Origin of the sequence: Pseudomonas sp. TH37 (genome assembly GCF_016650735.1) — a bacterium.
Lineage (GTDB): Bacteria > Pseudomonadota > Gammaproteobacteria > Pseudomonadales > Pseudomonadaceae > Aquipseudomonas > Aquipseudomonas farris.
On sequence record NZ_JAEKFD010000003.1, the window covers coordinates 512,420 to 570,090 of the forward strand.

Here is a 57,671-nt window from a genome sequence, read left to right on the forward strand (position 1 = left end):
AACAGTAGGGATTTTTAGTGAGTATTCGACCTCTTTTCGCTGCCCTGGCCGTTCTGGCTCTGGCGGGTTGTGCAGCCGACCCGGCGCCGAATGAACAAATACGCCTGACCGAACAGGCACTCGAACAAGCCAAGGCCGTGGGTGCTACCGCCGACGAAGTGCCGGAACTGAAACTGGCTGAAGACAAGTTCAAGCGTGCCAAGGGCAACATGGCCGACCAGTCCTTCAAGAATGCGCGCATGCGGGCCGAACAGGCCGAGCTGGACGCGCGTCTGGCCGAAGCCCGGGTTCTGACCCTCAAGAGCGAGGAGCAGTTGAACGTGCTCAATACCCGCATCACTCGCCTGCGCAAGCAACTGGGAGATGCCCAATGAGCCTGAAGACCAAAGCACTCGGCGGCTTGATCCTGGCTGGCTGCGCAAGCCTTTATGGCTGCGCCGGTCAACACAGCGAAACCGCATTGCAGCAGGCCGGCACCGACTTCCAGAAGGTCAAGGAAGACTCCAACGTGCTGCGCATTGCGCCCAAAGACGTGATCCGTGCCGGCGAATCCCTGGCCCGCGCCGATCGTCTGTCCAGCTACTGGGGCAGCGGTTCGGACGTTGTGCATTACGCCTACCTGAGCCAGCGCTACAGCGAAATCGCCCGGGAACACACTAATCAAGTGCTCAACGAAGAACGCGCGGCGAAGCTCGAACTCGAGCGTCAGCGCCTGCAATTGGCCCTGCGTGAGTCCAAGCTGCTCAGCGTGCAGCAACAGGGCAAGTGGCTCGAAGAGCAGATCGTGGCGCTGGCGACCACCCAAACCGACCGTGGTCTGGTGATGACCTTGGGCGATGTGCTGTTCGATACCGGTGAAGCAGAGCTGAAAAGCTCGGCAAACCGCGTGGTGCTGAAGATCGTCCAGTTCTTGCAGCTCAATCCCAAGCGCGTGGTGCGGATCGAGGGCTATACCGACAGCACTGGCGGTAAACAGGAAAATCTCAAGCTGTCCCGCGACCGTGCGCAATCGGTGGCGGATGTGCTGATGGACCTGGGCATCGACGACAAACGTATCAAAGTCGAAGGCTACGGCGATGAATACCCGGTGGACGTGAACGCTTCCGAGCGCGGGCGTGCGCAGAACCGTCGAGTGGAAATTGTGTTCTCCGACGAAAAAGGCCAGCTCGGCGCCGCCAGGTAGGAGCTGGCGGAGCCTGCGATCTTTTGATCTTGCTCTTGATACTCAAGTGGGCCTGGAAAGATCGCAGCCTCGTTTCACTCGACAGCTCCTACAACCCGGCCTGTCAGCAGTGCCGGGTTTTTTTGTGCCTGCCAATCAGCGCAATACTCTCCATAAAAACAGTACAGTTTTTGCTGACAATGCACTGTACGGTCGACTATTGTGACAACTGTCCCAGTACACTTCCAAACTGTTCCGGTATTGTTTCACACAAGAATAAAATGCCCGTGAAATCGAGTGCTGCGTCATGACCAATCTCTTGCTCTATCAACGAATTGCTCAGCAACTGGCCGAAGACATCCGCCGCGGTGTCTATCAACCCGGGGAGCGCGTGCCTTCGGTGCGCAAGATGAGCTCGCAGCTCAACGTCAGCCATGCAACGGTGTTGCAGGCCTACGCCAACCTTGAGGATCAGGGGCTGATCCGTGCCCGGCCGCAATCCGGTTACTACGTGCACCAGACGCCAGCGCTCACGGCGCCAACCCCGGACATTGCCCGGGTTGAGCGACCTGGCCTCGTCACCCGCAGCAGCATCATTCAGCAAGTCCTGGTTGAATCCCGCCGCGAAGGCGTCTTCCCGTTGGGCGCCGCCGTACCAAGCGTCGACTACTTACCGGTGCGGGCGCTGCATCAGCAACTGGCCAAAGTCACCCGTTTCCATAGCCCGCGGGCGTTCAGCTACATGTTCAGCCCCGGTTTCGAGCCGTTGCGTCGGCAAGTGGCGATCCGCATGCGCGATGCCGGCGTGGTGGTCGATCCATCGGAAGTGGTGATCACCCACGGCTGCGTCGATGCGTTGCAGATGTCTCTGCGCGTGTTGACCCGGCCGGGTGATCTGATCGCGGCCGAGTCGCCGACCTATTACGGTTTGCTGCAACTGGCCGACCTGCTGGGGCTGAAAGTCATCGAGATCCCTAGCGATCCAGCCACCGGCATGAGCCTCGAGGCCTTGCAGCTGGCGGCCAACCAGTGGTCGATCAAGGCGCTGGTGCTGACCACGCGCCTGAGCAATCCTCTGGGCGGCACCATGCCCGAAGAGCGGCAGAAACAATTGCTGCGCCTGGCCTCGGATTTCGATATCCAGGTCGTCGAAGACGATATTTACGGCGAGCTGATGTTCGAGCAGGGCCGCACCAAATCGCTCAAGGCCTATGACCGTCTGGATCGGGTGATCTATTGCTCCAGCTTCTCCAAGACCCTGTCGCCCGGTGTGCGCATCGGCTGGATGATTGCCGGCAAGTACCAGCAGGAAATCCAGCGCTTGCAGACCTTCAGTACCCATTCAGCCTGCAGCGTCACGCAAATGGGCATCGCGGCCTATCTGGAGAACGGCGGTTACGACCGGCATTTGCGCTACATCCGTCAGGAGTACCGCAAGAACCTCAGTGCTTTTCAGCTGGCGGTGCAGCAGTACTTCCCGGAAGGCACACAGATGACCCGGCCCACCGGTGGCTTCATTCTGTGGGTCAGCTTGCCGGGGCGGGTCAACACGCAGGAACTGCATGTGCGTGCGTTGCAGCAGGGCATCAGCATTGCGCCGGGGCTGATTTTCAGTAATACCGAGCAGTTCAATCACTGCATTCGCCTGAACTGTGGCATCCCCTGGAACCGCGAGGCCGAGCGTGCATTGATGACGTTGGGGTTGCTGGCGACGCAACTTTGTCAGGAGACGGCGAGCGGTTTTTGAGCAGCTGGGCAGTTCTGAACTGGCCGCTTGTCTTGTCGTCTCCAACAGGCGAGCATATAGCCTTCTGTCGTTCACGCGTTGGGTCCATGAAGCCGATTTTTTCTGCCGCCTGGTTGTTGATCTGCCTGTTAATGACCTGTCACCCGGAAGGCGTCATGGCGGCTTCCGTTCAGGAAAAACCGTCAGCCAGCACAACCGCGAAAAAAGCAGCACCGGTCAAAAAGGCCACACCGGTCAAAAAGAAAGCTGCAGCGGTCAAAAAACGTTCCCCCATTGCTTCCAAGTCGAAACCGGCCAGTGAAGTCGTGAAAACCAAACTCCCTTCGGCAAATCTCGATTTGAGCTTGCCCAAGGACATGGTCGAAGAACTGAAGCCGGTCGGCACGGTACAGTTGCCCCGACACGATGCGCTGTTGCCGCAAATGTTCGGTGACAAGAGCAGCCCGTTCCAGCTCAACGGTCGTTTGCTCAGCAACGAAATGCAGCTGCAACTGCGCAATGAAGAGCGTCGGGAAGTTGAAGGCGCGGCGCTGGAATTCGAGTTCAAGCAGTAAATCCCTCCCATTCGTGACCCGCGGACCAGACACTTTGTCGGAGACTGGTCAGTCACGTTCGTTTGAGCGAAAAAACCTGGGCTCAGGTAATTTAAAACAGTCGTTTTAGCCGTTACTCTGTGCCACGTCCCTTTACCCGTCGCGAGGAGCTTGTCGTCATGAGATGCCGTGAAGGCTGTGGCGCCTGTTGCATTGCCCCTTCCATCAGTTCGCCGATTCCCGGAATGCCCAATGGCAAAGCCGCCGGAGAACGTTGCGTACAGCTGTCTGCCGATAACCTGTGCAGCATTTTCGGCAAGCCGGAACGTCCTGCGGTGTGTTCGGCATTTGAAGCCGATGTCGAGGTCTGTGGAAGCAGCAGCGACGAAGCGATCAAGTTGCTGGGCTGGTGGGAGCAAATGACGGCCGCGTGATGTGTTCAACGAACGGAACTTCAACAATAAGGAATAAGACTATGGGTTCGCTGCATCGTATCGCTGTGCTGTGTGGTTTGACGGTTTTGCTGGCCTCCACGGCCCAGGCCGAAGAATGGAAAACCGCCAAGGAAGAAGAGGGCATCAAGGTGTCCTTGAGTGAAGTGGCCGGTTCCCAATACAAGGCTTACCGTGGCGTGACCGTCATGAAGACCACCATGGCCAAACTGCGTGCATTGCAGGAAGACGTGCCGGGTGCCTGTGCATGGATTCACGAGTGCAAGACTCAGAAGTTGCTCAAGCATGAAGGTAACCAGAGCTGGACCTACACCCAGTTCAATACCCCTTGGCCGGTCACTCCTCGCGACTCCGTGTTGCATGTCACCACCGTTGAAGGCGCCGATGGCAGCCTGACCCGCGAGCTGGAAGGACAGCCGAAGTACCTTCCGGAAGAAAAAGGTTTTGTACGGGTCGCCCAGGTCAAAGGTTTCTGGAAGCTCGTTCCTAAGGGCGATCAAGTCGAAGTGACTTATCAAGCCCATACCGAACCCGGCGGCAGCGTGCCGTCGTGGCTGGCCAACAAGTTTGTGGTCGATGCGCCGTTCAATACCCTCAAAGCCCTGAAAGAACGCGCCGAGAAATAACCACCCAACTCTTTTGATATGGCCTGTTCGACAAACACCCCGATGAATAACCTGTGGCGAGAGAGCTTGGTCCCGCTGGGCCGCGCAGTGGCCCCAAAAATGGGACTGCTTGGCAGTCCAGCGGGAGCAAGCTCCCTCGCCACAGGTTCAGTATCACGGCTTTATTTTGTTTCTGGATATGCGTTGAACGAAATTTTCACAAAGTCTCCAAGACAATTCACCCGCGCCCAACCAGTCCGTCTCCGCAACTTTGCGTCACGTCTCTTGTCCCAGAGCGCTACAAGCGACAGTCGGCCTGCGGGTTAGTAATCAATGGTAATGCCGCGGTTGATCGTGCAACATTTGCGCACCGCGCACGCCCCGGGCCGAGGATGGCCAACAGAGGGCGAGACAGCTGATGCCGGTTGGTCAAGCGCAATTCATGTGAGAGCGGGCTTGTGGCGAGGGGGCTTGCCCCCGTTGGGCCGCGCAGCGGACCCAAAAATTTGCGAGCGCTGCGCACTCGAACGGGGGCAAGCCCCCTCGCCACATAAGCCCGCTCCCACAGGGTCTGCTCGCTTAACCGACCGGCATCAGGCAAGGCACCGCTGTATTTTTGAAACTTCAACTTCCAATGGGTCCTAAAACGACATGGCAAACCCGGACGCCCTGAGTCAGCAGCGAGCTTCTAGTCGCCTGCTGCAACCGACCGTCAAATCGCATCTGGCCTACACACTGTTGTGTGCCCTGGTCATGATGGTCATGTTCAGCCTGCTGCGCGTGGCGCTGCTGGTCTACAACCGCTCGATGATCCTCGATACACCGGCTTCGACCTTTCTGGAAGCGTTCGCCAACGGCCTGCGTTTCGACTTGCGTCTGGTGGTTTACCTCAGCATTCCGCTGCTGCTGGCATTGTTCAGCGCCCGGGCGATGGCTGCCCGCGGATTCTTCCGGCTATGGCTGACCGTTGCCTCGAGCATCGCGCTGTTCCTCGGCCTGATGGAGATGGACTTTTACCGCGAGTTCCACCAGCGCCTCAACGGCCTGGTCTTCCAGTACGTGAAAGAAGACCCGAAAACCGTGATGAGCATGCTTTGGTACGGTTTTCCGGTGGTTCGCTACCTGTTGGCCTGGGCCGTGGGCACGTTGATTCTGACCCTCGCGTTCAAGGGCGCCGACCGCGCCACGCGTCCTCGCGGGCCGTTCAGCGGTGGCAGCATTAGTACGCGGCAGGTCGCTCCGTGGTATGCGCGCGGTGTGGTGTTCGTGGTCTGCCTGCTGGTCTGCGTGGTCGCCGCTCGTGGCACCCTGCGTCAGGGCCCACCCCTGCGTTGGGGTGACGTTTACACCACCGATTCGAATTTCGCCAACCAGCTGGGCCTCAACGGCACACTATCGCTGATCGCGGCGGCCAAGAGCCGGATGTCCGAACATCGCGACAATGTCTGGAAGGCAACGCTGCCGCAGCCTTTGGCCCAGCAGACCCTGCGCGATTTGTTGCTGACCCCGAGCGACAAGCTGGTCGATCCCGAGACTGCCGCGGTGCGTCGCAACTACAGCCCCGACACCAACAAGACACTGCCGATCAAGAACGTCGTGGTGATCCTGATGGAAAGCTTCGCCGGTCACTCGGTGGGTGCTCTGGGGCGTCCGGGTGAAATCACACCGTACTTCGACAAACTGTCGAAAGAAGGTCTGTTGTTCGACCGTTTCTTCTCCAACGGCACCCATACCCACCAGGGTATGTTCGCCACCATGGCCTGCTTCCCGAACTTGCCGGGTTTCGAATACCTGATGCAGACGCCTGAAGGCAGCCATAAACTGTCCGGTCTGCCGCAGTTGCTCAGCGCCCGTGACTACGATGATGTGTACGTTTACAACGGCGACTTCGCCTGGGACAACCAGTCGGGTTTCTTCAGCAACCAGGGCATGACCAATTTCATCGGGCGTAATGACTTCGTCAACCCGGTGTTCTCCGATCCGACCTGGGGCGTGTCCGACCAGGACATGTTCAACCGTGGTCTGGAGGAGTTGAAGGCCCGCGATGGCAAGGACAAAAAGCCGTTCTATGCCTTGCTGCAAACGCTGTCCAACCACACGCCGTACGCCTTGCCGACGCCATTGCCGGTGAAGCCTGTGACCGATCGTGGCAACCTCAACGAACACTTGACCGCCATGCGCTACTCCGACTGGGCGTTGGGTCAGTTCTTTGAACAGGCCCGCAAAGAGCCGTACTTCAAGGAAACCCTGTTCGTGGTCGTCGGCGATCATGGTTTTGGCAACGAGCAGCAGATCACCGAAATGGACCTGGGCCGCTTCAACGTGCCGATGCTGATGATCGGGCCGGGCGTCCAGGAAAAATTTGGTCAGCTCGACCACACAGTGGGCACCCAGATCGACATCGTGCCGACTATCATGGGCCGTATCGGTGGTGACGTGGTTCATCAATGCTGGGGTCGTGACTTGCTGAACCTGCCGGAAGGCGACAAGGGCTTTGGCATGATCAAACCGTCGGGCAGCGATCAGACGGTGGCGTTGCTGACTGCGGATCGCGTACTGGTATTGCCCAAAGAGATGCCGCCGAAGTTGTATCAATACGAACTGGGCGCCAACCCGAAAGGTGAAGTGATCCCGGCATCGGCTGACGAAGCGGCGCTCAAGCAGAAGCTCGAGTCGTTCATCCAGACGGCCACCAAAAGCCTGATCGATAACACCGCCGGTGTGGTTGACGGCAAGCCGGACTAAGTTTTTGCGCAATACAAAAGAGGCCCCTTCAAGGGCCTCTTTTTTTTTGCCGGAAAAATCTTTATATCTTGCCAAGCAGCAGCAGGATCAACAGCACCACCAACACCACGCCGATGATACCGGACGGGCCGTAACCCCAACTTCTGGAGTGCGGGAAGACCGGCAAGCCACCTATCAACAACAGGATAAGAATAACGATAAGAATTGTGCCCATGTCTGTTTCCTTGTTGGAAGCGTTGTGGATTGACCTAGGGTTTAGCCATCAGCTGGACTTGTATTAATCCTAGCTGCTTACAAAATCCGACTCATGGATATGAAGAAAAATTCCAGTTTTTTTTAATGTATTTGGAAAGTATGTTTATTTCTTTTACTGCGTCTCAAAGTTGAAACAACCAGACCGCGCCGTGGTTCATTGCTGGCCATTCAGCAATCTGATGGAGCGTGGGTCGCGCATTATCCTTCGCTACACTCGGTGCATCTTCCCCGGAACAACAAGGCTGTTTGCTATGCAGAATCGCATGATGATCACTGGCGCGGGCTCAGGCCTGGGTCGCGAAATCGCGCTGCGCTGGGCGCGTGAAGGCTGGCAGCTGGCCTTGTCGGATGTCAGTGAACCCGGTTTGCAAGAAACCCTGAAACTGGTTCGCGAAGCCGGCGGTGACGGTTTCATCCAGCGTTGCGATGTGCGCGACTACAGCCAGCTGACGGCTTTTGCCCAAGCCTGTGAAGAGAAGTTCGGCGGCATCGATGTCATCGTCAACAACGCCGGCGTGGCCTCGGGCGGGTTCTTCAGTGAACTGTCGCTGGAAGACTGGGACTGGCAGATCGCGATCAACCTGATGGGCGTGGTCAAGGGCTGCAAGGCCTTCCTGCCGCTGCTGGAGAAAAGCAAAGGCAAGATCATCAACATCGCCTCGATGGCCGCACTGATGCAAGGTCCGGCCATGAGCAACTACAACGTGGCCAAGGCGGGAGTGGTGGCTTTGTCCGAGAGTCTGTTGATCGAACTGGCCCACGAGGAAGTCAGCGTGCATGTCGTTTGCCCGTCGTTCTTCCAGACCAACTTGCTGGACTCCTTCCGCGGCCCGACCCCGGCCATGAAAGCCCAGGTCGGCAAATTGCTGGAAAGTTCGCCGATCAGCGCTGCCGACATTGCCGACTACATCTATCAGCAGGTCGCCGCCGGCGAATTCTTGATCCTGCCTCACGAACAGGGCCGCATGGCCTGGGCGATCAAGCAAAAAGACCCGCAAGTGCTCTACAACGAAATGACCGTAATGGCCGACAAAATGCGCGCCAAGGCCAAACAATCCGCAGGCTGAACTTGCCCGTGCGCAATACCGTCGTTAGGGTGGCCGCAACCGGCCATCCTCACGAGACATCTGCATGATCAATTACCTGTGGTTTTTCCTCGCCGCACTGTTCGAAATCGCTGGCTGCTTCGCGTTCTGGATGTGGTTGCGCCAAGGTAAAAGCGCTTGGTGGATCATCCCGGCGTTGCTCAGCCTGATCTTGTTCGCGGTGCTGCTGACCCGGGTCGAAGCAAGCTACGCCGGCCGCGCCTATGCCGCCTACGGCGGCATCTACATCATTGCGTCGATCGGTTGGCTGGCGGTGGTCGAGCGGATTCGTCCCCTGGGCTCGGACTGGATCGGCGTGGCGCTGTGTGTGATCGGCGCGACGGTCATCTTGTTCGGCCCGCGTCTCTCCGCTTCCTGAAGGATCGGTCCTTCATTCAACCGGTTTGTCGGACGCGTCCGTCAGGGTGATAAATCATGGGCTGTAGGGCGGGACTGTTTTGCTGCCACTGCATTGAACAGCCGCCATGCACCGGGCATCTTCAAGGGCCGGTAACCCTGAAGGATGAATGCCATGCTTGTACTCAGTCGCGTTGTGGGCGAGTTGATTTCCATTGGTGACAACATCACCGTGCGGGTTCTCGCCGTTAACGGAAGCAGCGTGCGCTTCGGTGTTGAAGCGCCACAGCAGGTCAACGTACATCGCGCTGAAGTCTATGAGCGCATCCAGATCAAACAGGCCAAAGCCAAAGCCCGTTAAGAACCTCAGTCGAACAGGTGCTTGGGCACGTCGTGCTTGAGCATCAACTGGCATTGCTCGCTTTCCGGATCGAAGACGATCAGCGCCTGGCCCTTGGTCAATGCCTGACGAACACGCAATACGCGGGTTTCCAGCGGTGTGTCATCGCCGTTGTCCGTGCCGTCGCGGGTCACGAAATCCTCGATCAGGCGGGTCAGCGTGTCGACTTCAAGTTGGTCGTGGGGGATCAGCATAAGGCACCTCGGCTAAACAATGGTGCGATGCTACGGCGAATGGGCGGTTGCGGCTAGCCTGGGGCTCATGTGGCGTCTGATCCAGCGCTATCGCGAGCAGGCTCGCTCCCACAGTAAACGGTGTACTCCTGTGGGAGCGAGCCTGCTCGCGATAGCGATATTTCATGCGCTACACATCTCGAATTTGACTCAGCCCTCCGAACGCTGCCCAATCAAACTATCCACCGACGGCACCCGCGTATCGCTTTCCATCTGCGTCTCGTGTTCGATCTGGTGACTGAACCGGTCCAGCGATCCCTTGGCCGGTTGTGCATCGCTGGCGAACACCGGCGGGCTGAGGATGTAGGCGCCGAGCAGGCGGCTGAGGGCGGCGAGGCTGTCGATGTGCGTGCGCTCATAACCGTGGGTGGCGTCGCAACCGAAGGCCAGCAGAGCGGTGCGAATGTCGTGACCGGCAGTGACGGCCGAGTGAGCATCGCTGAAGTAATAGCGGAACAGGTCACGGCGCGCCGGCAGTTCGTTGTCGCTGGCCAGGCGCAGCAGGTGGCGCGACAGGTGATAGTCATAAGGCCCGCCGGAATCCTGCATTGCCACACTCACCGCGTGTTCGCTGGAGTGCTGGCCGGGCGCGACCGGCGCGATGTCGATGCCGACGAATTCGCTGACATCCCAAGGCAAGGCCGCCGCCGCACCGCTGCCGGTTTCTTCGGTGATGGTGAACAGCGGATGGCAGTCGATCATCAACTCTTCGCCGCTGTCGACAATCGCTTTCAGCGCTGCCAGCAGGGCGGCAACGCCGGCCTTGTCATCGAGGTGGCGGGCGCTGATGTGGCCGCTTTCGGTGAACTCCGGCAACGGATCGAAGGCGACGAAATCACCGACGCTGATCCCCAGCGAATCGCAATCGGCGCGGGTGGCGCAGTAGGCGTCCAGGCGCAATTCGACGTGATCCCAGCTGATCGGCATTTCATCCACGGCAGTATTGAACGCGTGCCCGGAAGCCATCAGCGGTAACACGCTGCCGCGAATCACACCGTTGTCGGTGAACAGACTGACGCGGCTGCCTTCGGCAAAACGGCTGGACCAGCAACCGACCGGCGCCAGGGTCAGGCGACCGTTGTCCTTGATTGCGCGAACTGCTGCGCCAATGGTGTCCAGGTGAGCGGAGACCGCGCGGTCCGGGCTGTTTTTCTTGCCTTTGAGGGTGGCGCGGATGGTGCCGCGACGAGTCATCTCAAAGGGAATGCCCAGCTCTTCGAGACGCTCGGCGACGTAACGCACGATGGTGTCGGTGAACCCGGTGGGGCTGGGAATGGCGAGCATTTCCAGCAGGACTTTTTGCAGGTAATTGAGGTCCGGTTCGGGAATTTTGCTGGTCATGGAAACTCCTGATGAAGTGAGAGCATCGATGGTTTCGATGAGGGAAAGAGTGTGTGACCTGTGAGGGCCCCATCGCGAGCAGGCTCGCTCCCACAGGGGAATGCGGTCAAATGTGGGAGCGAGCCTGCTCGCGATGGCGATGGAACAGGCGACACATCAATGTCAAACCGCCGGCTGACTATGCGGAAACAACAAATCCACAAACCGCTCGGCCGTCGGCTGCGGTTCGTGGTTGGCCAGCCCGGCGCGCTCGTTGGCTTCGATAAACACATACTCCGGCTGATCGGCGGCCGGCACCATCAGGTCGAGCCCGACCATCGGAATATCCAGCGCCCGCGCCGCGCGCACCGCCGCATCCACCAAGGTCGGATGCAGAATCGCCGTAACGTCTTCAAGAATGCCGCCGGTATGAAGATTCGCCGTGCGCCGCACGAACAGATGCTCACCGGCCGGCAAAATGCTGCTGTAGTCGTAACCCGCAGCCTGCAACGTGCGCTGGGTCTCATGGTCCTGCGGGATTTTGCTTTCACCGCTGGTCGCCGCCTGACGGCGACGGCTCTGGGCTTCGATCAGCGCACCGATGGAATGCTGACCATCGCCCACCACTTCCGCCGGCCGGCGAATGGCGGCCGCGACCACTTCGAAACCGATCACCAGAATCCGCAAGTCGAGGCCTTCGTGAAAACTTTCCAGCAGCACTCGACTATCGAATTTACGAGCGTTTTCGATGGCTTGCTGGACCTCTTCGATGGTCCGTAAATCAACCGCCACCCCTTGGCCCTGTTCACCGTCCAGCGGTTTGACCACCACCCGTTCGTGCTCGTCGAGAAACGCCAGATTGTCGTCCGCGCTCCCCGCCAGTTGTTGGGCGGGCAGCTTAAGACCGGCGTTTTTCAGCACCTTGTGGGTCAGGCTTTTGTCCTGACACAAAGTCATGCTGATGGCGCTGGTCAGATCGCTCAAGGATTCGCGGCAACGTACCCGACGACAGCCATGGATCAAGGTGAACAGACCGGCTTGCGCGTCATCCACTTGCACATCAATGCCGCGCCGATGAGCCTCCTCGACGATGATTCGCGCATACGGATTGAACTCGGCTTCCGGGCCGGGGCCGAGAAACAACGGCTGGTTGATGCCGTTTTTGCGCTTGATGGCGAAGGTCGACAAGTTGCGAAAACCGAGCTTGGCGTAAAGACTTTTCGCCTGACGGTTGTTGTGCAGCACAGACAGGTCCAGATAACTCAGGCCACGGCTCATGAAGTGTTCGATCAAGTGCCGCACCAGCACTTCACCGACGCCTGGGCGGGAACATTGTGGATCGACCGCCAGGCACCACAGGCTGCTGCCGTTTTCCGGGTCGTTGAAGGCCTTGTGATGATTCAGGCCCATGACGCTGCCGATGATCGCGCCGCTGTCCTCATCTTCGGCCAGCCAATAAACCGGGCCGCCCTGGTGATGAGGCGTCAGCAAACTCGCATCAATCGGTAGCATGCCGCGCGCCTGATACAGCTGATTGACGGCCTGCCAATCAGCTTCGCTTTGCGCCCGACGGATGCGGAAGCCGCGAAACACCCGGGTGGCCTGGCGGTAATCGCTGAACCACAGGCGCAAGGTGTCGGACGGGTCGAGGAACAGTTGGGCCGGCTCCAGCCCCAGCACTTGCTGGGGCGCGGCAACGTACAAGGCGATGTCCCGTTCACCGGGCTGCTCATTGAGCAGCTCTAGGGCAAGGCTCGCGGCATCGGGAAAGGTATGGCCGATCAGCAACCGGCCCCAGCCGCAATGCACCGCGATTGGCGCGGCGCCCAATTCACTGCCGTCTTCGGCCAGGCGCGCCTGCAAGCGTTCGTAGGAGGGCGCCTGACCGCGCAACAAGCGTTGGCTATAAGCCGTAGCGTGAGGTTTCATCGATCAGATTCCTTGTTCACTGAGCCACAGGTTCAGGGCTGCCAATTGCCACAGCTTGGAGCCGCGCAACGGGGTCAGTTGACCTTGCGGATCGGTCAGCAGGCGGTCGAGCATGGCGGGGTTGAACAGGCCACGATCCTGACTCGGATCGAGCAGCAGTTCACGCACCCAGTTCAGCGTGTCGCCCTGCAAATGCTTGAGGCCAGGGACCGGGAAGTAACCCTTTTTGCGGTCGATCACTTCACTCGGAATGACCAGCCGTGCCGCTTCTTTCAAGACTTGCTTGCCGCCATCCGGCAGTTTGAATTTGCCCGGAACCCGCGCCGACAATTCCACCAGGCGATAGTCGAGAAACGGCGTGCGCGCTTCCAGGCCCCAGGCCATGGTCATGTTGTCGACGCGTTTGACCGGGTCATCCACCAGCATCACGGTGCTGTCCAGACGCAGGGCTTTGTCCACGGCTGCGTCGGCACCGGGCTGAGCGAAATGTTCTTTCACGAAGTCGCCGGCCGCGTCGTTGGCCGTCAGCCATTTCGGCTGCACCGTGGCCGCGTAGTCGGCGTAGCTGCGGTCGAAAAACGCATCGCGATACGCGGCATACGGATCGCTCGCACCGTCCACCTGCGGATACCAGTGATAACCGGCGAACAACTCGTCCGCGCCTTGGCCGCTTTGTACCACCTTGCAGTGCTTGGCCACTTCGCGAGACAGCAGATAGAACGCGATGCAGTCATGGCTGACCATTGGCTCGCTCATGGCGCGGAACGCCGCGGGCAGTTGCTCGATGATTTCTTTCTCGTCGATGCGCAGCTGATGGTGCTGTGTGCCGTAGTGCTTGGCGATCAGATCCGAATATTGAAACTCGTCACCGCGCTCGCCGCCGGCATCCTGAAAACCGATGGAAAAGGTCGACAGGTTTTCAACGCCGACTTCACGCAACAGACCGACCAGCATGCTCGAATCGACACCACCGGAAAGCAGCACGCCAACATCCACCGCCGCCCGTTGACGGATCGCCACTGCATCACGGGTGCTGTCGAGCACGCGATCGCGCCAGTCTTCGAGGGTCAGATTCAGCTCATCGGCGTGTGGGCCGTAGGGCAGGGTCCACCAGGTTTTCTGCTCGGTGGTGCCATCCGCGTCGATGCGCATCCAGCTCGCCGGGGGCAGCTTTTCGATGCCCGCCAGCAAAGTGCGCGGGGCCGGGACCACGGCGTGGAAATTCAGATAATGATTGAGCGCCACCGGATCGAGGATCGGGTTGATGTCGCCGCCCTTGAGCAATGCCGGCAGGGCCGAGGCAAAGCGCAGGCGCTGGCCGGTGCGCGACAGGTACAACGGCTTCACGCCGAGACGGTCGCGGGCGATGAACAGACGCTTGGCGTCGCGCTCCCAAATAGCGAAGGCGAACATGCCGTTGAGTTTGGGCAACAAGGCTTCGCCCCAGGCGTGATAACCCTTGAGCAGCACTTCGGTGTCGCCGCCGGAATAGAAGGCGTACCCGAGGCTTTCCAGTTCGGTGCGCAGTTCCGGGAAGTTGTAGATCGCGCCGTTGAAGGCCAGGGACAGGCCCAATTGGTTGTCGATCATCGGCTGTGCCGAGCCGTCCGACAGGTCCATGATTTTCAGGCGCCGATGGCCCAGGGCAATCGGCCCTTGGCTGTGGAAGCCCCACGCATCAGGGCCGCGAGGGGCCAGGTGATGGGTGATTCGTTCTATGGCTGCGAGGTCCGCAGGTTGATGGTCGAAACGTAATTCTCCAGCTAATCCGCACATAAGTCCTTACCGGTTTTTCCGTTGGGGAGGGTCAATCGATACCCGCCAAAAACGGCGGGTACTCAGAAACTGACCCACGTGAATCCCTGGAGTTTTAGACCGATAAGTTATAAGGCGCGCGTCAGACTTTTCCGCGGATCAATTGGCGCAAGGCAAAACGGTTGGGATGGCAGGCCTCGGCCACTGTTTTTGGCAACGGCAACGGCTCGTTTTCAAGCCATGCCGCTAACAGCTCGCTAGACAACGGCGCGGTGATCAAACCGCGAGAGCCATGACCGCTGTTGACGTAAAACCCCTCGAGCCATGGGCAGGGCACATCGGGCACTTGTCGGGCATCTTTGCTCAGCGCGGCATAGGCCTCGGCGAAGGCGGCCTGTTCGGCCAACGGTCCGACGATCGGCAGGTAATCCGGGCTGGTACAACGGAATGCCGCGCGTCCTTCCAGTTGCTGCGGGTCCAGGTCTGGAACATGCAAACGGGCGACCAGGTCAGTGGAAATTTCCTCGAGCAACGCCAGGTTGCCGAGGTGTTCGGCGACGGTCGGGGTCAGCTCATCGCTTTTGAAATCGAAGCTGGCGCCGAGTGTGTGTTCGCCCAAGCGTGCGGGCGCCACATAGCCTTCGGCGCAGACGACGGTCGCCAGGCTCTGGCTTTCAGGGGTTTGCGCCAGTCGGGTGATCTGGCCGCGAATGCGTTTGAGGGGGAGGTCGGCGCTGTATGGAAAACGCTTGATCTCGGCGGCGCCGGCCAGAATCACCACGGGCGCACTGGCCAGCAATGCATCGCCGTCCCAGGCCTGCCACTGATCATCGACCTTGCGCAGTTCCAGCACGTCGCGATGGGGCAGCCACTGGATGTTCGTTGAGGCCGCTTGCCACTGGCACAACGCGGGCGGATGAACCCAGCCGCCCTCAGGGTAGAACAAGCCGCCGTGCGCCAACTCGATGCCGGCCCGGGCCTGGGCCTGGGGTTGATCGAGCAGGTGCACCAGGCTCGGTGAAAAGGCCGCAGCCAATTGCGCCTGACGCTCGGCTTCCTTGGCATTGAAGGCCAGTTGCAAGACCCCGCAATCGTCCCAGTCGACGCCACGTTGCAGCTGTTCCAGCAGGCGTCGGGTGTAGCCAAAACCGCTGACGATCAATTGCGACAACGCCGTGCCATGGGCCGAAAGCTTGAGGTACAGCACACCCTGAGGATTGCCCGAGGCTTCCTGCGCCAGTGCTTCGTGGCGGTCCAGCAGGCTGACTTGCCAACCCCGAGCGGCGAGGCTGGCGGCGCTGGCGCAACCGGCCAGCCCGGCGCCGATCACTAGGGCGCGGCGTTCGCCGGTCAGCGGTTGTGGGCGAGCGAACCATGGTTTTGTCGCGGCTGGTTTAGCGGCCTCTTCAGGCCAACCGAGGAATGTGCCCCGTAGAATTTCCCACTTGTGGCCGATGCCGGGCGTGCGTTTCATCTTGAAGCCCGCCGCGTTCAACAGGCGGCGCACCCAGCCGGTGCTGGTGAAGGTACTGATGGTCGAGCCGGGTGCCGCCAGGCGAGCCAGTTCGGCAAACAATTCGGCGGTCCACATGTCAGGGTTTTTCGCCGGGGCGAAACCGTCGAGAAACCAGGCGTCGATCTGTGCATCCAGTTGCGGCAACTGCTCAAGTGCATCGCCGACCAGCAAGGTCAGGGTGACGCGGCCGTTGTCCAACACCAGGCGCTGAAAGCCTTGATGGATCGCTACGTATTGCGCCAGCAATTGATCGGCAAACGGCTTGAGCTCCGGCCATAAGGCCAAGGCTCGTTGCAGATCGGGCGCGCTCAGCGGGTACTTTTCGACACTGACAAAATGCAGCCGCGCACCGGCCACCGCGTGCTGTTCGAACAACTGCCAGGCACAGAGAAAATTCAGCCCGGTACCGAAACCGGTCTCGCCAATCACCAGTCGACCATCCACCGGCAAGGCGGCGAAACGGTCACGCAAATCGTTTTGCTGCAGAAACACGTAACGGGTTTCTTCAAGGCCCGACAGGTCGGAAAAATACACATCATCGAACACCCGCGAACGCGGGCGACCTTGGTCGTCCCAGTCGAGCTGGGCGTGGGGCAATACAGGTTTCATGGCAGGCTCGGCAACGGCAAGGTGGCCATTCTAGCCGATCGCTGCTGCGGTGCTTGATCCATGGCAAGACGCCGGGCCAACCGCCTGCTCAGAATGGTGGTTACCGTAAAAGATCGCAGCCTTCGGCAGCTCCTACAGGTGTACACCGGTCCCATGTAGGAGCTGCCGAAGGCTGCGATCTTTTGATCTTTTTTACATCACCGCAAACCTCCATCTTCCGCTAGTCTTGCTCAATCCTGGAAGGAGCTGCTCTATGTTCGAATCCGCCGAAATCGGTCATGCCATCGACAAAGAAACCTATGACGCCGAAGTGCCCGCTCTGCGAGAAGCCTTGCTCGAAGCGCAGTTCGAACTTCGCCAGCAACACCGCTTTCCCGTCATCGTTCTGATCAACGGCATCGAAGGGGCCGGCAAGGGCGAGACGGTCAAGTTGCTCAACGAATGGATGGACCCGCGCTTGATCGAGGTCCGCACCTTCGACCAGCAGACCGACGAAGAGCTGGCACGCCCGCCAGCCTGGCGATACTGGCGGATGCTTCCGGCCAAGGGCCGCATGGGGATTTTCTTCGGCAACTGGTACAGCCAGATGCTGCAGGGACGGGTTCATGGCCTGTTCAAGGATCCGCGACTCGATCAAAGCATCAACGGGGCCGAGCGGTTGGAGAAGATGCTCTGCGACGAAGGCGCGCTGATCTTCAAGTTCTGGTTTCACCTCTCCAAAAAACAAATGAAAGCGCGGCTCAAGGCGCTGGCTGACGATCCGCTGCACAGTTGGCGCATCAGCCCGCTGGACTGGCAACAGTCCCAAACGTACGACAGGTTTGTGAAGTACGGCGAACGTATATTGCGCCGCACCAGCCGCGACTATGCGCCGTGGCATGTGATCGCCGGCGTGGACGCGCACTATCGCAGTCTGACGGTCGGCAAGATCCTGCTCGAAGGTCTGCAGACTGCGCTGAAGAGGCCCAGGATTCACCCGCACAAAGTCAGCGCAGCGCCCTTGTTCCCCAGTGTCGATCAAGTCAATCTGCTCGATAGCCTGGACCTGACCCAGCAGCTGGACAAGGACGATTACGAAGAGCAACTGATTACCGAGCAAGCACGCTTTTCCGGGCTGATGCGCGACAAACGCATGCGTCGCCACGCGTTGATCGCGGTGTTCGAAGGCAACGACGCGGCAGGCAAGGGCGGGGCAATCCGTCGGGTGGCCGCGGCGCTCGATCCACGCCAGTACGACATCATTCCGATCGCCGCGCCGACCGAGGACGAACGGGCGCAACCGTATCTCTGGCGGTTCTGGCGGCATATTCCGGCCCGGGGAAAATTCACCGTGTTCGACCGTTCCTGGTATGGCCGGGTGTTGGTGGAACGCATCGAAGGCTTTTGCAGCAAGGCGGACTGGATGCGCGCCTATGGCGAGATCAACGACTTCGAAGAGCAGATCGCCGATGCCGGAGTGATCGTGGTCAAGTTCTGGCTGGCCATCGACAAACAGACTCAGATGGAGCGTTTCCAGGAGCGCAAAGAGATCCCCTTCAAGCGCTTCAAAATCACTGAAGACGACTGGCGCAATCGCGACAAATGGGACGATTACCGCGCCGCCGTCGGCGATATGGTCGATCGCACCAGCACCGAGATATCGCCGTGGACTCTGGTGGAAGCCAACGACAAGCGCTGGGCGCGGGTCAAGGTTCTGCGCACCATTAACCAGGCGCTGGAAGAGGCCTTCGAAAAGTCCGACAAACGCGAGAAAAAACTGCAAAAGCGCAAGCGCTGAACCGATGGCTACGCATACGCGGGGTGAATGATTGTCGCGGTCAGTCATAGGGTGGACTTATGCTCGGTCCAACTCCTGACTCACAACAACAATGAGGTGTATGTCATGCGTGAAGTGGTGATCGTCGACAGCGTACGGACCGGCCTGGCCAAATCCTTTCGCGGCAAGTTCAACATGACCCGTCCGGACGATATGGCGGCCCACTGTGTCAACGCGCTGCTCACGCGCAATGACGTCGACCCGGCCAGCGTCGAAGATTGCATCGTCGGCGCCGGCTCCAACGAAGGCGCCCAGGGCTTCAACATTGGCCGCAACGTCGCGGTGCTGTCGCACCTGGGCATCGGCACGGGCGGCATGACGCTTAACCGCTTCTGTTCGTCGGGCTTGCAGGCCATCGCCATTGCCGCCAATCAGATTGCCTCGGGGTGCAGCGACATTATTGTCGCTGGCGGCGTCGAGTCGATCAGTCTGACCATGAAAAGCGTCAACACCGACAACCTGATCAACCCGCTGCTGAAAGAGCAGGTGCCGGGAATTTATTTCCCCATGGGCCAGACCGCCGAGATCGTCGCGCGTCGTTACGATGTCAGTCGCCAAGAGCAGGATTTATACGCTCTGCAAAGTCAGCAGCGTACCGCCCTGGCGCAGGCCACCGGGTTGTTCAACGATGAAATCGTACCAATGGCGGTGAAGTATCGCGTTGAGGACAAGGTCACCGGCCAGGTGCAGATACTCGACGGCATCGTCGATCACGACGACTGCAACCGCCCGGACACTACGCTGCAAAGCCTGGCCGGGTTGAAACCGGTGTTTGCCGAAGACGGCTCGGTGACCGCCGGCAACTCGTCGCAACTGTCCGATGGCGCTTCGATGACCCTGGTGATGAGCCTGGAGAAAGCCCTGGCGCTGGGGCTCAAGCCCAAAGCCTTCTTCCGCGGTTTTGCCGTGGCCGGGTGCCAGCCGGACGAAATGGGCATCGGCCCGGTGTTCTCGGTGCCGAAGTTGCTCAAGGCCAAGGGGTTGCAGGTTGCCGACATTGATCTGTGGGAGCTCAACGAAGCGTTCGCCTCGCAATGCCTGTACAGCCGCAATCGGCTGGAAATCGACAACGACAAATACAACGTCAATGGCGGTTCGATTGCCATCGGCCATCCGTTCGGCATGACCGGTTCGCGTCAGGTCGGGCACATCGTGCGAGAGTTGCAGCGGCGTAACCTGCGGTACGGCATCGTCACCATGTGCGTGGGGGGCGGGATGGGGGCTACCGGGTTGTTTGAGGCGGTGCGGTAAGCACCCTGATTATGTAGAGACTGTTGCATTGCTATCGCGGGCAAGCCCGCTCCCACAGTAATTGGCGGCGATCACAAATACAGCGAACGCCACAAACCCTGTGGGAGCGGGCTTGCCCGCGATGCAGGCGCCACGGTTTACCGGCTCATGCACAAGAACTGCATCCGCTCGACATACGCCTGAATTTCACGCATCGCTGCCTCCCGGTTTTCAAACGGCCCCTCCAGCGTGTGCTCCCGCGTGGTGAAATACAGCTCTCCATTCACACGACACAAGCGGTCACAGCGAAAGTGGGTGGCGGGGGCGTTGTCTTGGGCGCGCATGCCGTACATGGGCGATCTCCTGCGGGTGACGGTTTCAATGAGCTTATGCATGAACCACTTGCCCCGCCTGGCCACCTGATCGACGGCATATCGTCAACTTTATGCTGCGACCTGCACAGTTTCATTCGCGGCCCGTTGGCAACTGTCCCTGTGTCGCGCCCCGGTCTGAGCCTAGAATGACCGATTTCGCCAATCGGCTTTGGGGTCAGCATGCATATTTCATCGGGTCGCTGGGTTTATGGTCTGTGCCTGGCCTTGCTGACTGCGTTGCTGTGGGGAATCCTGCCGATCAAGCTCAAGCAAGTACTGCTGGTGATGGACCCGGTGACGGTGACCTGGTTTCGCCTGCTGGTGTCCGGCGGTTGCCTGTTCATTTATCTGGCAGCGACCAAACGCCTGCCGAGTCGCAAAGTTCTCGGCCCGCGCGGTGGCTGGCTGGTGTTGATGGCGGTACTCGGACTGGTCGGCAACTACGTGCTGTACCTGATGGGCCTGAACCTGCTCAGCCCCGGTACCGCGCAGCTGGTGGTGCAAATGGGCCCGATCATGTTGCTGATCGCCAGTCTGTTCGTGTTCAAGGAACGGTTCAGCGTGGGGCAGGGGATTGGCCTGTTGGTGCTGCTGATCGGCTTTGCGCTCTTTTTCAATCAGCGCTTGAGTGAGTTGCTCACCTCCCTGACCGATTACACCGCCGGTGTGCTGATGGTGCTGTTGGCGTCCACGGTCTGGACCTTCTATGCCTTGGGCCAGAAGCAGTTGCTCACGGTGTGGAATTCGTTGCAGGTGATGATGGTGATTTACCTGTTCTGCGCGCTGTTGCTGACGCCATGGGTGCATCCGCTGGAGGCGCTGCAACTGAGCCCGCTGCAAGGCTGGCTGCTACTGGCGTGCTGTTTGAACACGTTGATCGCTTATGGCGCCTTTGCCGAAGCGTTGGCCCATTGGGAGGCTTCGCGGGTCAGTGCGACGCTGGCGATCACACCGCTGGTGACCTTTGCCGCCGTGGCCGTTGCCGCGTGGTTATGGCCGGAGTATGTGCATGCCGAGCAGATCAATGGCCTGGGTTATGGCGGGGCGGTGTTGGTGGTGCTTGGGTCGGCGCTGGTGGCGTTGGGGCCATCGTTGATGGCGGGGCTTCGTGCCCGGCGGGTGCGGATGGCGGCCAGTTAGACCGCGTTATCGTTCATCGCGGGCAAGCCACGCTCCCACAGGTTTTGCGTCGATCACAATATTCGGGATCGACACAAAACCTGTGGGAGCGTGGCTTGCCCGCGAAGACTGACTGTCAGGCACTAAATCACTTTCAGATTCACCCCTGTTTGCCAGCCTCCAACATGTCCTCCGGCCTTACCCAGGTATCAAACTCTTCATCCGTTAGATACCCCAGCTGCAACGCCGCCTCGCGCAAGGTCAGCCCCTCGCTGTAAGCCTTCTTGGCAATCTCGGCCGATTTGTCGTAGCCAATATGCGGATTCAGCGCCGTCACCAGCATCAAACCTCGCTCCAGATGCTCAGCCATTTTCTCGGCATCCGGTTCCAGCCCGGCGATGCAATGCTGCTGGAAGTTACTGCAACCATCGCCCAGCAATCGGATCGATTGCAGCAGGTTGTGGATGATCACCGGTTTGAACACATTCAATTGCAGGTGGCCCTGACTGGCCGCAAAACCGATGGCAACGTCGTTGCCCAATACCTGACAGGCCAGCATCGACAGCGCTTCGCACTGAGTCGGGTTGACCTTGCCGGGCATGATCGAGCTGCCGGGCTCATTGGCCGGCAGTTTCACTTCGGCAAACCCTGCTCGCGGCCCGGAGCCCAACAGACGCAGGTCGTTGGCGATTTTCATCAGGGTCACGGCAAGGGTTTTCAGGGCGCCGGAGAGGGTGACCAACGGTTCGTGACCGGCCAGGGCGGCGAATTTGTTGTGGGCGGTGACGAACGGCAGGCCGGAAAGGGCGGCCAGTTCAGCAGCGATCGCTTCGCCAAAACCGTGGGGCGAGTTCAATCCGGTGCCGACCGCAGTGCCGCCCTGAGCCAGCTCACAGACGGCCGGCAACGCGCTGCGGATCGCCCGCTCGGCGTAATCCAGTTGTGCGATGAACGCCGAGAGTTCCTGGCCGAAGGTAATCGGCGTGGCGTCCATCATATGGGTACGACCGGTCTTGACCAGTTTCATGTGCCGTGCGGACAACTCCGCCAACCCGCCAGACAACTCGCTGATCGCCGGCAGCAAATGCTGTTGCACCGCCTTGGCCGTCGCGATGTGCATAGCCGTGGGGAAGCAATCGTTGGAACTCTGGGAACGGTTGACGTGATCGTTGGGGTGCACCGGACTCTTGCCGCCGCGCGGGTTGCCGGCCAGTTCGTTGGCGCGGCCGGCGATAACTTCGTTGACGTTCATGTTGCTCTGGGTGCCGCTGCCAGTCTGCCAGACCACTAACGGGAACTGCTCGTCGTGATCGCCGTCGAGCACTTCGTCAGCGGCTTGTTCGATCAGCCGGGCGATGTCAGCGGGCAGGTCGCCATTGCGATCATTGACCCGCGCCGCGGCTTTCTTGATCAGGGCCAGGGCGTGCAGCACCGCCAGCGGCATGCGCTCGTTGCCGATGGCGAAGTTGATCAGCGAGCGTTGCGTCTGAGCGCCCCAGTAAGCGTCATCCGGGACTTCCACCTGGCCCAGGCTGTCGGTTTCGATACGGCTCATCATGCACACTCCCGTAGGTCTGATAGCGCAGTTTAGGCCGTGATCGTCGGCCGTGGTTCCATCAGTCTGGAATTTGACCGTTCAACCCCTCTAAATCAGGCGCGACAAGGCTTGGGGTTGAGTGACACACTTTTTTAGGTGCAGAATGGACGCCCTTGAGGTTTTGCCTCGCCTGCTAGAAAAGGAAACTCGATGACTCGTCTTCGTGCCATCTGTACCGCGGTTGCACTGGTTTGCGCCAGCGGCCAGGTTTTTGCCGATACCGCCAGCCACAACGCCAGTGCCGAAGCTTTCCTGACCCTGGCGCACGCTGACAAATTGGGCACTCCGGTGTACATGCAAGTGCAGCAAATGTTCGCTCAGCGCTTTGAACAGACCAAAGCCCCTGAATCGAAAAAAGCCCTGCTGGAAACTTACCAGGCCAAGGCCAACGCCGCTCTGGACGCAGCCATTGGCTGGAACAAGCTGAAGCCGGACATGGTCAAGCTTTACACCACCAATTTCAGCGAATCCGAGCTCAAGGATCTGGTTGCGTTCTACAAGTCGCCACTGGGCAAGAAAGTCCTGGAAAAAATGCCGCAGCTGACTCAGCAATCGGCCCAGATGACTCAAGCCAAGCTGGAAAGCGCGGTGCCTGTAGTCAACAAACTGCTGGCTGACATGACGGCCGAGCTGGAGCCTAAAGGCGCCGCTGCTCCTGCCAAGAAAAAGCCTTAAGCGGAGTTCGGGATGACCATGCAACAACGCATCGAATCGACACTCGGACTGCTACAGCCCGAGCATCTGCAAGTGCTGGATGAAAGCCACATGCACAGCCGTGGGTTACAGACCCACTTCAAGGCGGTGGTGGTCAGCCAGCAGTTCGAAGGCCTCAATCGCGTCAAGCGTCACCAGAAGGTGTATGGCACTTTGGGCGAACTGATGGGCGAGTTCCATGCGTTGGCGCTGCATACCTACACGCCGGAAGAATGGGCACAGATCGACGCGGCTCCGGCCTCGCCGACCTGTGCTGGTGGCAGCAAACATTAAGCAGATCAAAAGATCGCAGCCTGCGGCAGCTCCTACAGGGTTGCGCAAGGCCGTGCTTTTGTAGGAGCTGCCGAAGGCTGCGATCTTGGCCATCTAAAGCCAATCGCTGCTGTTTTTTGCTAGAATCCGCAACGCGCCGCTCACCCGGCGCGTTTTTTTTCGCATCCGGTTCACCCCTTACGAGGGTAGCCACCTGGAGAATTACCCATGACACAACAGATTGTCGTGGCGGCACTGTATAAGTTCGTCACCCTGGAAGATTACGTCGCCCTGCGCGAGCCGTTGCTGCAAGCAATGGTCGACAACGGCATCAAAGGCACGCTGCTGATTGCCGAAGAAGGCATCAACGGCACCGTGTCCGGTAGCCGCGAAGGCATTGACGGGCTGATGGCGTGGCTCAAGAACGACCCACGCATGGACGACATCGACCACAAAGAGTCGTACTGCGACGAGCAGCCGTTCTATCGCACCAAGGTCAAACTCAAGAAAGAAATCGTCACCCTCGGCGTCGAAGGCGTGGACCCGAACAAAAAGGTCGGCACCTATGTGGATCCGCAGAACTGGAACGCGCTGATCAGCGATCCTGAAGTGCTGTTGATCGACACCCGTAACGACTATGAAGTCTCGATCGGCACCTTCGAAGGCGCCATCGATCCGAAGACCACCAGTTTTCGCGAATTCCCTGACTACATCAAAGCCAATTTCGACCCGGCCGTGCACAAGAAAGTCGCGATGTTCTGCACCGGCGGCATTCGCTGCGAAAAGGCCTCGAGCTACATGCTCAACCAGGGTTTCGACGAGGTTTATCACCTCAAGGGCGGCATTCTGAAGTACCTCGAAGAGGTGCCGCAGGAAGAAACCAAATGGCAGGGCGACTGCTTCGTGTTCGATAACCGCGTGACCGTTCGTCACGATCTCAGCGAAGGCGACTACGATCAATGTCATGCCTGTCGTACGCCCGTCAGTGTGGAAGACCGTGCATCCGAGCATTACGTGGCTGGCATCAGTTGCCCGCATTGCTGGGATAAGCTGAGCGAGAAAACCCGTCGCAGTGCCATCGACCGGCAGAAGCAGATCGAACTGGCCAAGGCGCGCAACATGCCGCACCCGATCGGTTACAACTACAAGCAAACTCCTTCCGAGGCTTGAACCATGTCTGCACGTCGCCTGCTCTATGTGATGGACCCGATGTGTTCCTGGTGCTGGGGTTTTGCGCCAGTGGCCAACGCGCTGGTCGAGCAGGCGCAGGCAGCGGGAGTGGACGTGCATCTGGTAGTCGGCGGTTTGCGCACCGGCAGTGGCTCAGCGCTGGAGCCGACTACCCGGCGCTACATCCTTGAGCATTGGCAGGCGGTCCACGAGGCCACCGGCCAACCGTTCAAGTTTGAAGGCGCGTTGCCCGACGGGTTTGTCTACGACACCGAGCCTGCATGTCGGGCGCTGGTGACGGCGCGCAGCCTGGCACCGGATTGCGCGTGGAAACTGCTCGGGTTGATCCAGCATGCGTTCTACGCCGAAGGTCGCGACGTTACCCACGCCAGCGTGTTGGTCGAGCTGGCAGAGCAGGCTGGTTTGCCGCGCATCGAGTTCGCTGCAGCCTTCGACCGTGCCGATCAGCACGCAGCCACCGCTGCTGATTTCACCTGGGTCCAGGACCTGGGCATTGCCGGTTTCCCAACCTTGCTGGCAGAGCGTGATGGTCAATTGGCGTTGCTGACCAATGGGTATCAGCCTCTGAGTGTGTTGTCACCGTTGCTCGGCCGCTGGCTGGAGCGCGCTGCCTGTGCATGATCTGCCCGACGACGTTCCAGCCCCTGCACGTGTCGACCGTCTGAGCTGGGCGGAAATCCGTCGCCTGGCCCTTCACCATAAAAAATCCTTGTGGATCGCTAACGGCGTCGCTGTATTGGCAACGCTGTGCAGCGTGCCGATCCCCTTGCTGTTGCCGTTGCTGGTCGACGAAGTGCTGCTGGGCCACGGCGACGCCGCGCTGAAAATCATGAACCTCGCGCTGCCTGACGTCTGGCAGAAAGCCGCGGGTTACATTGGCCTGATGCTGCTGGTGACTCTGGCACTACGCTGTGCGGCGTTGTTGTTCAACGTTGTGCAGGCGAAATTGTTTGCGGCGCTGGCCAAAGACATCGTGTATCGGATCCGGGTGCGGTTGATCGAGCGGCTCAAGTGCATCTCGTTGGGGGAATACGAAAGCCTGGGCAGCGGCACGGTGACCACGCACCTGGTGACCGACCTGGACACGCTGGACAAATTCGTCGGCGAAACCCTCAGTCGTTTCCTCGTGGCCATGCTGACGCTGGTGGGCACCGCCTCCATCCTGATGTGGATGCACTGGAAACTCGCGCTGCTGATCCTGCTGTTCAACCCGCTGGTGATCTATGCCACGGTGCAGTTGGGCAAGCGGGTCAAACACCTGAAGAAACTCGAGAACGACAGCACCTCGCGCTTCACCCAGGCCTTGACCGAAACCCTGGATGCCATCCAGGAGGTGCGCGCCGGTAATCGACAGGGCTTTTTCCTTGGACGGTTGGGGCAGCGAGCGCGGGAAGTACGCGATTACGCAGTGAACTCGCAATGGAAAACCGATGCATCGAACCGTGCCAGCGGCTTGCTGTTCCAGTTCGGTATCGATATTTTCCGTGCCGCGGCCATGCTCACTGTGCTGTTTTCCGACCTGTCCATCGGCCAGATGCTGGCCGTGTTCAGCTACCTGTGGTTCATGATCGGTCCGGTGGAACAGCTGCTCAACTTGCAGTACGCCTTTTACGCCGCTGGCGGTGCGCTGTCGCGGATCAACGAGTTGCTGGCCCGCGCTGACGAGCCGCAATACACCGGCAGTGTCGACCCGTTCCAGGGGCGCGACACGGTGGGCATCGAAGTTCAGGGGCTGAGTTTCGGCTACGGCGACGAGTTGGTGTTGAACCAAATGAACCTGTCGATTGCCCCCGGTGAAAAAGTCGCGATTGTCGGCGCCAGCGGGGGAGGGAAAAGCACCTTGGTGCAGTTGCTGCTCGGTTTGTACACGCCGCTGGCCGGCACCATCCGTTTCGGTGGTTCGACTCAGGAAGAGATCGGTCTGGAAACCGTGCGCGAAAATGTCGCCGTGGTCTTGCAGCATCCGGCACTGTTCAACGACACCGTGCGCGCCAACCTGACCATGGGCCGCGAACGCAGCGACGAAGCCTGCTGGCAGGCATTGGAAATTGCTCAACTGCACAACACGGTACGTGAATTGCCCAATGGCCTGGACAGTATTGTCGGGCGCTCCGGTGTGCGTTTATCCGGCGGGCAGCGTCAACGCCTGGCGATTGCGCGAATGGTGTTGGCCGAACCCAAGGTGGTGATCCTCGACGAGGCCACGTCCGCCCTGGACGCAGCCACCGAATACAACCTGCACCAGGCACTGGCGCGGTTCTTGAGCAACCGCACCACGCTGATCATTGCGCACCGGTTGTCTGCGGTGAAGCAGGCCGACCGGGTGCTGGTGTTCGATGGTGGGCAAGTTGCCGAGGATGGCGACCATCAGCAATTGATTGCTGATGGTGGGTTGTACGCCAAGCTTTATGGGCATTTGCAGCAGCACTAAATGAGGGCCACAGGACGCTCAGGGCGTTTTCCCCGGCAAGGATGAGCACATGAGGATGAAGCCCAGCCCCGAAGCGCTGGGACTATGCTGCTGTTGAGCATGAGCTTCCCCGGCTTGCCTAGAGTGAGAACCCATCCTAGTCTAGCGGTAGCGTTTTCGTCCGGACGACGATCGAGCAGTGTCAAGACAAGGGACCTCATGAAGCAAAAAAGGACTCTCGGAACCCCTCGGTTGTTGGGCATCGTCTGGCCTTTTATCGCCGTCGTGTTATTTCAGGCATTGTTGGGGGGCGTCAGTCTTTACGTTCTTTCGGCGGTTCGCAGCTACGTCGGTGGTGAAAGCCTGTGGTCCAAGGGCCAGAAAGACGCCATCTATTACCTCAATCTCTACGCCGACAGTCGCGACGAAACGATTTTTCTCAAATACCAGAACGCGATTGCGGTACCTCAGGGTGGCCATGAATTGCGTCTGGCGCTGGATCATCAGCCACCGAATATCGAGGCAGCGCGGATCGCGATCCTCAAGGGCGGCAACCACCCGGACGATGTCTCCAGCGTGATTTGGCTGTACCTCAATTTTCGGCACTTCAGCTACCTTGAAAAAGCCATCGACCTCTGGACGGTCGGTGACGCGTATCTGGTGCAACTCGATGATGTCGCACGGGAGATGCACCAGCGCATTGCCGATAGCCAGGCCACCGATGCCGACGTCAAACGCTGGAAAGACCAGATTTTCGCCATCAACGATGGCGTGACGCCCGCCGCCAAAGCGTTCAGCGATGCCTTGGGCGAAGGCTCGCGGGTGATTCTCCGGCTGCTGTTGGTGACGAACCTCGCCACTGCGCTGGGTCTGATTGTGTTGGCCTTGCTGCGCACTCATAAACTGCTCAAGCAACGCCATGCCTTCGCCGATGCCTTGCAGTTGGAGAAAGACCGGGCACAGATCACTCTGCAATCAATTGGCGACGGGGTGATCACCACGGATGTCGAGGGTGCGATCGCCTATATGAATCCGGCCGCCGAGGCCATGACTCACTGGAAGGCCGAACAGGCGGCGGGGTTGCCATTGGCGGCGCTGTTCAATCTGTTGGACGAGGACGCTCAGGCCGACGGCTTTACCTTGATCGAGCACATTTTGAGCGGTCAGCTCAGCGGTGGCAGCGAGCATTCCAAACTGATCCAGCGTCTGGATGGCAGCACGGTGTCGGTCACTCTGGTCGGCGCGCCAATCCGCAATACGGGCAAGGTCAGTGGCACCGTGCTGGTGCTGCACGACATGACTCAGGAGCGGCAGTACATCGCCAATTTGTCCTGGCAGGCGACCCATGACGCCCTGACCGGGCTGGCCAACCGCCGCGAATTCGAATATCGCCTCGAACAGGCCCTGCATAACCTGACGCGCCAGACGGGGCGTCATGCCTTGATGTTTCTCGATCTGGATCAATTCAAACTGGTCAACGACACCTGCGGTCATGCGGCGGGTGACGAGCTGTTGCGGCATATCTGTGCGTTGTTGCAATCGGGCTTGCGCGAAGGCGACACCCTGGCTCGATTGGGTGGCGACGAGTTCGGCATTCTGTTGGAAAACTGCGCGCCGGAAGCGGCCGAAAAAATCGCCGAAGTCCTGCGCCAGACCGTGCAGAACCTGCACTTTGTCTGGAAAGGCCGGCCGTTCGTGACCACCGTGAGTATCGGTCTGGTGCATGTGGCCCAGAGCCCGGTCACCCTCGAAGCTTCGCTGCGGGCCGCTGACATGGCTTGTTATATGGCCAAGGAAAAGGGCCGCAACCGGGTTCAGGTCTATCACGCCGACGACTCGGAGCTGTCCCTGCGCTTTGGTGAGATGGCCTGGGTGCAGCGCCTGCATGTAGCGTTGGAAGAAGACCGCTTCTGCCTGTACGCCCAGGAAATCGCGCCCCTTGGCGCTGACGAACAGGGCCGCGGGCATATCGAAATCCTGCTGCGCCTGCATGACGAAGCGGGGCGCATGATTCTGCCGGACAGTTTCATCCCGGCCGCCGAGCGTTACGGTTTGATGACGTCGATTGACCGTTGGGTAGTGGAGAACGTTTTCAAAGTCATTGCCCAGTGCATCGCTGAAGAGCGCGAAGGACCGTTGGCCATGTGTGCGATAAATCTGTCAGGTACTACTATCGGAGATGAGGCGTTTCTGGACTTCCTTCGTGAACAGTTTGTTGCATATTCAATTCCGCCCGAAATGATTTGTTTTGAAATTACAGAAACCAGCGCGATTTCAAATCTGGGTAGTGCAATTAGATTTATTAATGAACTCAAAGGCTTAGGTTGTCATTTTTCGCTGGATGACTTTTGCGCCGGTATGTCCTCATTCGCTTACTTGAAACATTTACCTGTAGACTTCCTGAAGATCGACGGGAGTTTCGTAAAGGATATGCTGGACGACCCGATTAACCGCGCCATGGTCGAAGTGATCAATCACATCGGTCATGTCATGGGTAAGCGCACGATTGCCGAGTTCGTTGAAACACCTCAGATCGAGCAGGCATTGCTGGAGATCGGGGTGGATTACGCTCAAGGGTATGTGATTGAACGCCCGCATCTGTTTACCTGGGATAGTTTGCAAAGTCGTCCTGCCCGGCCCCGACCTTTGTTGTTCAAGGCGCCGGGCACGTTCCGTTGAAACTCTTGCTGATCTAAAAAATCACAATCAAAAGGAGCGCGACAGTGATCGACACATTCAACAGAACCGGACCACTCATGGAAGCTGCAAGTTATCCCGCCTGGGCTCAGCAACTGATCCAGGATTGCAGCGAGAGCAAGCGCCGGGTTGTCGGACACGAACTGTATCAACGCATGCGAGATAACAAACTCAGCGCAAAAACCATGCGTCAGTACCTTATTGGTGGCTGGCCGGTGGTCGAACAGTTCGCTTTATACATGGCACAGAACCTGACCAAGACCCGTTTTGCGCGCCACCCTGGCGAAGACATGGCGCGTCGCTGGCTGATGCGCAACATTCGCGTCGAATTGAACCATGCCGATTACTGGGTGCATTGGAGCCGTGCTCACGGTGTCAGCCTGGAAGATCTGCAAGCCCAACATGTGGCCCCTGAGCTTCACGCCTTGAGCCACTGGTGCTGGCACACCAGTTCGTCGGATTCGCTGATCGTGGCCATCGCCGCCACCAACTACGCCATCGAAGGGGCGACGGGGGAGTGGTCGGCCCTGGTTTGCTCCAATGGTGTCTACGCGGCTGCGTTCCCCGAGGAAGATCGCAAGCGGGCCATGAAGTGGTTGAAGATGCACGCCCAGTATGACGATGCCCATCCATGGGAAGCGCTGGAAATCATCTGCACCCTGGCGGGCATGAACCCGAGCAAAGCGCTGCAAGTGGAATTGCGCCAGGCTGTCTGCAAAAGTTACGACTACATGTATCTGTTCCTGGAACGTTGCATGCAGTTGGAGCTGGCAGTGAAAACCCCGGTAGTCCGTGAGCGGATGGAGTTGGCTGAAAGCTGATCTGAAGACTACGCAACACAACTGTGGGAGCGAGCGTGTGGCGAGGGGGCTTGCCCCCGTTGGGGCGCGAAGCACCCCCTAAAACCAGTCACCGCGATCTTGAGTTTAGAAAGCGGTGACCGGTTTTACGACTGCTTCGCAGTCGAACGGGGGCAAGCCCCCTCGCCACACAGGCTCGCTCCCACATTGTTATTCGGTGTTGCCCGGACTCAGCCCGCCATCGCAAGGCGGTTACGCCCCTCACGCTTGGCCACATACAACGCACTGTCGGCCCGTCGCAACAAACTCTCGGCAGACTCGCCGGGCAGCAGGGTCGAGCAACCGATGCTCACCGTCAGCTCGATCATCTTGCCCTCGGCCTCGTAGTCCTGAGCCTGCGTCGCAAACCGCAGTCGTTCACCGATCATGGCCGCAGCTTCCCGACTGGTGTTGGAAAGCAGGATCAGGAATTCTTCGCCACCAAACCGGAACACCATGTCGACGTTGCGCAGCTGGTTTTTGATTGAGGTTGCGACGGCCTTCAGCACTTCGTCGCCGGCGCTGTGCCCGTGGGTATCGTTGATGTGTTTGAAGTGATCGATGTCCAGCATCAACAGCGACAGGGGTTGCGAGTGTCGCCGCGACATCTCGATTTCCCGTTGCAGTGTCTGATCCATAGCGATGCGGTTGCCGGTATCGGTCAGCGGATCACGCAATGCACTTTGGGTTGCAGCTCGGTAGAGCAGGGCGTTTCGCATAGGGAAGAGCAGGGTCGACAACAGTGACTCCAGGTTGCCCTGTTCCTCTTCGCTGAAACGCTGATTGCGACGGAATACCAGCTCACCCAATTGCTCGCCTTCGTGGCTGAGGCTGTAGCTGATTGAATGATGACCCCGTGCACCGAATTGCAGGCGCAAATCGCTGGGCTGATGTTCGTAACTCAAGGCATCCAGCGGCACAATGCGCTGAATTTCACGGAAGAAAAGTCCGAGAATGCGTTGCGGCTCAAGACTGGTTTGCAGTTGCAGGCCCAGCGCTTGGCGCAACTGCGCAAGACTGATGGGCCGCTCCAGGAGGGGAGGCTGCTGACCAAAGCCCAGGCGTTGCAATTTGGCACTGTCGAAGTCAATTGCGTTGGTCTGGGAAGGTGATTTCATATGGCGTGAGCCCCTAAGCAGTAAGGCTGTCTTACAGGCTGGGTGAGAGCGGCTTTGGGCTGCGCGTCATTACTGGTCCATCAGTCCCGTAGGACATTTGGCACGAGTTTAGTCCGCTTTGCCGAAGATTAGGTAACCTCTCGGCTGAAGCTCCGCTTCTTCTGCTTTCACACGGCGTGTCTGAACAAAATTAGAGCGAAAGTCGTGCCATTCGGTTCAGTCGAATAAAAAGCTTTAAAAATCAAAATGCTGGAAGGTCATGCGAGAGGAGTTGCGGAGGGAGATGACATTTATTTGACTTGAAGCAGGGGTAGTTACCACCGAGTTTGAGTGCCGCGGCGGGAAGCCGTCGCGGCAGAAAAGCGACGCACGGGCGTTACTGAGCGTTGAACGCCTGACCATTGATGCCGGTACTGTCCGGACCCATCAGGTAGAGGTAGACCGGCATGATCTCCTCGGGTGTCGGGTTGTTCAGCGGGTTTTCACCGGGGTAGGCCTGAGCGCGCATGCTGGTGCGGGTAGCGCCGGGGTTGATGCTGTTGGAGCGCACCGGCGCCACTGTATCCACTTCGTCGGCCAGGGTTTGCATCAGGCCTTCGGTAGCAAATTTGGAAACGCCGTACGCGCCCCAGTACGCACGACCCTTGCGACCGACGCTGCTGGAGGTGAATACCACCGAGGCGTCCTGAGACAGCTTGAGCAGAGGCAGCAGGGTGCTGGTGAGCATGAACATGGCGTTGACGTTGACGTGCATGACGCGCATGAAGTTCTCGCCGGACAACTGCTCGATCGGTGTGCGCGGCCCGATGATCGAGGCGTTGTGCAGCAAGCCGTCGAGATGGCCGAACTCGGTCTCGATCATGGCTGCCAGTTCATCGTATTGATGAGGCAGTGCGGTTTCCAGATTGAACGGGATCACGGCGGGTTGTGGATGCCCGGCCGCTTCGATCTCGTCGTAGACCTGAGTCAGATTGGCTTCGGTCTTGCCCAGCAACAGCACGGTGGCGCCATGGGCGGCGTAGGTTTTTGCAGCGGCAGCACCGATGCCACGGCCAGCGCCGGTGACCAGGATGACCCGGTCCTTGAGCAATTCAGGGCGGGCGGAATAATCAAACATAAAAAACCTCACAAAAACAGAAGACAGATCGCGGCGCGGCCAATCGCGGGCAAGCCCGCTCCCACAGGATCCCGTTGTCGGGCAAAGAATGTGTGAACACTCTCGGTCCTTGTGGGAGCGGGCTTGCCCGCGAAGGCGTCATCATTCACGCCACATCCCCGGAGCTTGAAACCGGGTCTCAGCAGCTACAGAGGGCGCTATCCAGCACCTGGCGCAACTCCAGCGGATGATCGACCACCACATCCGCGCCCCAATGCCGCGGGTTATCGTCTGGATGAATATAGCCGTAGGTCACGGCAGCCGTTTTGGTGCCCGCATCGCGGCCGGACTCGATGTCCCGCAGGTCATCGCCCACAAACAGTACACTGGCCGGGTCCAGGTCGAGCATCTTGCACGCCAGGATCAACGGCTCCGGGTCCGGTTTGCTGTTCTTCACATGATCCGGGCAGATTAGCAGCGCCGAACGTTCAGCCAGCCCCAGTTGCTGCATGATCGGCTCGGCGAAGCGCAGCGGCTTGTTGGTGACCACGCCCCAGATCAGGTTGGCCTTCTCGATGTCGGCCAGCAATTCGCCCATGCCGTCGAAGAGCTTGCTGTGAACCGCGCAACCTTTGACATAGCGCTCCAGAAACTCCAGGCGCAGCTCCTCGAAACCCGGCGATTCCGGGTCCATGGAGAAGGTCACCGCGACCATCGCCTTGGCACCGCCGGAGATCTCGTCACGGATGTGTTTGTCGTTCATCGGCGGCAAACCACGATCAGCGCGCATCGCCTGGCAGATGGCGATGAAATCCGGCGCGGTGTCGAGCAGGGTGCCGTCCATGTCGAAAAGGACTGCTCTGATACGCATCGGCTTACTCCTCGCGCAGGGTCTGGATCATGTAATTGACGTCGACATCGGCCGCCAGTTTGTAGTGCTTGGTCAGCGGATTGTAGGTCAGGCCGATGATGTCCTTGACGGTCAGGCCGGCCATGCGGCTCCAGGCGCCAAGCTCCGAAGGGCGGATGAATTTCTTGAAGTCGTGGGTGCCGCGCGGCAGCAACTTCATGATGTATTCGGCGCCGACGATGGCGAACAGATAGGCCTTCGGGTTGCGGTTGATGGTGGAGAAGAACACCTGGCCGCCCGGTTTGACCATTTTGAAACAGGCGCGGATCACCGACGACGGATCTGGCACGTGTTCAAGCATTTCCAGGCATGTCACCACGTCGAACTGCTCGGGCATTTCTTCGGCCAGGGCTTCGGCGGTGATCTGCCGGTACTCGACGCTCACGCCGGATTCCAGCTGATGCAGTTGAGCGACCGCCAGGGGCGCTTCGCCCATGTCGATGCCCATCACGGTCGCGCCGCGCTGGGCCATGGCTTCGCTGAGGATGCCGCCGCCGCAACCGACGTCGAGGACTTTCTTGCCGGCCAGATGGACGCGCTCGTCGATCCAGTTGACCCGCAGCGGGTTGATGTCGTGCAGCGGTTTGAACTCGCTTTCGCGGTCCCACCAGCGATGGGCCAGGGCTTCGAATTTGGCGATTTCGGCGTAGTCGACGTTGCTCATGGTGTCAGTCCTCTAAAACTTGAAAAATCCTGTTGCCCCGGTTTTGGTCCAGGGTGCTTACAATTCGGTGCTTACGATTCGGTATGGCCGCTGATGCGCTGGCCCCAGGCCTTGGCAGTGGCACACAGTTGCGCCTCATCCAGGCGGGTCAGGCGGCGATCGTCGAGCAGTTGCTTGCCGGCGACCCAAAGGTGTTTAACGCAATCGCGGCCAGTGGCATAGATAAGCTGCGAAACCGGGTCGTAGACCGGTTGCTGTGCCAGGCCCGACAGGTCGAACGCAACGATGTCCGCCGCTTTGCCGACTTCCAGCGAACCCGTCTCAGCTTCGATTCCCAGTGCACGGGCGCCATTGAGCGTGGCCATGCGCAGGGCGCGATGGGCGTCCAGCGCCGTGGCGGAACCGGCGACGGCCTTGGCCAACAACGCAGCGGTGCGGGTTTCACCGAGCAGGTCGAGGTCATTATTGCTGGCCGAGCCATCGGTGCCGACCGCCACGTTGACCCCGGCCTGCCACAAGCGCTCGACCGGACAGAAACCGCTGGCCAGCTTCAGGTTCGACTCCGGGCAATGAATCACATTGGTGTTACTTTCTACCAGCAGCACCAGGTCTTCATCGCTGATCTGGGTCATGTGAACGGCCTGGAGGCGCGGCCCGAGCAGGCCCAGGCGACCGAGGCGGGCCAGCGGGCGTTCGCCGCATTGCTCGACCGACTGCTGCACTTCGAAAGCGGTTTCATGGACGTGCATGTGAATCGAGGCGTCCAGTTCTTCGGCGATCACCCGGATTTTTTCCAGGGTTTCGTCGCCCACGGTGTAGGGTGCATGGGGCCCAAAGGTGATTTTGATCCGCTCGTGATGCTTGAGATCGCCAAATAATTCAACGCCCTGACGAATGGCTTCATCCGCCGTGGCGGCGCCTGGAATCGGGAAATCGAGGATCGGAATGGCGATCTGGGCGCGAATGCCGCTGTTATGTACGCGTTCGCTGGCGACCTTCGGGAAGAAATACATGTCGGAGAAACAGGTGATGCCGCCTTTGATCTGCTCGGCAATGGCCAAATCAGTGCCATCACGTACGAAAGCCTCGTCGACCCACTTGGCTTCGGCCGGCCAGATGTGGTTTTCCAGCCAGGTCATCAGCGGCAGATCGTCGGCCAGCCCACGGAACAGCGTCATTGCCGCATGCCCGTGGGCGTTGATCAGCCCAGGGGCGAGCAACATGTCCGGCAATTCGCGGACTTCGGTTGCGTTAAACTTCAAGGCTGCTGCGCGCGGGCCGATAAATACGATACGACCGTCGCGGATGCCCAGGGCATGCTCTTTAAGGACCACGCCAGCCGGTTCGACGGGTACCAGCCAGGTCGGCAGCAATAACAGGTCGAGCGCAGCGGTGGGGGTCGGCATCGAAAGTCGGTTCCAGTGCTTTTGTAAAGGATGGCGAAGTATACCCGAGCGTCTTCGCGGGGGGATCGCTATAATCGGCGGCTTTTGTTCATGAGTGCGGGGTAAGTGGATGCGCGATCGACTGTTGGCTGCGGAGAAGGTGAAGGCCATCGATTGGCGTGATGGCGCCCTGTATCTGCTGGATCAGCGTATTTTGCCGTTCGAGGAAACCTGGATCGCCTACACCAGCGCTGCGGGTGTGGCTGAGGCCATTCGCTCGATGGTGGTGCGCGGCGCCCCAGCCATTGGTATCAGTGCCGCTTATGGCGTAGTGCTGGCGGCCCGCACTCGCTTTGCCGAAGGCGGCGACTGGCAGGCGGCGCTGGAAGAGGATTTCGCGCTGCTCGCCGATTCTCGTCCAACCGCGGTCAACCTGTTCTGGGCTCTGGGTCGCATGCGCGAACGGCTTGAACGCTTGAAGGAGCACGCCGATCCGCTGGCGGTGCTGGAAGCTGAAGCCATCGCCATCCATGAAAGCGATCGCGAAGCCAACCTGACCATGGCCCAATTGGGCGTCGACCTGATTCGCAAACATCAGGGTAATGCCCAGGCGATCCTCACGCACTGCAACACTGGCGCGCTAGCCACCGGCGGCTTCGGCACGGCGCTGGGGGTGATTCGCGGGGCTTTCATCGAGGGCATGGTCGAACGCGTTTACGCTGATGAAACCCGGCCATGGCTGCAAGGTTCACGATTGACCGCATGGGAATTGGCTAATGAAGGCATTCCCGTGACCCTCAATGCCGATTCCGCCGCTGCGCATATCATGAAAACCAAGGGTGTGACCTGGGTGATCGTCGGCGCTGACCGCATCACCGCCAATGGCGATGTGGCGAACAAGATCGGCACCTACCAACTGGCGGTCAACGCCATGCACCACGGCGTGCGTTTCATGGTGGTGGCGCCGAGTTCGACCATCGACATGAACCTGGCCAGCGGTGACGAGATCCCCATCGAAGAGCGCGACGGCCGCGAATTGCTGGAAGTTGGCGGCAAGCGGGTGGGGGCGGATGTCGACGCGTTCAACCCGGTGTTCGACGTGACGCCTGCGGATTTGATCGATGCGATTGTCACCGAAAAAGGCATCGTCGAACGGCCGGATACGGCGAAAATGGCGCAGTTGATGTGCCGCAAGCGGTTGCATTAAAGATATCTGGCGCCTGATCAATCGCCATCGCGGGCAAGCCCGCTCCCACAGGTTTTGTGAGCGCTGCAAAACTCTGTGGGAGCGGGCTTGCCCGCGATTAGGCCCTGAATGTCAATGAAACAAGCCGAATCTGCCCTGAATTCTCCATTCAACACGGCTCTAAGCCCCTCTCGTCCCTTTCAAGCCTGTCACCGGTCAACTAACTATGCTCCATGCGCATCTGGGGGATAGGTGCGTGGCGGCTCTTGTGATAACATCCGGCGGTTTCCAGGGTAGCCTGATGTGGCTGCCTTTACTGCGCAGATCCATGGCATAACTCGTTGATTTGTCGTAAGTCGGTGCATGGCACTCAGTCTGCATCGGCGAGCTTCGTTCGTCCCATATGGATGTGACGAAGTTTCACCAGAAAAAGGAATCAGGCTTCTCATGGGCGAACTGGCCAAAGAAATCCTCCCGGTCAATATCGAAGACGAGCTGAAGCAGTCCTACCTCGACTACGCGATGAGCGTAATTGTCGGGCGGGCACTGCCGGATGCGCGCGATGGCTTGAAGCCCGTGCACCGGCGTGTGCTGTTCGCGATGAGCGAGCTGGGCAACGACTTCAACAAGCCGTACAAGAAATCTGCCCGTGTTGTCGGTGACGTGATCGGTAAGTATCACCCTCACGGTGATACCGCGGTGTACGACACCATCGTTCGGATGGCGCAGCCATTCTCGCTGCGTTACCTGTTGGTAGACGGTCAGGGCAACTTCGGTTCGGTGGACGGCGACAACGCCGCGGCCATGCGATACACCGAAGTGCGCATGACCAAGCTGGCGCACGAGCTGCTGGCTGACCTGCACAAAGAAACCGTGGACTGGGTGCCGAACTACGACGGCACCGAAATGATCCCGGCGGTCATGCCGACCCGTATTCCCAACCTGCTGGTCAACGGCTCCAGCGGTATCGCCGTGGGCATGGCGACCAACATCCCGCCGCACAACCTCGGTGAAGTCATCGACGGTTGCCTGGCACTCATCGACAACCCGGAACTGACCGTCGATGAGCTGATGCAATACATCCCCGGTCCTGACTTCCCGACCGCCGCGATCATCAACGGTCGCGCCGGCATCATTGAAGCCTACCGCACCGGTCGCGGGCGCATTTACATGCGCGCCCGCTCGATGATCGAAGACATCGACAAGGTCGGTGGTCGTCAGCAGATCGTCATCACCGAACTCCCTTACCAGCTGAACAAGGCACGTCTGATCGAGAAGATCGCCGAGCTGGTAAAAGAGAAGAAGCTTGAAGGGATCACCGAGCTGCGCGACGAGTCCGACAAGGACGGTATGCGCGTCGTGATCGAATTGCGTCGCGGTGAAGTGCCTGAGGTGATCCTCAACAACCTCTACGCCCAGACCCAGCTGCAAGCGGTGTTCGGTATCAACATCGTCGCGCTGATCGACGGCCGTCCGCGGATCCTGAACCTCAAGGACCTGCTGGAAGCGTTCGTTCGTCACCGTCGCGAAGTGGTTACCCGTCGTACCGTGTTCGAACTGCGCAAAGCACGTGAGCGTGGCCACATTCTGGAAGGTCAAGCGGTTGCCCTGTCGAACATCGACCCGGTCATCGCCCTGATCAAGGCTTCGCCAACGCCGTCGGAAGCCAAGGAAGCGCTGATCAAGACTGCGTGGGAATCTTCCGCTGTAGTTGCGATGGTTGAGCGTGCCGGTGCCGATTCGTGCCGTCCAGAGACCCTGGACCCGCAATACGGTCTGCGCGAGGGCAAGTACTTCCTGTCGCCAGAGCAGGCACAAGCCATTCTGGAATTGCGTCTGCACCGTCTGACCGGTCTGGAACACGAAAAGCTGCTGGCCGAGTATCAAGAGATCCTCAACCAGATCGGCGAGCTGATCCGCATCCTCAGCAGCGCCACGCGCCTGATGGAAGTGATCCGCGAAGAACTGGAAGTGATCCGCGCCGAATACGGCGACGTGCGTCGCACCGAGATTCTCGATGCCCGTCTCGACCTGACCCTGGGTGACATGATCCCGGAAGAAGAGCGCGTCGTGACCATTTCCCACGGTGGCTACGCCAAGACCCAGCCATTGGCTGCGTATCAGGCTCAGCGTCGTGGCGGTAAAGGCAAGTCGGCTACCGGTGTCAAGGATGAGGACTACATCGCTCACCTGCTGGTCGCCAACAGCCACACCACGCTGCTGCTGTTCTCCAGCAAAGGCAAAGTGTACTGGCTGAAAACCTACGAAATTCCGGAAGCGTCCCGCGCTGCCCGTGGTCGTCCGCTGGTCAACCTGCTGCCGCTGGACAGTGATGAATACATCACCACCATGCTGCCGGTCGAGGAATACACCGAAGGTCACTTCATCTTCATGGCCACTGCTAAAGGCACCGTGAAGAAGACCCCGCTGGAATCCTTCAGCCGTCAACGCAGCGTCGGTCTGATCGCGCTGGAGCTGGACGAAGGTGACGTACTGATCTCTGCTGCCATCACCGATGGCGAGCGCGAAGTCATGCTGTTCTCCGACGGTGGCAAGGTGACTCGCTTCAAGGAAACCGACGTTCGCGCCATGGGCCGTACCGCTCGCGGTGTCCGCGGCATGCGTCTGCCGGAAGGCCAGAAGCTGATTTCCATGCTGATCCCGGAAGAAGGCAGCCAGATCCTCACCGCTTCGGCGCGTGGTTTCGGCAAGCGCACCGCGATCACCGAGTTCCCTGAGTACAAGCGTGGCGGTCAGGGCGTTATCGCCATGGTCAGCAACGAGCGTAACGGCCGTCTGGTCGGCGCAGTCCAGGTGCTCGACGGCGAGGAAATCATGCTGATTTCCGACCAGGGTACTTTGGTTCGTACCCGTGTCGACGAAGTGTCCAGCCTGGGTCGTAATACCCAGGGAGTGACCCTGATCAAGCTGGCCAGCGATGAAACGCTGGTGGGCCTGGAGCGGGTTCAAGAGCCGTCGGAAGTCGAAGGCGAAGAGCTGGAAGGCGAAGGCCTCGAAGGTGAAGAGGGTGCAGTGTTCGACGGTGAAGTCGTGATCGACGACGTTGCCGAAGACCAGCAACTCGACGCCGCCGCTGACGAAGAGCCGCAAGAGTAAGCGGGCAAGCAGGGGGCGGATGAAGATTCGCCCCCTTGTTGTTTGTCCCTCAGGAACTATGGAATTGTTTTTAATGTAGGACTGTAAACCTGTAGGAGCTGTCGAGCGGAGCGAGGCTGCGATCTTTTCGTTCTGCCCACCAAGGCAAGAGCGACAGCAAGATCAAGAAATCGCAGCCTCGCTCCGCTCGACAGCTCCTACAGATCCACCTACAGATTTACAGATTCACAGATTTATTGCGTGATACCACCAAATCAGAGCGAGATTGGATGTGAGCAAGAGAGCCTATAACTTCTGTGCCGGTCCTGCGGCGCTTCCCGAAGCTGTCCTGAAGCGCGCCCAGGGTGAACTCCTTGATTGGCACGGCAAGGGCCTGTCGGTCATGGAAATGAGCCATCGCAGCGATGAGTTCGTGTCCATTGCCACCAAGGCCGAGCAGGATCTGCGTGATCTGCTGAATATCCCCTCGAACTATAAAGTGCTGTTTCTGCAAGGTGGCGCGAGCCAGCAATTTGCTCAGATTCCTCTGAACCTGTTGCCGGAAAGCGGCACCGCCGACTATATCGACACCGGTATCTGGTCGCAGAAAGCTATCGAAGAAGCCTCGCGCTACGGCCACGTCAACGTTGCCGCCACCGCCAAGCCTTACGACTATTTTGCTATCCCCGGTCAGAACGAGTGGAGCCTGTCGAAAGACGCGGCCTACGTTCACTACGCACCGAACGAAACCATTGGCGGCCTGGAATTCCAATGGATTCCGGAAACCGGTGATGTGCCGCTGGTTGCCGACATGTCCTCGGACATTCTCTCGCGTCCGGTGGATGTTTCGCGCTTCGGCATGATCTACGCCGGCGCCCAGAAAAACATCGGCCCGAGCGGCGTCGTCGTGAACATCGTTCGCGAAGACCTGCTGGGTCACGCCCGTTCCATTTGCCCGACCATGCTCAACTACAAGGTCGCGGCCGATAATGGCTCGATGTACAACACCCCGCCAACCCTGGCCTGGTACTTGTCCGGTCTGGTGTTTGAGTGGCTGAAAGAGCAGGGTGGTGTCGAAGCCATCGGCAAGCTCAATGAAGTGAAGCAGCGCACGCTGTACGACTTCATCGACGCCAGCGGCTTGTACAGCAACCCGATCAACAAGTCGGATCGCTCGTGGATGAACGTACCGTTCCGTCTGGCCGACGATCGTCTCGACAAGCCGTTCCTGGCTGGCGCCGACGAACGCGGCCTGCTGAACCTCAAGGGCCACCGTTCCGTGGGCGGCATGCGTGCCTCCATCTATAACGCCGTCGATATCGTTGCAGTCAATGCACTGGTTTCGTACATGGCAGAGTTCGAGAAGGAACACGGTTAATGTCTGAGCAAGAACTCAAGGCACTGCGCCTGCGCATTGATGCTCTGGACGAAAAAGTCCTGGAGCTGATCAGTGAGCGCGCACGTTGCGCCCAGGAAGTTGCGCGAGTAAAGATGGCCTCGCTGGCCGAAGGCGAAGTGCCGGTGTTCTATCGTCCTGAGCGTGAAGCTCAGGTGCTCAAGCGTGTGATGGAGCGTAACCAGGGGCCGCTGGGCAACGAAGAGATGGCGCGGCTGTTCCGCGAAATCATGTCCTCGTGCCTGGCCCTCGAGCAGCCGCTGAAAGTGGCTTACCTTGGCCCTGAAGGTACATTCACCCAAGCTGCGGCCATGAAGCACTTCGGTCATGCGGTGATCAGCAAGCCGATGGCAGCGATCGACGAAGTGTTCCGTGAAGTCGCGGCCGGTGCGGTGAACTTTGGCGTGGTCCCGGTGGAAAACTCCACCGAGGGCGCGGTCAACCACACCCTCGACAGCTTCCTCGAACACGACATGGTGATCTGTGGCGAAGTCGAGCTGCGTATTCACCATCACCTGTTGGTCGGTGAAAACACCAAGACCGACAGCATCAGCCGCATCTATTCCCACGCCCAGTCCCTGGCCCAGTGCCGCAAGTGGCTGGACGCCCATTACCCGAATGTCGAGCGCGTAGCGGTTTCGAGCAACGCCGAAGCGGCCAAGCGGGTCAAGGGTGAGTGGAACTCGGCGGCGATCGCCGGCGACATGGCCGCTGGTCTGTACGGGTTGACTCGACTGGCCGAAAAAATCGAGGATCGTCCGGACAACTCCACGCGATTCCTGATGATCGGCAGCCAGGAAGTGCCGCCGACCGGCGACGACAAGACCTCGATCATCGTTTCCATGAGCAACAAACCCGGCGCGCTCCACGAGCTGCTGGTGCCGTTCCACGACAACGGCATCGACCTGACGCGCATCGAGACCCGTCCGTCGCGCAGCGGTAAATGGACCTACGTGTTCTTCATCGACTTCGTCGGCCACCACCGCGACCCGCTGGTCAAAGGTGTACTGGAAAAGATCAGTCAGGAAGCAGTAGCACTCAAAGTGCTGGGTTCCTACCCGAAAGCAGTTCTCTAAGGGCGGTAGCAAATGAGTGGCAACTTCCTCGCTCTGGCACAGCCGGGCGTGCAACAACTTTCGCCTTACGTTCCGGGCAAACCCGTGGACGAACTGGCCCGTGAGCTGAACCTCGATCCGGCCAATATCGTCAAACTGGCGAGCAACGAAAACCCGTTGGGCGCCAGCCCCAAGGCGCTGGCCGCGATTCGCGAAGCGCTGACCGAGCTGACCCGCTATCCGGACGGCAACGGTTTTGCACTCAAGACCCTGCTGGCCGATCAGTGTCGCGTCGAGCTGAACCAGGTGACGTTGGGCAACGGCTCCAACGACATTCTGGAGCTGGTGGCGCGTGCTTATCTGGCGCCAGGCCTGAACGCGGTGTTCAGCGCGCATGCGTTTGCGGTCTATCCGATCGTCACCCAGGCCGTCGGTGCCCAGGCAAAAGTGATCCCGGCCAAAGACTGGGGTCATGATCTGTCGGCCATGCTGGCCGCAATCGATGCCGATACTCGCGTGGTGTTCATCGCCAACCCGAACAACCCGACCGGGACCTGGTTCGACGCCGAAGCGCTGGATGATTTCCTGCAGGACGTACCGGCCCATGTGCTGGTGGTGCTGGACGAGGCCTACATCGAATACGCCGAAGGCAGCGACTTGCCCGACGGCCTGGACTATTTGGCGGCCTACCCGAACCTGCTGGTCTCGCGCACCTTCTCCAAGGCCTATGGTCTGGCGTCGCTGCGGGTCGGTTACGGCTTGTCCTCGGCCATCGTCGCCGATGTGCTGAATCGCGTGCGTCAGCCGTTCAACGTCAACAGCCTCGCGCTGGCTGCCGCTTGTGCCGCGTTGCAAGACTTCGAGTACCTGGCTGAAAGCCGTCGCCTGAACGAGTCCGGCATGCAGCAGCTGCAAGCGGGTTTCCGCGAGCTGGGTCTGAGCTGGATTCCATCCAAAGGCAACTTCATCTGTGTCGATCTGGGGCGCGTTGCGGCTCCAGTGTTCGAGGGGTTGCTGCGCGAAGGCGTGATCGTGCGTCCGGTGGCCAACTACGGCATGCCGAACCACCTGCGTATCACCATCGGTTTGCCGGCTGAAAACAGCCGCTTCCTCGAGGCGCTGACCAAGGTTATGGCTCGTGGTTGATGTCACTGCACTGCAATCTGCTCAACCTATGATCGGTCGCCTGGTGGTGGTCGGCCTGGGGTTGATCGGCGGTTCGTTTGCCAAAGGCTTGCGTGAAAGCGGTCTGTGCCGCGAAGTGGTCGGGGTCGATCTCGATCCGCAGTCGCGCAAGCTGGCGGTCGAGTTGGGCGTGGTGGATCGCTGCGAAGAAGACCTGGCTAAGGCTTGCCAGGGCGCTGACGTGATTCAGCTGGCGGTGCCGATCCTGGCCATGGAGAAATTGCTCGCGCTGTTGGCGGGCATGGACTTGGGGCAAGCGATTCTGACCGACGTCGGTAGTGCCAAGGGCAATGTGGTGCGCGCGGCGACCGAAGCGTTTGGCGGCATGCCGGCGCGTTTCGTGCCAGGGCATCCGATTGCCGGTTCCGAGCAGAGCGGGGTGGAAGCCTCCAATGCCGAGCTGTTCCGTCGCCATAAAGTCATTCTGACGCCGCTGGATCAGACCGATCCGGCCGCTTTGGCAGTGGTTGACCGGTTGTGGCGCGAACTGGGTGCCGACGTCGAGCACATGCAGGTCGAACGTCACGACGAAGTGTTGGCGGCGACCAGCCATTTGCCGCACTTGCTGGCATTCGGTTTGGTCGATTCGTTGGCCAAACGCAATGAAAATCTTGAGATCTTCCGTTACGCTGCGGGCGGTTTCCGCGATTTCACAAGAATCGCCGGTAGCGACCCGGTCATGTGGCATGACATCTTCCTCGCCAACCGCGAAGCTGTCTTGCGCACACTCGATACATTTCGCAGCGACCTCGACGCCTTGCGCGACGCGGTCGATGCAGGGGATGGGCACCAATTGTTGGGCGTGTTCACTCGCGCCCGGGTTGCCCGCGAGCATTTCAGTAAAATCCTGGCCCGCCGGGCCTATGTGGACGCTATGAATTCCAACGATCTGATTTTCCTGGCACAACCTGGTGGCCGCCTGACTGGGCGGATTCGTGTACCGGGCGACAAATCGATTTCCCACCGTTCGATCATGCTCGGTTCCCTGGCCGAAGGCGTCACCGAAGTGGAAGGTTTCCTCGAGGGCGAAGACGCTCTGGCGACCCTGCAAGCTTTCCGCGACATGGGTGTCGTCATCGAAGGTCCGCACCACGGTCGCGTGACCATCCACGGCGTCGGCCTGCATGGCCTGAAGCCTGCGCCGGGCCCGATCTATCTGGGCAACTCCGGCACCTCGATGCGTCTGCTGTCTGGCCTTTTGGCTGCGCAGAGCTTCGATAGCATCCTGACCGGCGACGCTTCTCTGTCCAAGCGTCCGATGAATCGCGTGGCCAATCCTCTGCGCGAAATGGGCGCCGTGATCGAGACCGCTGCTGAAGGTCGTCCACCGATGACCATTCGTGGCGGCAACAAGCTCAAGGGCCTGACTTACACCATGCCAATGGCCAGCGCCCAGGTTAAATCCTGCCTGTTGCTGGCGGGTCTGTATGCCGAAGGCAAGACCACCGTCACCGAGCCGGCACCGACTCGCGACCACACCGAGCGCATGCTGCGCGGCTTCGGCTACCCGGTGACCGTCAACGGCGCGACTGCCTCGGTCGAGTCCGGCCACAAGTTGACCGCGACCCACATTGAAGTGCCGGGCGATATCTCGTCCTCGGCATTCTTCCTGGTGGCGGCGTCGATTGCCGAAGGTTCGGAGCTGGTGCTTGAGCACGTCGGCATCAACCCGACCCGTACCGGCGTGATCGACATCCTGCGCCTGATGGGCGCTGACATCACCCTGGAAAACCAGCGTGAAGTTGGCGGCGAACCGGTAGCGGATCTGCGCGTGCGGGCAGCTAAACTCAAAGGTATCGAGATCCCTGAGGCGCTGGTTCCACTGGCTATCGACGAGTTCCCGGTGCTGTTCGTGGCTGCTGCATGTGCCGAAGGGCGCACCGTGCTGCGTGGCGCCGAAGAGCTGCGCGTGAAGGAGTCGGACCGGATCCAGGTGATGGCGGATGGTCTGCTGGCGCTGGGCGTCAAGTGCGAGCCAACCCCGGACGGTCTCATCATCGACGGCGGCCAGATCGGCGGCGGCGAAGTGCACGGTCACGGCGATCACCGGATTGCCATGGCTTTCAGCGTGGCTTCTTTGCGCGCTAGCGCACCGATCCGCATCCATGATTGCGCCAACGTCGCGACCTCGTTCCCGAACTTCCTCGCGCTGTGCGCGCAGGTCGGTATCCGTGTTGCACAAGAGGCTCAGTCGTGAAAATCATCGCACCGGTCATCACCATTGATGGGCCAAGCGGCTCTGGCAAAGGTACTGTCGCCGGGATGCTGGCCAAGCGTCTGGGCTGGAACTTGCTGGATTCCGGTGCGCTGTATCGATTGCTGGCGTTCGCGGCGTATAACCATGGCGTCGATCTGACGAATGAAGAGCTGCTGAAAAAACTTGCCGCTCATCTGGATGTGCAATTCATCGCAGCGACCGACGGTCAGCTGCAGCGCATTATTCTGGAAGGCGACGAAGTCAGCGATATCATTCGCACCGAAAGTATCGGCTCGGGCGCCTCGCAGGTCGCTGCGTTGCCCGCCGTTCGTGAGGCGCTGCTTCAGCGCCAGCGGGCCTTTCAGGAATCACCGGGTCTGGTGGCCGATGGCCGCGACATGGGCACGGTGGTATTTCCCGACGCACCGTTGAAGATTTTCCTGACCGCCAGTGCCGAGGAGCGTGCGCGACGTCGATACTTGCAGTTGAAGGGCAAAGTCGATGGTGTTAGTCTGTCGAGTCTGCTAGATGAGATACGTGCGCGCGATGAGCGTGACACCCAGCGAGCGGTAGCCCCGCTCAAACCGGCGGCTGACGCCATACAGCTGGATTCCACGGAATTATCCATCGATCAGGTGCTGGAACGCATCATGAGTGAAATCGCCATTCGCGATATCGCCGGGTGACCAAGAAACGACCCAGGGGACCAGTCATAGTCCTGTGCCGTTTCTTTAAATGAACGTAACCCACATCGTCTGGGATGTGGAGATGGGCGTATCCTTCGCCCTTATTCAACAGGAATTAAAATGAGCGAAAGCTTTGCGGAACTCTTTGAAGAAAGCCTAAAAACCCTGAACCTTCAGGCAGGCTCCATCATCACCGGTGTTATCGTTGATATCGATTACCAGGCTCGCTGGGTAACCGTTCACGCTGGCCTGAAGTCTGAAGCACTCATCCCGCTTGAGCAGTTCTACAACGATGCTGGCGAACTGACTATCAACGTCGGTGACGAAGTTCACGTTGCTCTGGACTCGGTTGAAGACGGCTTTGGTGAAACCAAGCTGTCCCGTGAAAAAGCCAAGCGCGCTGAATGCTGGATTGTTCTGGAAGCAGCCTTCGCAGCCGAAGAAGTGGTCAAGGGCGTTATCAACGGTAAGGTTAAAGGCGGCTTCACTGTCGACGTTAACGGCATCCGTGCGTTCCTGCCAGGTTCTCTGGTTGACGTCCGTCCAGTGCGCGACACCACGCACCTGGAAGGCAAAGAGCTGGAATTCAAGGTCATCAAACTCGACCAGAAACGCAACAACGTTGTCGTTTCCCGTCGCAGCGTCCTCGAAGCCGAGAACTCCGCCGAGCGTGAAGCTCTGCTGGAATCCCTGCAGGAAGGCCAACAAGTCAAAGGTATCGTCAAGAACCTCACCGATTACGGCGCATTCGTCGATCTGGGTGGCGTCGATGGCCTGCTGCACATTACCGACATGGCTTGGAAGCGTATCAAGCATCCTTCCGAAATCGTCAATGTTGGCGACGAGATCGATGTCAAGGTTCTGAAGTACGATCGCGAACGCAATCGTGTTTCCCTGGGCCTCAAGCAACTGGGCGAAGATCCATGGGTTGCTATCAAAGCCCGTTACCCAGAAAGCACTCGCGTTACCGCTCGTGTAACCAACCTGACCGACTACGGCTGCTTCGCTGAGCTGGAAGAAGGCGTTGAAGGCCTGGTACACGTTTCCGAAATGGACTGGACCAACAAGAACATCCACCCTTCGAAAGTCGTACAAGTCGGCGACGAAGTGGAAGTTATGGTTCTGGACATCGACGAAGAGCGTCGTCGTATCTCCCTCGGCATCAAGCAGTGCAAATCTAACCCATGGGAAGATTTCTCTGGCCAGTTCAACAAGGGCGATAAAATCTCCGGCACCATCAAGTCGATCACCGATTTCGGTATCTTCATTGGTCTGGACGGCGGCATCGACGGTCTGGTTCACCTGTCCGACATCTCCTGGAACGAAGTGGGCGAAGAAGCCGTTCGCCGCTTCAAGAAGGGCGACGAGCTGGACACCGTTATCCTGTCGGTTGACCCAGAGCGCGAGCGCATCTCCCTGGGTATCAAGCAACTGGAAAGCGATCCGTTCTCCGAGTACGTTCAAGAGAACGACAAAGGCGCCATCGTTAAAGGCATCGTGAAAGAAGTTGACGCTAAAGGCGCCATCATCACTCTGGCCGACGATATCGAAGCGACTCTGAAAGCCTCCGAAATCAGCCGTGACCGCGTTGAAGACGCGCGCAACGTTCTGAAAGAAGGCGAAGAAGTAGAAGCCAAGATCATCAGCGTTGACCGCAAGAGCCGCGTAATCCAGCTCTCGATCAAGTCGAAAGACGTTGAAGACGAGAAAGAAGCCATCCAAAGCTTGAAAGACAAGCCTTCGGATAGCATCGCTGCTGGTCCTACCACTCTGGGCGACCTGTTGCGTGCACAAATGGAAAAACAGAACTAAGTTCTGTCAGACCATAGAAAAAGGGCGACTTTAGTCGCCCTTTTTTGTGTCTGCGATTTGGTGAATCCTAGGGGGCGCTTTATTTCTTTCGTGAAACCAATGATCTACATAAGCTGTCTGTAACTTCATACAGGTCAATCGTCTATTCAAGGCTAGGCTTAGTCTGAAGTGAACGACCGCTGGGTAATGCGCCTGGCATAAGGAAGTGAATGAACAAGCTCATTGTCGTGATAGCAGTACTGACATTGGCGGGCTGTACCACGAGCGCCAAGACTCATGCGGTACGTGGAGTCAGTGGTATAGAGATCGATTGTTCAGGATTGGGCTCCGGATGGGAGAAGTGTCACAAGAGAGCTGCCAAGGAGTGCAAGGGTGCAGGTTATAAAGTCGTCGTAAGGTCCGATGACGCGAAGGAGGACGATGAGTTCCCTTTTGGCTTCAATCCCGCGGGTTATCTGACGCGCACCATGCTGGTTATCTGTAGATGAATACCGGGTTTGAGCAATGTTCCGATGTTCTGAAATCGGGCACCTCATTGCAAGGAAAGATATGTCAAAACTCGGGCTGTTCAAATTTCTCCGGGCATGCTAAAACCTTTGAAGCGCTTTTCCTAGCTGCTTGAAAAAGAAGGGAAAAATATGACGAAGTCGGAGTTGATCGAACGAATTGTCACCCATCAAGGGCTGCTCTCATCCAAGGATGTGGAGCTGGCCATCAAGACCATGCTTGAGCAAATGTCCCAATGTCTGGCCACCGGTGATCGAATCGAGATCCGTGGTTTTGGCAGCTTCTCCCTGCACTATCGCGCGCCGCGCGTAGGCCGCAATCCGAAAACCGGTCAGTCCGTCAGCCTCGACGGCAAGTTCGTTCCGCATTTCAAGCCAGGCAAAGAACTGCGCGATCGCGTGAACGAGGAAGAGGAGGAGGGGTTTTGACAGCTGCACTTCAAGGAACCACTGATGCGTAACCTCAAGCGCGTACTTCTCGCTGTATTTGTCCTGTTGCTCGTTCTCGCGATCCTGGCGTTCGTACTTGAGAACCAGCAAGGTGTGTCACTGCTGTTCCTGGGCTGGGCGGGCCCGCAGTTGCCAGTTTCGCTGGTCATGGTGATTGCGCTGCTGATTGGCATGGTGATCGGGCCGATTCTTGGCTGGTTTCTGGGACGTACGTCCAGAGCCTCTCGCAAGCGCCTTGTCTGATCGCGACAAACCTGCGGTACGCGTTGAACTTGCATCCCGGCTTGTCCATATCCATTAGTAAAACCTTCATTAAGCTGTAAAATGCTGCGCTTGGTCGATAGGGTAATTCCCGAATCGGTTCAGACTGACTCTGTCAGAAGCCACGGCTGATTTTGATGGCTTTTGCATTCATGGATTAGACAGTGCGCGATTGGCGGCCCTGTCAGCAACTTAAGGGTATGGTTTCGCGTGAAAATTCTAGTAACCGGCGGCGCCGGGTTTATCGGCTCGGCAGTCATTCGTCATATCATCTCCAACACTACCGACTCCGTCGTTAACGTTGATAAACTGACTTATGCCGGTAACCTTGAGTCGCTGGCCGAAGCCAGCCAGAACTCGCGTTACGTGTTCGAACGCGTCGACATCTGCGACCGTGATCAAGTGGACCGTGTCCTGCGTGAACACCAACCGGATGCCATCATGCACCTGGCCGCAGAGTCTCACGTTGACCGCTCCATCTCCGGTCCGTCTGAATTCATCCAGACCAACATTATTGGCACTTACACCTTGCTGGAAGCTGCACGCCACTATTGGGCGGCACTGAATGAAGCGCGGAAAGCCAACTTCCGCTTCCACCATATTTCCACCGACGAAGTCTACGGAGACCTCGAAGGTCCGGAAGACCTCTTCACCGAAACCACGCCGTATCAGCCAAGCTCGCCGTACTCGGCCAGCAAGGCCAGTTCCGATCACCTGGTTCGCGCCTGGAGCCGTACCTACGGCTTGCCGACTCTGGTTACCAACTGTTCGAACAACTACGGTCCTTGTCACTTCCCTGAGAAGTTGATCCCGCTGATCATTCTCAACGCGCTGGAAGGCAAGCCGCTGCCGGTCTATGGCAAAGGCAACCAGGTCCGTGACTGGCTCTACGTCGAAGACCACGCCCGCGCACTTTACAAAGTCGTGACCGAAGGCGTAATCGGTGAGACCTATAACATCGGCGGCCATAACGAGAAGCAAAACATCGAAGTGGTGCATACCCTTTGCGCACTGCTCGACGAACTGCGTCCGGATTCTGCTCATCGTCCACACGCCAGCCTGATCACCTACGTTCAGGATCGTCCGGGCCACGACCAGCGCTACGCGATCGATGCCAGCAAAATCCAGCGCGAACTGGGTTGGACACCGGAAGAGACCTTTGAAACCGGCATCCGCAAAACCGTCGAGTGGTACCTCAGCAACACTGAGTGGGTAGCTCATGTGAAGAGCGGCAGCTACCAGCAATGGATCGACCAGAACTATACGGATCGTTCGGACAAGGTATGAAAATCCTCCTGTTGGGAAAAAACGGCCAGGTCGGCTGGGAGCTGCAACGTTCCCTTGCACCGCTTGGCGAGTTGATCGCCCTGGATCGTCACCCGGTGGATGGTTTGAGCGGCGACCTGTCTGATCTTGATGCATTGCGTGCGACGATCCGTCAGGTCAGGCCCGACGTTATCGTCAATGCTGCCGCTTACAACGCCGTGGATAAAGCCGAGTCCGAGACGGAGCTGGCCGACCTTGTGAACGGTCAGGCAAGTCAGGTCATGGCTGAAGAAGCCGCATCCTTGGGTGCCTGGCTGATTCACTATTCGACCGACTATGTTTTCAGTGGTGAAGGCCTGACGCCATGGCAAGAGACAGATGCCGTCGCTCCGGTTAATCACTACGGCTCCAGCAAACTGGCCGGCGAGCAAGCAATTACTGCCTCGGGCTGCAAGCATCTGATCTTCCGCACCAGCTGGGTCTATGGCGCGCGCGGCAACAACTTTGCCAAGACCATGCTGCGCCTGGCTAAGGATCGCGACATCCTGAGTGTCATCGCCGACCAGATCGGCGCCCCCACCGGCGCAGATCTGATCGCTGACGTGACGGCGCTCGCCATTCGGCAAGTCTTGCAGCGTCCTGAACTGGCGGGCTTGTATCACTTGGCGGCCACCGGCGAAGTGTCCTGGCACGGCTACGCCAGCCATGTGATCGGTTTTGCCAAGGTCAACGGTGAAGAGCTCGCCGTCACGGCAATCAATCCAATAGATACAATGGCCTACCCAACACCGGCGCGTCGCCCTCTGAACTCACGGTTGAATACTCAGAAGCTGCGCGACAATTTTTCTCTACACTTGCCGGATTGGCAAAGTGGTGTCACCCGAATGCTTATGGAAGTCCTGAATAAATGACCACGACAAATCGTAAAGGCATCATCCTCGCTGGCGGTTCGGGCACTCGTCTGCATCCGTTGACCCTCGGCGTGTCCAAGCAGATGCTGCCGATCTACGACAAACCGATGATCTTTTATCCGCTATCAGTGCTGATGCTCGCAGGTATGCGAGAGATTTTGATCATTTCCACTCCCGAAGACTTGCCTTGTTTTCGCAAATTGCTGGGTGACGGTAGTCTGTACGGCATTAAGTTGACATATGCGGAGCAACCTAGTCCGGATGGCTTGGCACAGGCTTTCATCATTGGTGAAGAGTTCATCGGCAAAGACCCTTGCTGTCTGATTCTGGGTGACAACATTTTCTACGGCCAGCACTTCTCAGACAACTTGCGTTCCGCAACGGCCAGAAAGGAGGGCGCAACTGTATTCGGTTATCACGTTTCTGACCCTGAGCGATTCGGTGTAGTTGAATTCGATGCCTCGGGTCGTGCTTTGAGCATTGAAGAAAAGCCAGTAAAGCCTAAATCCAATTACGCGGTCACCGGACTGTATTTCTACGATAACGATGTAGTTGAAATCGCTAAGAGCATTAAACCTTCAGAGCGGGGTGAACTGGAAATCACCGATGTCAATCGGGCTTATCTGGAACGCAAGACACTCAGCGTGGAAATGCTTGGACGCGGTTTTGCCTGGCTCGACACAGGCACGCATAACTCCCTCTTGGAAGCCAGCCATTTCGTTCACACCATCGAACAGCGCCAAGGCCTGAAAGTGGCTTGCCTGGAGGAAATTGCATTCAATAATGGTTGGATATGCCCAGAGCAACTACAGACTCAAGCTGATAAATTAATAAAAACTGGATATGGGCAGTATTTACAAAAAATTCTAGATGAGGGACGTCACTCGTGAAGCTCCTTCAAACTTCTTTACCTGATGTAGTTGTTCTAGAGCCTGTGATTTATGAAGATTCGCAGGGTTGGTCTATGCAGAGTTTTAATGAACCTGCATTTCACAAGGTACTTAAAAAGGCCGGTTTTTCGGTGCCGCGGCCTCTAATTCAGGATAACCATTTCTGTTCAAAGAAGGGTGTGATCCGAGGCTTGCATTATCAGCTTCCTCCCCATGCCCAAGGCAATTTGATCAGGGTAGTAAATGGTTCAGGTTATGTTGTGGTCGTCGATGTACGTCGCGATTCTCTGACATTCGGAAAATGGGTTGGCGTTGAGCTAGATGCTGTTAGTCAGCGCATGTTGTGGGTTCCCGAGGGCTTCGCACACGGCTTCGTTGCCTTAGAGGATAATACGCATTTTTTCTATAAGACAACCAATGATCACCATAAGGAATCGGAGCGAAACGTCAGGTGGAATGACCCGAGTATAGGTATAGATTGGCCTAAATTTACGGAAATATCCATTAGCACTAAAGATGAAGTTGCTCCTCTCTTAAAGAACAGCGAGCCACACTCTGAGTTTCTTCAAGGCACTACCGAGTTAATGGATCTAAAGGTAATTGGTGATAAGCGCGGAAGTTTGATCGCTCTCGAGCAAGGCCTAAATATTCCCTTTGCGATAAAGCGGGTTTATTATATATACGATACTCTCTCTGATGTTGGTCGTGGTTTTCACGCGCATCGGCGTTTAGAGCAAATGGCAATTTGTGTATCTGGAAGTTGTAAAATAGTAACCGATGATGGAGTCACCAGGCAGCAGATAGGCTTGGATTCAGCGAGTAAAGCCTTGATCATACGCAATATGATATGGCGTGAGATGCATGAGTTTAGTAATGATTGCGTCCTTCTTGTGTTGGCCAGTGAACCCTATGATGAGTCCGACTATATTCGGGATTATGATCAATTCATTAAGGAGGTGAGTTGTGGAAAAAAATAAAAAGCTAGTAATCGCTGGGGCGGGCGAGTTAGCAATGATCGCCTATGAATATTTTACGTATGACTCTGCTTACGAAGTTTGTGGATTCGCCGTTGAGCGAGACTATATCGAAAGTGATACACTTTATGAGTTGCCTATCGTTCCCTTTGAGGATATGCAGCAACAATTTCCCCCTTCCGAGTTTGAAGTGTTTGTGGCGATTCCCGCGTCACAACTCAATCGCTTGAGAACGCGTTTGTATCAGAGCGTTAAAGAGAAAGGCTACACCTGTGCCACCTATATCAGTTCTCGCGCATTTGTATGGCGGAATGCGAAAATAGGGGAGAATTGTTTTATATTCGAAAATAATACCGTGCAACCTTTTGTTGAGATTGGGAATAACGTAATTCTTTGGAGCGGTAATCATATCGGTCACCGCTCGGTGATTGAGGATAACTGCTTTATTTCCTCGCATGTGGTTGTTTCGGGCTATTGTAGAATCGGGGAGTCTTGTTTTTTAGGGGTGAACTCTACGCTTAATGATCATGTGACGGTCGCACGGGACTGTATTGTGGCTTCCGGTTCGTTAGTATCGAAAGACCTGAAAGAGCCTGAGCGTATTTATTATGGTTCTCCAGCAAAAGAACTACCTAAGAAAAGTTCACTCAGCGTTAAATTGTAGAGGAAGGCGTCATGAAGTGGAACAAGCTAGGTCATGTCTTTTCTCCAACCGGAACTAACGATTGGAAGAAAAATTCTGCGCTGACGCCTACACCGATTCTACTGAACGATAATGTAATCCGTGTATATGCAGGGTTCAGGGATGAAGAGGGTGTTAGTAGGATTGGTTATGTGGACGTCGATGCGCAAGACCCTACTAAAGTCCTCAAGGTTTCTGAGGTTCCAGTTTTGGACCGGGGGCGAGACGGGTGCTTCGATGACAATGGCGTTATTCTAGGTGACATTGTTAGATGTGGTAACGTCCTGCGGATGTACTATGTTGGTTTTCAAATAGTTAAGCGTGCAAAATTTTTAGCATTCACAGGATTGGCGGAAAGCACTGATGGTGGCGAGACATTTTCGCGTGTTTCTGAAGTGCCTGTCATGGACAGGGCTGAAGCCGGAACAACGATTCGTGCGATCCATTCTGTTCTGTTCGAGGACGATGTCTGGAAAGTATGGTATGCGGTGGGTGACTCTTGGACATTAATCAATGGCAATCACTACCCTGACTACAATATTTGGTACACAGAGTCTGTCGACGGCCGAATATTTAACCAGCAAGAGTTGTTATGTATAGATGTGGAAGGAGATGAGTATCGGATAGGGCGGCCCTCAGTATACAAAGTAAAAGACAAATATTATATGTTTTATACTAAGGGCGGCACATCCGGTAGTGACTATTTTCCAGGTGTGGCCGTATCCAGCGATGGGAAGCATTGGGAACGTCGTGATTCGAGCTTTGGTTTGACACTTTCTGAAAGTGGCTTCGACTCTGTGCATCTTTGTTATCCAAGATTAGTCACTGCAGCAGAAAAGACGTTCTGTTTTTATAACGGAAATAATATGGGGGCAGAGGGGTTTGGTGTGGCGGAGTTGTTGGAATGGTAGTTTGCGAGTTTTATTCAGCCACCAGAAAAAACGAGTGGGATAGTTTTGTTGTAGACTCCAAGACTCCATTGTTTCTATTTAAAAGAGACTTTATGGAGTACCACTCGGATCGATTTATTGACGCCTCATTGATGATTTATGAGGAAGAAGTACTGGTCGCTGTGTTGCCTGCGTCTCGTAACGAGGATGTTTTGGTCAGCCACGGTGGTTTGACATACGGCGGCTTGATTCTGTCTCAAAAGGTAAAGGCTGAAACTGTTCTAGAAAGCGTTGAAGCTATGATGCTTTTTGCTAGATCTCACAAATTTAATAAGATTTTATACAAGGCTACTCCTTACATATTTTCAATTCATGGTGCGCAAGAAGACCTGTACTCATTGTTTAGAGTCGGAGCTGAAATTGTTCGTAGGGATCTGTCGAGCATTATTTTCCTAGATCGGCGATTGAAGCTTTCCAAAGGCAGAAAGTGGCTTATTGCTCGGGCAAAAAAGAATAATTTAGTTGTGACTGACTCCAATGACTGGGGTGAATTTATTGGTTTGCTGAATGGTGTGTTAGAGAAACATGGGGCTGTAGCAGTTCATACGCCACAAGAACTTGAGTTATTGTCATCTCTTTTTCCTGAAAACATATCTCTCAGAATCGTCAAGTCTGAAGGAAAGTTGCTGGCTGCGACCTTGCTTTTTAAATTCGGTACTGTCGTCCATACTCAGTATTTAGCGACAAACTCCGAAGGCAAAGAGGTGGGGGCGTTAGATTATCTTATTGAAGCCTGTATTCAAGAGAGCCTAGACAGCGGATTTAAGTATTTTAGTTTTGGGGTGTCTACTGAGAATGGTGGAAAATACATCAACTCAGGTCTGCTTGCTCAAAAAGAAAGTTTCGGTGCCCGTGGTATGGCAATTGATTTTTATGAGATTAAACTAAATGATTAATTTTCTTGACTTGAAAAAAGTAAATCAGGCCTACGCTGTTGAATTGAAAGAAGCCTGCGCAAGAGTTATTGACTCTGGTTGGTATATTGGTGGTCAAGAACTATCAAAATTTGAGCAAGAATTTGCAACCTATTGTGGTTCTCAGCACTGTGTTGGTGTTGCTAATGGGTTAGATGCTTTGAGTTTGACCCTCAGAGCCTGGAAGGAAATGGGTAAGCTGGAAGACGGCGACGAGGTAATTGTTCCCGCCAATACTTATATTGCCAGTATTCTGGCGATCACAGAAAATGGCTTGGTGCCAGTTCTCGTTGAGCCCGATGAGCATAGCTTCAATTTGTCACCTCAACGTGCAGAGCGCGCGATAACCAATCGGACTAAAGTCATTTTGGCGGTGCACTTGTATGGTCAACTGGCAGAGATGCCGTCACTGTGCGCGCTGGCAAAAAAATACAACCTATTGGTGCTAGAAGATTCCGCTCAAGCTCACGGTGCGAGCATTAATGGCCGCAAGGCAGGTACTTGGGGAGACGCTTCAGGGTTCAGCTTTTATCCAGGTAAAAACCTTGGGGCTCTCGGTGACGCAGGGGCAGTCACAACCGACGATGTTGAACTGGCGTCTGTTGTCCGTGCACTAGGCAACTATGGAAGTTATAAAAAATATGAAAACCAATATAGGGGTGTGAACAGTCGTTTGGACGAAATTCAAGCGGCAATGTTGAGAGTTAAATTACGTCATCTGGATCGTGAAATAATAGTGAGGAAAACATTGGCTAATCAATATATAGCCAATATTGATAACGCTCTGATTCAGGTTCCATCACTTGCTCTTCAAGAACAGCATGTATGGCATTTGTTTGTTGTGCGTAGCGAAAGGCGTGATGAGTTGAAAAGCTATCTGCACGGCCATGGTATTGAAACGCTGATCCACTATCCTATCCCGCCACACAAACAAAACGCTTATAGAGCCTTGGCTTCGGAACATCATCCAGTAACGGAAGCTATACACCGGACAGTATTAAGCTTGCCGTTAAGCCCAGTCACTTCTGCTGCTGAAGTCAGTATGGTAATCGACCGTTTGAACGCCTTTTCTTAAAAACGTTGTGTTTTAGCTTGGCCGGGGAATAAGTTAGCTTTAGAAGGGGCTAAAGCTAATATTT

General features: G+C 57.7%; 53 protein-coding genes (1 of these 53 cut by a window edge). 40 read left to right on the forward strand and 13 right to left on the reverse strand.

Annotated features, from left to right (window positions below; translation table 11 throughout):
- The 8 genes from JFU11_RS11580 to JFU11_RS11615 all read left to right on the forward strand — a co-directional run.
- On the forward strand, positions 1-8 hold the 3' end of the coding sequence (locus JFU11_RS11580; protein WP_123723114.1) for a transporter substrate-binding domain-containing protein. The gene continues 829 nt to the left of window position 1, outside the view; the window shows 8 of its 837 coding nt (coding positions 830-837); its start codon lies off the left edge, out of view; its stop codon occupies positions 6-8.
- 9 nt (positions 9-17) lie between these two features.
- Positions 18-374 carry a DUF4398 domain-containing protein gene (locus JFU11_RS11585; RefSeq protein WP_008073146.1) on the forward strand — a complete coding sequence of 119 codons (357 nt, stop codon included), beginning with the start codon at positions 18-20 and terminating at the stop codon, positions 372-374.
- Complete coding sequence (locus tag JFU11_RS11590; RefSeq protein WP_123723115.1) at positions 371-1,183, forward strand: OmpA family protein; 813 nt, start codon at positions 371-373, stop codon at positions 1,181-1,183. Before JFU11_RS11585 ends, JFU11_RS11590 begins: the two co-directional genes overlap by 4 nt.
- A gap of 286 nt (positions 1,184-1,469) precedes the next feature.
- Complete coding sequence (locus JFU11_RS11595) at positions 1,470-2,909, forward strand: PLP-dependent aminotransferase family protein (protein ID WP_007903895.1); 1,440 nt, start codon at positions 1,470-1,472, stop codon at positions 2,907-2,909.
- An 86-nt stretch (positions 2,910-2,995) separates the two neighbouring features.
- Positions 2,996-3,463, forward strand: coding sequence for a translation initiation factor 2 (locus tag JFU11_RS11600; protein WP_123723116.1), 468 nt, complete (start codon positions 2,996-2,998; stop codon positions 3,461-3,463).
- Positions 3,464-3,621: 158 nt separating this feature from the next.
- Positions 3,622-3,876, forward strand: a complete 255-nt coding sequence (locus tag JFU11_RS11605) for a YkgJ family cysteine cluster protein (RefSeq protein WP_019582607.1) — start codon at positions 3,622-3,624, stop codon at positions 3,874-3,876.
- A 41-nt stretch (positions 3,877-3,917) separates the two neighbouring features.
- Positions 3,918-4,520 (forward strand): START domain-containing protein, encoded by a 603-nt coding sequence (locus JFU11_RS11610; RefSeq protein WP_123723117.1) that lies wholly within the window; start codon positions 3,918-3,920, stop codon positions 4,518-4,520.
- 630 nt (positions 4,521-5,150) lie between these two features.
- Positions 5,151-7,244, forward strand: coding sequence for an LTA synthase family protein (locus tag JFU11_RS11615; RefSeq protein WP_123723120.1), 2,094 nt, complete (start codon positions 5,151-5,153; stop codon positions 7,242-7,244).
- 61 nt (positions 7,245-7,305) lie between these two features.
- Here the strand turns inward: JFU11_RS11615 and JFU11_RS11620 are convergent, their stop codons facing one another.
- Entirely contained in the window at positions 7,306-7,458 is a 153-nt protein-coding gene (locus JFU11_RS11620; RefSeq protein ID WP_008012020.1) for a DUF3309 family protein, read from the reverse strand.
- A 292-nt stretch (positions 7,459-7,750) separates the two neighbouring features.
- Here JFU11_RS11620 and JFU11_RS11625 point away from each other — a divergent pair, with 292 nt between their 5' ends.
- The 3 genes from JFU11_RS11625 (at position 7,751) to csrA (ending at position 9,302) form a co-directional block, all read left to right on the forward strand.
- A complete protein-coding gene (locus JFU11_RS11625) occupies positions 7,751-8,566 on the forward strand; it encodes an SDR family oxidoreductase (protein ID WP_007899657.1) in 816 nt (271 codons plus the stop codon).
- A gap of 64 nt (positions 8,567-8,630) precedes the next feature.
- Positions 8,631-8,963, forward strand: coding sequence for a YnfA family protein (locus JFU11_RS11630; RefSeq protein WP_123723121.1), 333 nt, complete (start codon positions 8,631-8,633; stop codon positions 8,961-8,963).
- A 153-nt stretch (positions 8,964-9,116) separates the two neighbouring features.
- A complete protein-coding gene (gene csrA / locus JFU11_RS11635; protein WP_030132007.1) occupies positions 9,117-9,302 on the forward strand; it encodes a carbon storage regulator CsrA in 186 nt (61 codons plus the stop codon).
- Between the two features lie 5 nt (positions 9,303-9,307).
- Here csrA and JFU11_RS11640 read toward each other — a convergent pair whose 3' ends face one another.
- The 5 genes from JFU11_RS11640 to mnmC all read right to left on the reverse strand — a co-directional run bounded on the left by JFU11_RS11640 (position 9,308) and on the right by mnmC (position 16,703).
- Entirely contained in the window at positions 9,308-9,535 is a 228-nt protein-coding gene (locus JFU11_RS11640; RefSeq protein WP_003199186.1) for a YheU family protein, read from the reverse strand.
- A gap of 189 nt (positions 9,536-9,724) precedes the next feature.
- Complete coding sequence (locus tag JFU11_RS11645; RefSeq protein ID WP_123723122.1) at positions 9,725-10,915, reverse strand: osmoprotectant NAGGN system M42 family peptidase; 1,191 nt, start codon at positions 10,913-10,915, stop codon at positions 9,725-9,727.
- Positions 10,916-11,077: 162 nt separating this feature from the next.
- Entirely contained in the window at positions 11,078-12,823 is a 1,746-nt protein-coding gene (gene ngg / locus JFU11_RS11650) for an N-acetylglutaminylglutamine synthetase (RefSeq protein ID WP_123723123.1), read from the reverse strand.
- Between the two features lie 3 nt (positions 12,824-12,826).
- Positions 12,827-14,599: an N-acetylglutaminylglutamine amidotransferase gene (locus JFU11_RS11655; RefSeq protein ID WP_201060660.1), complete on the reverse strand. Its 1,773-nt coding sequence runs from the start codon at positions 14,597-14,599 to the stop codon at positions 12,827-12,829.
- 121 nt (positions 14,600-14,720) lie between these two features.
- Positions 14,721-16,703 (reverse strand): bifunctional tRNA (5-methylaminomethyl-2-thiouridine)(34)-methyltransferase MnmD/FAD-dependent 5-carboxymethylaminomethyl-2-thiouridine(34) oxidoreductase MnmC, encoded by a 1,983-nt coding sequence (gene mnmC / locus JFU11_RS11660; protein WP_201060661.1) that lies wholly within the window; start codon positions 16,701-16,703, stop codon positions 14,721-14,723.
- Between the two features lie 253 nt (positions 16,704-16,956).
- Here mnmC and pap point away from each other — a divergent pair, with 253 nt between their 5' ends.
- Together pap and JFU11_RS11670 are read left to right on the forward strand one after the other, a co-directional pair.
- Positions 16,957-18,480, forward strand: a complete 1,524-nt coding sequence (pap, locus tag JFU11_RS11665; protein WP_123723126.1) for a polyphosphate:AMP phosphotransferase — start codon at positions 16,957-16,959, stop codon at positions 18,478-18,480.
- 105 nt (positions 18,481-18,585) lie between these two features.
- On the forward strand, positions 18,586-19,770 hold the full coding sequence (locus JFU11_RS11670; protein ID WP_123723127.1) for a thiolase family protein: 1,185 nt from the start codon (positions 18,586-18,588) through the stop codon (positions 19,768-19,770).
- Positions 19,771-19,907: 137 nt separating this feature from the next.
- On the opposite strand, the gene JFU11_RS11675 is transcribed toward JFU11_RS11670, so the two are convergent.
- Positions 19,908-20,102, reverse strand: a complete 195-nt coding sequence (locus tag JFU11_RS11675; RefSeq protein WP_123723128.1) for a DUF6316 family protein — start codon at positions 20,100-20,102, stop codon at positions 19,908-19,910.
- A 201-nt stretch (positions 20,103-20,303) separates the two neighbouring features.
- Between JFU11_RS11675 and JFU11_RS11680 the strand changes: the two genes are divergently transcribed.
- The gene (locus tag JFU11_RS11680) at positions 20,304-21,263 is read left to right on the forward strand and encodes a DMT family transporter (protein WP_123723129.1); all 960 of its coding nucleotides are present in this window, start codon (positions 20,304-20,306) and stop codon (positions 21,261-21,263) included.
- 139 nt (positions 21,264-21,402) lie between these two features.
- Here JFU11_RS11680 and JFU11_RS11685 read toward each other — a convergent pair whose 3' ends face one another.
- Positions 21,403-22,797 (reverse strand): class II fumarate hydratase, encoded by a 1,395-nt coding sequence (locus tag JFU11_RS11685; RefSeq protein WP_123723130.1) that lies wholly within the window; start codon positions 22,795-22,797, stop codon positions 21,403-21,405.
- 192 nt (positions 22,798-22,989) lie between these two features.
- On the opposite strand from JFU11_RS11685, the gene JFU11_RS11690 reads away from it, so the two are divergent.
- From JFU11_RS11690 to JFU11_RS11720, 7 genes are all read left to right on the forward strand, one after another.
- Positions 22,990-23,514 carry a DUF2059 domain-containing protein gene (locus JFU11_RS11690; RefSeq protein WP_201060663.1) on the forward strand — a complete coding sequence of 175 codons (525 nt, stop codon included), beginning with the start codon at positions 22,990-22,992 and terminating at the stop codon, positions 23,512-23,514.
- Between the two features lie 12 nt (positions 23,515-23,526).
- Positions 23,527-23,826, forward strand: coding sequence for a BolA family protein (locus JFU11_RS11695; protein ID WP_052964137.1), 300 nt, complete (start codon positions 23,527-23,529; stop codon positions 23,824-23,826).
- A gap of 207 nt (positions 23,827-24,033) precedes the next feature.
- Complete coding sequence (locus JFU11_RS11700) at positions 24,034-24,975, forward strand: rhodanese-related sulfurtransferase (protein WP_008005914.1); 942 nt, start codon at positions 24,034-24,036, stop codon at positions 24,973-24,975.
- A 39-nt stretch (positions 24,976-25,014) separates the two neighbouring features.
- Positions 25,015-25,617, forward strand: coding sequence for a DsbA family protein (locus JFU11_RS11705; protein WP_187326510.1), 603 nt, complete (start codon positions 25,015-25,017; stop codon positions 25,615-25,617).
- Positions 25,610-27,427, forward strand: a complete 1,818-nt coding sequence (locus JFU11_RS11710) for an ABC transporter ATP-binding protein (RefSeq protein ID WP_123723132.1) — start codon at positions 25,610-25,612, stop codon at positions 27,425-27,427. The genes JFU11_RS11705 and JFU11_RS11710 overlap by 8 nt, the downstream gene beginning before the upstream one ends.
- A gap of 198 nt (positions 27,428-27,625) precedes the next feature.
- Positions 27,626-30,085, forward strand: coding sequence for an EAL domain-containing protein (locus JFU11_RS11715; protein ID WP_201060664.1), 2,460 nt, complete (start codon positions 27,626-27,628; stop codon positions 30,083-30,085).
- Between the two features lie 44 nt (positions 30,086-30,129).
- Positions 30,130-30,924 carry an iron-containing redox enzyme family protein gene (locus tag JFU11_RS11720; protein ID WP_123723134.1) on the forward strand — a complete coding sequence of 265 codons (795 nt, stop codon included), beginning with the start codon at positions 30,130-30,132 and terminating at the stop codon, positions 30,922-30,924.
- Between the two features lie 209 nt (positions 30,925-31,133).
- Here the strand turns inward: JFU11_RS11720 and JFU11_RS11725 are convergent, their stop codons facing one another.
- The 5 genes from JFU11_RS11725 to JFU11_RS11745 all read right to left on the reverse strand — a co-directional run bounded on the left by JFU11_RS11725 (position 31,134) and on the right by JFU11_RS11745 (position 36,136).
- Entirely contained in the window at positions 31,134-32,060 is a 927-nt protein-coding gene (locus JFU11_RS11725) for a GGDEF domain-containing protein (protein ID WP_201060666.1), read from the reverse strand.
- Between the two features lie 376 nt (positions 32,061-32,436).
- A complete protein-coding gene (locus tag JFU11_RS11730; RefSeq protein WP_007899713.1) occupies positions 32,437-33,177 on the reverse strand; it encodes a YciK family oxidoreductase in 741 nt (246 codons plus the stop codon).
- Positions 33,178-33,355: 178 nt separating this feature from the next.
- On the reverse strand, positions 33,356-34,027 hold the full coding sequence (mupP, locus tag JFU11_RS11735) for an N-acetylmuramic acid 6-phosphate phosphatase MupP (protein ID WP_123723136.1): 672 nt from the start codon (positions 34,025-34,027) through the stop codon (positions 33,356-33,358).
- 4 nt (positions 34,028-34,031) lie between these two features.
- Positions 34,032-34,730, reverse strand: a complete 699-nt coding sequence (gene ubiG, locus JFU11_RS11740) for a bifunctional 2-polyprenyl-6-hydroxyphenol methylase/3-demethylubiquinol 3-O-methyltransferase UbiG (protein ID WP_007899720.1) — start codon at positions 34,728-34,730, stop codon at positions 34,032-34,034.
- Positions 34,731-34,801: 71 nt separating this feature from the next.
- A complete protein-coding gene (locus JFU11_RS11745; RefSeq protein WP_123723137.1) occupies positions 34,802-36,136 on the reverse strand; it encodes a TRZ/ATZ family hydrolase in 1,335 nt (444 codons plus the stop codon).
- Positions 36,137-36,245: 109 nt separating this feature from the next.
- Here JFU11_RS11745 and mtnA point away from each other — a divergent pair, with 109 nt between their 5' ends.
- The 19 genes from mtnA to JFU11_RS11845 all read left to right on the forward strand — a co-directional run bounded on the left by mtnA (position 36,246) and on the right by JFU11_RS11845 (position 57,607).
- Positions 36,246-37,322 (forward strand): S-methyl-5-thioribose-1-phosphate isomerase, encoded by a 1,077-nt coding sequence (mtnA, locus tag JFU11_RS11750; RefSeq protein ID WP_123723138.1) that lies wholly within the window; start codon positions 36,246-36,248, stop codon positions 37,320-37,322.
- A 426-nt stretch (positions 37,323-37,748) separates the two neighbouring features.
- The gene (gyrA, locus tag JFU11_RS11755; protein WP_123723139.1) at positions 37,749-40,418 is read left to right on the forward strand and encodes a DNA gyrase subunit A; all 2,670 of its coding nucleotides are present in this window, start codon (positions 37,749-37,751) and stop codon (positions 40,416-40,418) included.
- Between the two features lie 271 nt (positions 40,419-40,689).
- Entirely contained in the window at positions 40,690-41,775 is a 1,086-nt protein-coding gene (gene serC, locus JFU11_RS11760) for a 3-phosphoserine/phosphohydroxythreonine transaminase (RefSeq protein ID WP_038982158.1), read from the forward strand.
- Entirely contained in the window at positions 41,775-42,869 is a 1,095-nt protein-coding gene (pheA, locus tag JFU11_RS11765) for a prephenate dehydratase (protein ID WP_007899727.1), read from the forward strand. Before serC ends, pheA begins: the two co-directional genes overlap by 1 nt.
- A 12-nt stretch (positions 42,870-42,881) precedes the next feature.
- Complete coding sequence (hisC, locus tag JFU11_RS11770) at positions 42,882-43,994, forward strand: histidinol-phosphate transaminase (protein ID WP_201060667.1); 1,113 nt, start codon at positions 42,882-42,884, stop codon at positions 43,992-43,994.
- 28 nt (positions 43,995-44,022) lie between these two features.
- On the forward strand, positions 44,023-46,230 hold the full coding sequence (locus JFU11_RS11775; protein ID WP_242483602.1) for a bifunctional prephenate dehydrogenase/3-phosphoshikimate 1-carboxyvinyltransferase: 2,208 nt from the start codon (positions 44,023-44,025) through the stop codon (positions 46,228-46,230).
- A complete protein-coding gene (gene cmk, locus JFU11_RS11780) occupies positions 46,227-46,916 on the forward strand; it encodes a (d)CMP kinase (RefSeq protein WP_123723142.1) in 690 nt (229 codons plus the stop codon). The genes JFU11_RS11775 and cmk overlap by 4 nt, the downstream gene beginning before the upstream one ends.
- 120 nt (positions 46,917-47,036) lie before the next feature.
- Positions 47,037-48,728, forward strand: a complete 1,692-nt coding sequence (gene rpsA / locus JFU11_RS11785) for a 30S ribosomal protein S1 (RefSeq protein ID WP_008005961.1) — start codon at positions 47,037-47,039, stop codon at positions 48,726-48,728.
- Between the two features lie 209 nt (positions 48,729-48,937).
- Entirely contained in the window at positions 48,938-49,216 is a 279-nt protein-coding gene (locus JFU11_RS11790; protein WP_123723143.1) for a hypothetical protein, read from the forward strand.
- Positions 49,217-49,366: 150 nt separating this feature from the next.
- A complete protein-coding gene (gene ihfB / locus JFU11_RS11795) occupies positions 49,367-49,663 on the forward strand; it encodes an integration host factor subunit beta (protein ID WP_020299643.1) in 297 nt (98 codons plus the stop codon).
- 24 nt (positions 49,664-49,687) lie between these two features.
- Positions 49,688-49,927, forward strand: coding sequence for a LapA family protein (locus JFU11_RS11800; protein ID WP_123723144.1), 240 nt, complete (start codon positions 49,688-49,690; stop codon positions 49,925-49,927).
- 228 nt (positions 49,928-50,155) lie between these two features.
- Positions 50,156-51,232: a dTDP-glucose 4,6-dehydratase gene (rfbB, locus tag JFU11_RS11805; RefSeq protein WP_123723145.1), complete on the forward strand. Its 1,077-nt coding sequence runs from the start codon at positions 50,156-50,158 to the stop codon at positions 51,230-51,232.
- Entirely contained in the window at positions 51,229-52,122 is an 894-nt protein-coding gene (rfbD, locus tag JFU11_RS11810; protein WP_123723146.1) for a dTDP-4-dehydrorhamnose reductase, read from the forward strand. The genes rfbB and rfbD overlap by 4 nt, the downstream gene beginning before the upstream one ends.
- The gene (gene rfbA / locus JFU11_RS11815) at positions 52,119-53,012 is read left to right on the forward strand and encodes a glucose-1-phosphate thymidylyltransferase RfbA (protein ID WP_123723147.1); all 894 of its coding nucleotides are present in this window, start codon (positions 52,119-52,121) and stop codon (positions 53,010-53,012) included. Before rfbD ends, rfbA begins: the two co-directional genes overlap by 4 nt.
- Entirely contained in the window at positions 53,009-53,989 is a 981-nt protein-coding gene (gene rfbC / locus JFU11_RS28320) for a dTDP-4-dehydrorhamnose 3,5-epimerase (RefSeq protein ID WP_123723148.1), read from the forward strand. The genes rfbA and rfbC overlap by 4 nt, the downstream gene beginning before the upstream one ends.
- Positions 53,976-54,650, forward strand: coding sequence for an acetyltransferase (locus tag JFU11_RS11830; RefSeq protein ID WP_123723149.1), 675 nt, complete (start codon positions 53,976-53,978; stop codon positions 54,648-54,650). Before rfbC ends, JFU11_RS11830 begins: the two co-directional genes overlap by 14 nt.
- Positions 54,651-54,661: 11 nt before the next feature.
- Positions 54,662-55,579 carry a hypothetical protein gene (locus tag JFU11_RS11835; RefSeq protein ID WP_201060670.1) on the forward strand — a complete coding sequence of 306 codons (918 nt, stop codon included), beginning with the start codon at positions 54,662-54,664 and terminating at the stop codon, positions 55,577-55,579.
- Positions 55,580-55,671: 92 nt separating this feature from the next.
- Positions 55,672-56,514 (forward strand): GNAT family N-acetyltransferase, encoded by an 843-nt coding sequence (locus tag JFU11_RS11840; RefSeq protein WP_201060671.1) that lies wholly within the window; start codon positions 55,672-55,674, stop codon positions 56,512-56,514.
- Positions 56,507-57,607, forward strand: coding sequence for a DegT/DnrJ/EryC1/StrS family aminotransferase (locus JFU11_RS11845; RefSeq protein ID WP_201060672.1), 1,101 nt, complete (start codon positions 56,507-56,509; stop codon positions 57,605-57,607). The genes JFU11_RS11840 and JFU11_RS11845 overlap by 8 nt, the downstream gene beginning before the upstream one ends.
- Positions 57,608-57,671: the final 64 nt, after the last annotated feature.

Coding starts and splice junctions, on each gene's coding strand:
- JFU11_RS11590 (WP_123723115.1), top strand. CDS start 371: ATGAGCCTGAAGACCAAAGCACTCGGCGGCTTGATCCTGGCTGGCTGC.
- JFU11_RS11595 (WP_007903895.1), top strand. CDS start 1,470: ATGACCAATCTCTTGCTCTATCAACGAATTGCTCAGCAACTGGCCGAA.
- JFU11_RS11600 (WP_123723116.1), top strand. CDS start 2,996: ATGAAGCCGATTTTTTCTGCCGCCTGGTTGTTGATCTGCCTGTTAATG.
- JFU11_RS11605 (WP_019582607.1), top strand. CDS start 3,622: ATGAGATGCCGTGAAGGCTGTGGCGCCTGTTGCATTGCCCCTTCCATC.
- JFU11_RS11610 (WP_123723117.1), top strand. CDS start 3,918: ATGGGTTCGCTGCATCGTATCGCTGTGCTGTGTGGTTTGACGGTTTTG.
- JFU11_RS11615 (WP_123723120.1), top strand. CDS start 5,151: ATGGCAAACCCGGACGCCCTGAGTCAGCAGCGAGCTTCTAGTCGCCTG.
- JFU11_RS11620 (WP_008012020.1), bottom strand. CDS start 7,458: ATGGGCACAATTCTTATCGTTATTCTTATCCTGTTGTTGATAGGTGGC.
- JFU11_RS11625 (WP_007899657.1), top strand. CDS start 7,751: ATGCAGAATCGCATGATGATCACTGGCGCGGGCTCAGGCCTGGGTCGC.
- JFU11_RS11630 (WP_123723121.1), top strand. CDS start 8,631: ATGATCAATTACCTGTGGTTTTTCCTCGCCGCACTGTTCGAAATCGCT.
- csrA (WP_030132007.1), top strand. CDS start 9,117: ATGCTTGTACTCAGTCGCGTTGTGGGCGAGTTGATTTCCATTGGTGAC.
- JFU11_RS11640 (WP_003199186.1), bottom strand. CDS start 9,535: ATGCTGATCCCCCACGACCAACTTGAAGTCGACACGCTGACCCGCCTG.
- JFU11_RS11645 (WP_123723122.1), bottom strand. CDS start 10,915: ATGACCAGCAAAATTCCCGAACCGGACCTCAATTACCTGCAAAAAGTC.
- ngg (WP_123723123.1), bottom strand. CDS start 12,823: ATGAAACCTCACGCTACGGCTTATAGCCAACGCTTGTTGCGCGGTCAG.
- JFU11_RS11655 (WP_201060660.1), bottom strand. CDS start 14,599: ATGTGCGGATTAGCTGGAGAATTACGTTTCGACCATCAACCTGCGGAC.
- mnmC (WP_201060661.1), bottom strand. CDS start 16,703: ATGAAACCTGTATTGCCCCACGCCCAGCTCGACTGGGACGACCAAGGT.
- pap (WP_123723126.1), top strand. CDS start 16,957: ATGTTCGAATCCGCCGAAATCGGTCATGCCATCGACAAAGAAACCTAT.
- JFU11_RS11670 (WP_123723127.1), top strand. CDS start 18,586: ATGCGTGAAGTGGTGATCGTCGACAGCGTACGGACCGGCCTGGCCAAA.
- JFU11_RS11675 (WP_123723128.1), bottom strand. CDS start 20,102: ATGTACGGCATGCGCGCCCAAGACAACGCCCCCGCCACCCACTTTCGC.
- JFU11_RS11680 (WP_123723129.1), top strand. CDS start 20,304: ATGCATATTTCATCGGGTCGCTGGGTTTATGGTCTGTGCCTGGCCTTG.
- JFU11_RS11685 (WP_123723130.1), bottom strand. CDS start 22,797: ATGAGCCGTATCGAAACCGACAGCCTGGGCCAGGTGGAAGTCCCGGAT.
- JFU11_RS11690 (WP_201060663.1), top strand. CDS start 22,990: ATGACTCGTCTTCGTGCCATCTGTACCGCGGTTGCACTGGTTTGCGCC.
- JFU11_RS11695 (WP_052964137.1), top strand. CDS start 23,527: ATGACCATGCAACAACGCATCGAATCGACACTCGGACTGCTACAGCCC.
- JFU11_RS11700 (WP_008005914.1), top strand. CDS start 24,034: ATGACACAACAGATTGTCGTGGCGGCACTGTATAAGTTCGTCACCCTG.
- JFU11_RS11705 (WP_187326510.1), top strand. CDS start 25,015: ATGTGTTCCTGGTGCTGGGGTTTTGCGCCAGTGGCCAACGCGCTGGTC.
- JFU11_RS11715 (WP_201060664.1), top strand. CDS start 27,626: ATGAAGCAAAAAAGGACTCTCGGAACCCCTCGGTTGTTGGGCATCGTC.
- JFU11_RS11725 (WP_201060666.1), bottom strand. CDS start 32,060: ATGAAATCACCTTCCCAGACCAACGCAATTGACTTCGACAGTGCCAAA.
- JFU11_RS11730 (WP_007899713.1), bottom strand. CDS start 33,177: ATGTTTGATTATTCCGCCCGCCCTGAATTGCTCAAGGACCGGGTCATC.
- mupP (WP_123723136.1), bottom strand. CDS start 34,027: ATGCGTATCAGAGCAGTCCTTTTCGACATGGACGGCACCCTGCTCGAC.
- ubiG (WP_007899720.1), bottom strand. CDS start 34,730: ATGAGCAACGTCGACTACGCCGAAATCGCCAAATTCGAAGCCCTGGCC.
- JFU11_RS11745 (WP_123723137.1), bottom strand. CDS start 36,136: ATGCCGACCCCCACCGCTGCGCTCGACCTGTTATTGCTGCCGACCTGG.
- mtnA (WP_123723138.1), top strand. CDS start 36,246: ATGCGCGATCGACTGTTGGCTGCGGAGAAGGTGAAGGCCATCGATTGG.
- gyrA (WP_123723139.1), top strand. CDS start 37,749: ATGGGCGAACTGGCCAAAGAAATCCTCCCGGTCAATATCGAAGACGAG.
- pheA (WP_007899727.1), top strand. CDS start 41,775: ATGTCTGAGCAAGAACTCAAGGCACTGCGCCTGCGCATTGATGCTCTG.
- hisC (WP_201060667.1), top strand. CDS start 42,882: ATGAGTGGCAACTTCCTCGCTCTGGCACAGCCGGGCGTGCAACAACTT.
- JFU11_RS11775 (WP_242483602.1), top strand. CDS start 44,023: ATGATCGGTCGCCTGGTGGTGGTCGGCCTGGGGTTGATCGGCGGTTCG.
- rpsA (WP_008005961.1), top strand. CDS start 47,037: ATGAGCGAAAGCTTTGCGGAACTCTTTGAAGAAAGCCTAAAAACCCTG.
- JFU11_RS11790 (WP_123723143.1), top strand. CDS start 48,938: ATGAACAAGCTCATTGTCGTGATAGCAGTACTGACATTGGCGGGCTGT.
- ihfB (WP_020299643.1), top strand. CDS start 49,367: ATGACGAAGTCGGAGTTGATCGAACGAATTGTCACCCATCAAGGGCTG.
- JFU11_RS11800 (WP_123723144.1), top strand. CDS start 49,688: ATGCGTAACCTCAAGCGCGTACTTCTCGCTGTATTTGTCCTGTTGCTC.
- rfbD (WP_123723146.1), top strand. CDS start 51,229: ATGAAAATCCTCCTGTTGGGAAAAAACGGCCAGGTCGGCTGGGAGCTG.
- rfbA (WP_123723147.1), top strand. CDS start 52,119: ATGACCACGACAAATCGTAAAGGCATCATCCTCGCTGGCGGTTCGGGC.
- JFU11_RS11835 (WP_201060670.1), top strand. CDS start 54,662: ATGAAGTGGAACAAGCTAGGTCATGTCTTTTCTCCAACCGGAACTAAC.
- JFU11_RS11840 (WP_201060671.1), top strand. CDS start 55,672: ATGGAGTACCACTCGGATCGATTTATTGACGCCTCATTGATGATTTAT.
- JFU11_RS11845 (WP_201060672.1), top strand. CDS start 56,507: ATGATTAATTTTCTTGACTTGAAAAAAGTAAATCAGGCCTACGCTGTT.